Annotated in this window: 49 protein-coding genes and 1 riboswitch (2 of these 50 cut by a window edge); of the genes, 22 read left to right on the plus strand and 27 right to left on the minus strand. The window is 60.8% G+C overall.

The genetic code is table 11. The features are described from left to right. From ftsQ to mraZ, 13 genes are all read right to left on the minus strand, one after another. Window positions 1–9, minus strand: the beginning of a protein-coding gene (gene ftsQ / locus GKN89_RS12430) for a cell division protein FtsQ (RefSeq protein ID WP_019455074.1). It extends 843 nt beyond the left edge of the window; 9 of the gene's 852 nt are visible here — the first part of the coding sequence; the start codon lies at window positions 7–9; its stop codon lies beyond the left edge, outside the window. 1 nt (window position 10) lies between these two features. Next, the gene (locus GKN89_RS12435; RefSeq protein ID WP_019455073.1) at window positions 11–931 is read right to left on the minus strand and encodes a D-alanine--D-alanine ligase; all 921 of its coding nucleotides are present in this window, start codon (window positions 929–931) and stop codon (window positions 11–13) included. Continuing rightward, complete coding sequence (murC, locus tag GKN89_RS12440) at window positions 924–2,399, minus strand: UDP-N-acetylmuramate--L-alanine ligase (protein WP_063918157.1); 1,476 nt, start codon at window positions 2,397–2,399, stop codon at window positions 924–926. The genes GKN89_RS12435 and murC overlap by 8 nt, the downstream gene beginning before the upstream one ends. A gap of 84 nt (window positions 2,400–2,483) precedes the next feature. Next, entirely contained in the window at window positions 2,484–3,548 is a 1,065-nt protein-coding gene (gene murG / locus GKN89_RS12445) for an undecaprenyldiphospho-muramoylpentapeptide beta-N-acetylglucosaminyltransferase (protein ID WP_025159642.1), read from the minus strand. 3 nt (window positions 3,549–3,551) lie between these two features. Further along, on the minus strand, window positions 3,552–4,754 hold the full coding sequence (gene ftsW, locus GKN89_RS12450; RefSeq protein ID WP_063918156.1) for a cell division protein FtsW: 1,203 nt from the start codon (window positions 4,752–4,754) through the stop codon (window positions 3,552–3,554). Further along, window positions 4,751–6,070 (minus strand): UDP-N-acetylmuramoyl-L-alanine--D-glutamate ligase, encoded by a 1,320-nt coding sequence (gene murD / locus GKN89_RS12455; RefSeq protein WP_025159641.1) that lies wholly within the window; start codon window positions 6,068–6,070, stop codon window positions 4,751–4,753. The genes ftsW and murD overlap by 4 nt, the downstream gene beginning before the upstream one ends. A gap of 2 nt (window positions 6,071–6,072) precedes the next feature. Further along, window positions 6,073–7,155 (minus strand): phospho-N-acetylmuramoyl-pentapeptide-transferase, encoded by a 1,083-nt coding sequence (gene mraY / locus GKN89_RS12460; RefSeq protein WP_004932782.1) that lies wholly within the window; start codon window positions 7,153–7,155, stop codon window positions 6,073–6,075. Beyond that, window positions 7,149–8,510, minus strand: a complete 1,362-nt coding sequence (gene murF, locus GKN89_RS12465; protein WP_154747110.1) for a UDP-N-acetylmuramoyl-tripeptide--D-alanyl-D-alanine ligase — start codon at window positions 8,508–8,510, stop codon at window positions 7,149–7,151. Before murF ends, mraY begins: the two co-directional genes overlap by 7 nt. Beyond that, window positions 8,507–9,994, minus strand: a complete 1,488-nt coding sequence (gene murE, locus GKN89_RS12470; protein WP_063918153.1) for a UDP-N-acetylmuramoyl-L-alanyl-D-glutamate--2,6-diaminopimelate ligase — start codon at window positions 9,992–9,994, stop codon at window positions 8,507–8,509. The genes murF and murE overlap by 4 nt, the downstream gene beginning before the upstream one ends. Further along, the gene (locus GKN89_RS12475; protein WP_019455066.1) at window positions 9,981–11,744 is read right to left on the minus strand and encodes a peptidoglycan glycosyltransferase FtsI; all 1,764 of its coding nucleotides are present in this window, start codon (window positions 11,742–11,744) and stop codon (window positions 9,981–9,983) included. The genes murE and GKN89_RS12475 overlap by 14 nt, the downstream gene beginning before the upstream one ends. Window positions 11,745–11,786: 42 nt before the next feature. Further along, on the minus strand, window positions 11,787–12,107 hold the full coding sequence (ftsL, locus tag GKN89_RS12480; protein WP_015376645.1) for a cell division protein FtsL: 321 nt from the start codon (window positions 12,105–12,107) through the stop codon (window positions 11,787–11,789). Next, window positions 12,104–13,045: a 16S rRNA (cytosine(1402)-N(4))-methyltransferase RsmH gene (gene rsmH / locus GKN89_RS12485; RefSeq protein ID WP_004932794.1), complete on the minus strand. Its 942-nt coding sequence runs from the start codon at window positions 13,043–13,045 to the stop codon at window positions 12,104–12,106. Before rsmH ends, ftsL begins: the two co-directional genes overlap by 4 nt. Before the next feature lie 2 nt (window positions 13,046–13,047). Further along, complete coding sequence (gene mraZ / locus GKN89_RS12490; protein ID WP_025159638.1) at window positions 13,048–13,506, minus strand: division/cell wall cluster transcriptional repressor MraZ; 459 nt, start codon at window positions 13,504–13,506, stop codon at window positions 13,048–13,050. Window positions 13,507–14,372: 866 nt separating this feature from the next. Here mraZ and GKN89_RS12495 point away from each other — a divergent pair. Continuing rightward, a complete protein-coding gene (locus GKN89_RS12495; protein WP_019455064.1) occupies window positions 14,373–14,813 on the plus strand; it encodes an L-alanine exporter AlaE in 441 nt (146 codons plus the stop codon). Between the two features lie 40 nt (window positions 14,814–14,853). On the opposite strand, the gene cra is transcribed toward GKN89_RS12495, so the two are convergent. From cra to leuO, 5 genes are all read right to left on the minus strand, one after another. Beyond that, a complete protein-coding gene (gene cra, locus GKN89_RS12500) occupies window positions 14,854–15,858 on the minus strand; it encodes a catabolite repressor/activator (RefSeq protein ID WP_004932801.1) in 1,005 nt (334 codons plus the stop codon). A gap of 217 nt (window positions 15,859–16,075) precedes the next feature. Then, window positions 16,076–16,567 carry an acetolactate synthase small subunit gene (ilvN, locus tag GKN89_RS12505; RefSeq protein ID WP_025159637.1) on the minus strand — a complete coding sequence of 164 codons (492 nt, stop codon included), beginning with the start codon at window positions 16,565–16,567 and terminating at the stop codon, window positions 16,076–16,078. Between the two features lie 2 nt (window positions 16,568–16,569). Then, window positions 16,570–18,288: an acetolactate synthase 3 large subunit gene (gene ilvI / locus GKN89_RS12510; RefSeq protein ID WP_154747111.1), complete on the minus strand. Its 1,719-nt coding sequence runs from the start codon at window positions 18,286–18,288 to the stop codon at window positions 16,570–16,572. 316 nt (window positions 18,289–18,604) lie between these two features. Further along, the gene (locus tag GKN89_RS12515) at window positions 18,605–20,413 is read right to left on the minus strand and encodes a long-chain fatty acid--CoA ligase (RefSeq protein ID WP_019455061.1); all 1,809 of its coding nucleotides are present in this window, start codon (window positions 20,411–20,413) and stop codon (window positions 18,605–18,607) included. A gap of 465 nt (window positions 20,414–20,878) precedes the next feature. Then, the gene (gene leuO / locus GKN89_RS12520) at window positions 20,879–21,826 is read right to left on the minus strand and encodes a transcriptional regulator LeuO (protein WP_154747112.1); all 948 of its coding nucleotides are present in this window, start codon (window positions 21,824–21,826) and stop codon (window positions 20,879–20,881) included. 871 nt (window positions 21,827–22,697) lie between these two features. Between leuO and leuA the strand changes: the two genes are divergently transcribed. From leuA to leuD, 4 genes are read left to right on the plus strand one after another with little or no spacing between them, the layout of a single operon-like run. Further along, a complete protein-coding gene (gene leuA, locus GKN89_RS12530; protein ID WP_004932820.1) occupies window positions 22,698–24,272 on the plus strand; it encodes a 2-isopropylmalate synthase in 1,575 nt (524 codons plus the stop codon). A gap of 2 nt (window positions 24,273–24,274) precedes the next feature. Further along, the gene (gene leuB, locus GKN89_RS12535) at window positions 24,275–25,366 is read left to right on the plus strand and encodes a 3-isopropylmalate dehydrogenase (RefSeq protein ID WP_154747113.1); all 1,092 of its coding nucleotides are present in this window, start codon (window positions 24,275–24,277) and stop codon (window positions 25,364–25,366) included. A gap of 1 nt (window position 25,367) precedes the next feature. Next, entirely contained in the window at window positions 25,368–26,768 is a 1,401-nt protein-coding gene (gene leuC / locus GKN89_RS12540; RefSeq protein ID WP_044029698.1) for a 3-isopropylmalate dehydratase large subunit, read from the plus strand. Between the two features lie 9 nt (window positions 26,769–26,777). Beyond that, the gene (gene leuD / locus GKN89_RS12545; protein ID WP_025159634.1) at window positions 26,778–27,380 is read left to right on the plus strand and encodes a 3-isopropylmalate dehydratase small subunit; all 603 of its coding nucleotides are present in this window, start codon (window positions 26,778–26,780) and stop codon (window positions 27,378–27,380) included. 37 nt (window positions 27,381–27,417) lie between these two features. On the opposite strand, the gene GKN89_RS12550 is transcribed toward leuD, so the two are convergent. From GKN89_RS12550 to sgrT, 3 genes are all read right to left on the minus strand, one after another. After that, window positions 27,418–28,890 carry a DASS family sodium-coupled anion symporter gene (locus GKN89_RS12550; protein ID WP_154747114.1) on the minus strand — a complete coding sequence of 491 codons (1,473 nt, stop codon included), beginning with the start codon at window positions 28,888–28,890 and terminating at the stop codon, window positions 27,418–27,420. A 144-nt stretch (window positions 28,891–29,034) separates the two neighbouring features. Then, on the minus strand, window positions 29,035–30,231 hold the full coding sequence (locus GKN89_RS12555) for a sugar efflux transporter (RefSeq protein WP_019455055.1): 1,197 nt from the start codon (window positions 30,229–30,231) through the stop codon (window positions 29,035–29,037). A gap of 153 nt (window positions 30,232–30,384) precedes the next feature. Continuing rightward, complete coding sequence (gene sgrT, locus GKN89_RS12560) at window positions 30,385–30,561, minus strand: glucose uptake inhibitor SgrT (RefSeq protein ID WP_019455054.1); 177 nt, start codon at window positions 30,559–30,561, stop codon at window positions 30,385–30,387. A gap of 87 nt (window positions 30,562–30,648) precedes the next feature. Between sgrT and sgrR the strand changes: the two genes are divergently transcribed. The 7 genes from sgrR (at window position 30,649) to ilvN (GKN89_RS12595) (ending at window position 38,089) form a co-directional block, all read left to right on the plus strand. Then, on the plus strand, window positions 30,649–32,310 hold the full coding sequence (gene sgrR, locus GKN89_RS12565) for an HTH-type transcriptional regulator SgrR (RefSeq protein WP_063918150.1): 1,662 nt from the start codon (window positions 30,649–30,651) through the stop codon (window positions 32,308–32,310). 37 nt (window positions 32,311–32,347) lie between these two features. Then, window positions 32,348–32,466, plus strand: a riboswitch (TPP riboswitch). Between the two features lie 57 nt (window positions 32,467–32,523). Continuing rightward, entirely contained in the window at window positions 32,524–33,510 is a 987-nt protein-coding gene (gene thiB, locus GKN89_RS12570; protein ID WP_370520201.1) for a thiamine ABC transporter substrate binding subunit, read from the plus strand. Beyond that, the gene (gene thiP / locus GKN89_RS12575) at window positions 33,486–35,093 is read left to right on the plus strand and encodes a thiamine/thiamine pyrophosphate ABC transporter permease ThiP (RefSeq protein WP_154747115.1); all 1,608 of its coding nucleotides are present in this window, start codon (window positions 33,486–33,488) and stop codon (window positions 35,091–35,093) included. The genes thiB and thiP overlap by 25 nt, the downstream gene beginning before the upstream one ends. Next, the gene (gene thiQ / locus GKN89_RS12580) at window positions 35,080–35,784 is read left to right on the plus strand and encodes a thiamine ABC transporter ATP-binding protein ThiQ (protein ID WP_063918147.1); all 705 of its coding nucleotides are present in this window, start codon (window positions 35,080–35,082) and stop codon (window positions 35,782–35,784) included. The genes thiP and thiQ overlap by 14 nt, the downstream gene beginning before the upstream one ends. A gap of 88 nt (window positions 35,785–35,872) precedes the next feature. After that, complete coding sequence (gene ivbL / locus GKN89_RS12585) at window positions 35,873–35,986, plus strand: ilvB operon leader peptide IvbL (RefSeq protein WP_154747116.1); 114 nt, start codon at window positions 35,873–35,875, stop codon at window positions 35,984–35,986. A gap of 111 nt (window positions 35,987–36,097) precedes the next feature. After that, window positions 36,098–37,792, plus strand: coding sequence for an acetolactate synthase large subunit (gene ilvB, locus GKN89_RS12590; RefSeq protein WP_019455049.1), 1,695 nt, complete (start codon window positions 36,098–36,100; stop codon window positions 37,790–37,792). 3 nt (window positions 37,793–37,795) lie between these two features. Next, on the plus strand, window positions 37,796–38,089 hold the full coding sequence (gene ilvN, locus GKN89_RS12595) for an acetolactate synthase small subunit (protein WP_016929110.1): 294 nt from the start codon (window positions 37,796–37,798) through the stop codon (window positions 38,087–38,089). Between the two features lie 28 nt (window positions 38,090–38,117). On the opposite strand, the gene GKN89_RS12600 is transcribed toward ilvN (GKN89_RS12595), so the two are convergent. After that, window positions 38,118–38,888: a DedA family protein gene (locus GKN89_RS12600; protein ID WP_154747117.1), complete on the minus strand. Its 771-nt coding sequence runs from the start codon at window positions 38,886–38,888 to the stop codon at window positions 38,118–38,120. Between the two features lie 214 nt (window positions 38,889–39,102). Between GKN89_RS12600 and GKN89_RS12605 the strand changes: the two genes are divergently transcribed. The 3 genes from GKN89_RS12605 to rluA all read left to right on the plus strand — a co-directional run bounded on the left by GKN89_RS12605 (window position 39,103) and on the right by rluA (window position 45,331). Then, window positions 39,103–41,469, plus strand: coding sequence for a DNA polymerase II (locus GKN89_RS12605; RefSeq protein WP_154747118.1), 2,367 nt, complete (start codon window positions 39,103–39,105; stop codon window positions 41,467–41,469). A gap of 247 nt (window positions 41,470–41,716) precedes the next feature. Next, on the plus strand, window positions 41,717–44,623 hold the full coding sequence (gene rapA / locus GKN89_RS12610; protein ID WP_025159632.1) for an RNA polymerase-associated protein RapA: 2,907 nt from the start codon (window positions 41,717–41,719) through the stop codon (window positions 44,621–44,623). Window positions 44,624–44,680: 57 nt separating this feature from the next. Then, window positions 44,681–45,331 (plus strand): bifunctional tRNA pseudouridine(32) synthase/23S rRNA pseudouridine(746) synthase RluA, encoded by a 651-nt coding sequence (gene rluA, locus GKN89_RS12615; protein ID WP_004932866.1) that lies wholly within the window; start codon window positions 44,681–44,683, stop codon window positions 45,329–45,331. Window positions 45,332–45,376: 45 nt separating this feature from the next. Here rluA and djlA read toward each other — a convergent pair whose 3' ends face one another. After that, a complete protein-coding gene (gene djlA, locus GKN89_RS12620; protein WP_019455045.1) occupies window positions 45,377–46,198 on the minus strand; it encodes a co-chaperone DjlA in 822 nt (273 codons plus the stop codon). Between the two features lie 228 nt (window positions 46,199–46,426). Between djlA and lptD the strand changes: the two genes are divergently transcribed. The 6 genes from lptD (at window position 46,427) to apaH (ending at window position 53,200) form a co-directional block, all read left to right on the plus strand. Then, window positions 46,427–48,802 (plus strand): LPS assembly protein LptD, encoded by a 2,376-nt coding sequence (lptD, locus tag GKN89_RS12625; protein ID WP_154747119.1) that lies wholly within the window; start codon window positions 46,427–46,429, stop codon window positions 48,800–48,802. A 65-nt stretch (window positions 48,803–48,867) separates the two neighbouring features. Further along, on the plus strand, window positions 48,868–50,169 hold the full coding sequence (gene surA, locus GKN89_RS12630) for a peptidylprolyl isomerase SurA (protein ID WP_025159631.1): 1,302 nt from the start codon (window positions 48,868–48,870) through the stop codon (window positions 50,167–50,169). Then, window positions 50,156–51,148, plus strand: a complete 993-nt coding sequence (gene pdxA / locus GKN89_RS12635) for a 4-hydroxythreonine-4-phosphate dehydrogenase PdxA (protein ID WP_025159630.1) — start codon at window positions 50,156–50,158, stop codon at window positions 51,146–51,148. Before surA ends, pdxA begins: the two co-directional genes overlap by 14 nt. Then, on the plus strand, window positions 51,141–51,959 hold the full coding sequence (rsmA, locus tag GKN89_RS12640; protein WP_063918142.1) for a 16S rRNA (adenine(1518)-N(6)/adenine(1519)-N(6))-dimethyltransferase RsmA: 819 nt from the start codon (window positions 51,141–51,143) through the stop codon (window positions 51,957–51,959). Before pdxA ends, rsmA begins: the two co-directional genes overlap by 8 nt. Before the next feature lie 12 nt (window positions 51,960–51,971). After that, window positions 51,972–52,349: a Co2+/Mg2+ efflux protein ApaG gene (gene apaG / locus GKN89_RS12645; RefSeq protein WP_019455040.1), complete on the plus strand. Its 378-nt coding sequence runs from the start codon at window positions 51,972–51,974 to the stop codon at window positions 52,347–52,349. Between the two features lie 2 nt (window positions 52,350–52,351). Then, a complete protein-coding gene (gene apaH, locus GKN89_RS12650) occupies window positions 52,352–53,200 on the plus strand; it encodes a bis(5'-nucleosyl)-tetraphosphatase (symmetrical) ApaH (protein WP_019455039.1) in 849 nt (282 codons plus the stop codon). A 48-nt stretch (window positions 53,201–53,248) separates the two neighbouring features. Here apaH and GKN89_RS12655 read toward each other — a convergent pair whose 3' ends face one another. The 4 genes from GKN89_RS12655 to GKN89_RS12670 form a co-directional block, all read right to left on the minus strand. Next, the gene (locus GKN89_RS12655; protein ID WP_019455038.1) at window positions 53,249–55,138 is read right to left on the minus strand and encodes a PhoX family phosphatase; all 1,890 of its coding nucleotides are present in this window, start codon (window positions 55,136–55,138) and stop codon (window positions 53,249–53,251) included. Between the two features lie 181 nt (window positions 55,139–55,319). Further along, the gene (folA, locus tag GKN89_RS12660) at window positions 55,320–55,802 is read right to left on the minus strand and encodes a type 3 dihydrofolate reductase (RefSeq protein ID WP_074055967.1); all 483 of its coding nucleotides are present in this window, start codon (window positions 55,800–55,802) and stop codon (window positions 55,320–55,322) included. Between the two features lie 143 nt (window positions 55,803–55,945). Beyond that, the gene (locus GKN89_RS12665; RefSeq protein WP_019455036.1) at window positions 55,946–56,410 is read right to left on the minus strand and encodes a threonine/serine exporter; all 465 of its coding nucleotides are present in this window, start codon (window positions 56,408–56,410) and stop codon (window positions 55,946–55,948) included. Further along, window positions 56,407–57,207 (minus strand): threonine/serine exporter ThrE family protein, encoded by an 801-nt coding sequence (locus tag GKN89_RS12670; protein ID WP_019455035.1) that lies wholly within the window; start codon window positions 57,205–57,207, stop codon window positions 56,407–56,409. Before GKN89_RS12670 ends, GKN89_RS12665 begins: the two co-directional genes overlap by 4 nt. Before the next feature lie 127 nt (window positions 57,208–57,334). Between GKN89_RS12670 and GKN89_RS12675 the strand changes: the two genes are divergently transcribed. Next, window positions 57,335–57,671, plus strand: partial view of a LysE family translocator gene (locus GKN89_RS12675; protein ID WP_019455034.1) — the 5' portion only. 278 nt of this gene lie beyond the right edge of the window; only the first 337 of its 615 coding nucleotides appear in the window; it begins with the start codon at window positions 57,335–57,337; its stop codon lies off the right edge, out of view.

Consider the following 57,671-nt stretch of genomic DNA (forward strand, 5'->3'; position numbering starts at 1 on the left):
TTGCGACATATCAGTCGGCCAACTCCAAAATTCTCGCCACCAACTGCGAGAAGCTTAATCCAAACTGGCGCGCCGCCATCGGCACCAGGCTATGACTGGTCATGCCCGGAGAGGTGTTCACCTCAAGCAGATAGAAGCTGCCATCGCTGTCTTGCATCACGTCGACGCGGCCCCAGCCGCTGCAGTCCAGACCGCGGTAAGCGCGCAGCGCCAACGCTGCCATCTCGGCTTCCTGCTCGGCGCTCAAACCGCTCGGGCAGAAGTACTGCGTGTCGTCCGAAATATACTTGGCCTGGTAGTCGTAAAACACGCCGGCCGGCTGGATGCGGATCGACGGCAGCACCTGGTCGCCCAGCATCGCTACGGTGTATTCCGGGCCGCTCAGCCACTTCTCCACCAGCACGTCGTCGTCATGGCGGAAGGCCTCTTCCAACGCGGCTTCCAACGCGGCGCTCTCGGTGACCTTGCTCATGCCGACGCTGGAGCCTTCGCGGCTCGGCTTGACGATCAGCGGCAGGCCGAGATCCGCCACGCGCGTCAGCAGTGCCGCTTTATCGGCGCCAAGGTACTGCTGGCGATTCAACGCCACGTAAGGCGCCACCGGTAAGCCCATCGACTGCCACACCATCTTGGTGCGCCATTTGTCCATGGTCAGCGCCGAGGCCATTACGCCGCTGCCGGTATAAGGCAGCTCGAGGAACTCCAGCAGCCCTTGCAGGGTGCCATCCTCGCCGCCGCGGCCGTGCAGCGCGATAAACACTTTGGTGAATCCCTGCTCTTTCAACTGGGTCACCGGGAAATCGCGGGTATCGACGCCGTGCGCATCGATACCGGCTTCGCGCAACCCGGCCAGCACGGCGGCGCCGGATTGCAGGGAAACGTCACGCTCAGCGGAGGTGCCGCCCAGCAGAACTGCAACTTTATCAGCCATGGTGCTCCTCCTCTTTCTTCGGCGGCTGCAGCTTCAGCTCAGCCAGTTTACGCGCGATTTTGCCCACGTTGCCGGCGCCTTGCACCAGCACCAAATCTTCATCCTGCAGCAGCTGCGCCAGCGTTTCCGGCACGGTGTCGGCATCGGAAACCAGAATCGGATCCAGCTTGCCACGGCTGCGGATGGTGCGGCACAGCGAACGGCTGTCCGCGCCAGGGATCGGCGCTTCGCCGGCGGCGTACACGTCGAGCATCAGCAGCACATCCACCTGCGACAGCACGTTGGCGAAATCGTCATACAGGTCGCGGGTACGCGTATAGCGGTGCGGCTGGAAGATCATCACCAGACGCTTGTCCGGCCAACCGGCGCGCGCCGCTTTCAACGTGGCGTCCACTTCGGTCGGATGGTGGCCGTAATCGTCTACCAGCATCGCGCTGCCCGCTTTGCCGTTGACCGGCTCTAGCGGGAACTCGCCGAGGAAGTCGAAGCGGCGCCCGGTGCCCTGGAACCCCGCCAGCGCGCGCAGAATGTCTGCGTCGTCGATGCCTTCCTCGGTCGCTACCGCCACCGCCGCCGCCGCGTTCAACGCATTGTGGCGGCCCGGCGCGTTCAGCGTTACCGTCAGCAACGGCTTGTCCTGACGGCTCAGGGTAAAGTGCCCCTGCGGCCCAATCTGCCGGTAGTCTTCGATGCGCACATCGGCATCTTCACTGAAGCCGTAGGTGGTGATATGGCGACCCACGCGCGGCAACAGCTCACGCACTACCGGATCGTCGATGCACATCACCGCGCGGCCGTAGAACGGCAGGTTGTGCAAGAAATTGATAAACGTCTGTTTCAGGTTCTCGAAGTCGCCCTGGTACGTGTCCATATGGTCGGCTTCAATGTTGGTGACCACGGCCACCATCGGCTGCAGATGCAGGAACGACGCATCGCTCTCATCCGCTTCCGCGATCAGATAACGGCTGGACCCCAGTCGCGCGTGGGTGCCCGCCGCCTTCACCAGCCCGCCGTTGACGAAGGTCGGGTCCAGGCGAGCTTCGGCATAAATGCTCGAGACCATCGCCGTGGTGGTGGTTTTGCCATGCGTGCCGGCAATAGCGATGCCGTGACGAAAACGCATCAGCTCCGCCAGCATTTCAGCGCGGCGGATCACCGGGATACGCGCTTCACGAGCGGCGACGATCTCCGGGTTGTCGGCAGAGATGGCGGTAGAAACCACCACCACGCTCGCATCCAGCACGTTTTCCGGGCGGTGATTGAAGTAAATCGTCGCCCCGAGCGCGCTCAGCTGTTGGGTGACCGGATTCGGCGCCAGGTCGGAGCCGCTGATCTGATACCCTTCGTTTGCCAACACTTCGGCGATACCACCCATGCCGGCGCCACCGATGCCGACAAAGTGAATGTGCCGGACGCGACGCATCTCGGGCACGATAGTACGTAGTTTCGCCAGTTGTTGTGTATTCATCACTCTCTCTAATCCGGACCCGGTATCCCGGCCCTACATCACATTGCTTTTATTCAGGTTCGGCGCACCGAACCCCTGCACTCGTTACTTGGCGAGCCGCACCAGCTCCGCCGCCACGCGCTCGGTGGCGTCAGGAATGGCGACCGCGCGCGCTTTCTCGGCCATGGCCAGCAGCGTCTTGCGATCCCAGCTCGCCAGCAGTTCGGCCACCACATCGGCGTTGAACTGCGGCTGTTCGATAATCTTCGCCGCGCCGGCTTGTTCCAGCGGACGCGCGTTCCAGTACTGCTGACGATCTTTATGCATGAACGGCACGAAGATCGCCGGCAGCCCCGCCGCCGCGATTTCGCTGACGGTCAACGCGCCGGAACGGCAGACCACCACGTCGGCCCAGGCATAGGCGGCAGCCATGTCGTCGATGAACTCGGTCACCTTGTGCTGCGTCTGCCCTACCCTTTCGTAGTCACGCTGCACCGTTTCCAGCGCGCCCTTGCCCACCTGATGCCAGAGCGTAATTCTATCGCCCAAACGCGCCGCGACTTCAGGAACTGTCTGATTCAGCACGCGCGCGCCCTGACTTCCGCCAATGACCAGCACGCGGATCGGGCCTTCGCGCCCTTGCAACCGCTCCGCCGGCAACGGCAGCGCCAGCACGTCGGTACGCACCGGGTTGCCCACCACCTCGGCGTTCGGGAACGCGCCGGGGAAGGCCTGCATCACTTTGGCGGCGATGCGCGCCAACCAGCGGTTGGTCAGGCCGGCGATGCCGTTCTGCTCGTGCAACACCACCGGGATGCCGCACTGCCAGGCCGCCAGGCCGCCGGGGCCGGAAACGTAACCGCCCATCCCCAGCACCACATCCGGCTGATAGCTGCGCATGATGGCTTTCGCCTGGCGCACCGCCTGCCAGATGCGCAATGGCGCGGTCAGTTGGGCCTTCAGGCCTTTGCCGCGCAGGCCGGAGATACGGATAAAATCAATCTCGATCCCGTGCTTCGGCACCAGATCGGCTTCCATTCGGTCTGCGGTTCCGAGCCAGCGCACCTGCCAGCCCTGCGCCATCAGATGATGCGCGACCGCCAGCCCCGGGAACACGTGCCCGCCGGTACCGCCTGCCATCACCATTAAACGCTTAGGTTTCCCGCTCATCCCTTACCTCTTCACAAACGCCTGAGCCTTGGTCAGGCGCGTTTCATAATCAATTCGCAGCAACAGCACGATGGCCGTCGACATAATCAGCAGGCTCGAACCGCCGTAACTGATCAGCGGCAGCGTCAGACCTTTGGTCGGCAGCATACCCGCGGCGGCGCCGACGTTAACCAGCGCCTGGAAGCTAAACCATACGCCGATCGCACAGGCCAGGAAGCCGGAGAAGCGCTGGTCGATCTCCAACGCGCGGCGCCCGATGGACATCGCGCGAAAAGCGACGAAGAATACCATTAACAGGGCTAAAACCACACCGATATAGCCCAGTTCTTCCCCCAAAATGGAGAAGATGAAGTCGGTGTGTGCTTCCGGCAAATACTCCAGTTTCTGCACCGAGTTGCCGAGCCCCTGTCCCCAGAACTCGCCGCGGCCAAACGCCATCAGCGACTGGGTCAGCTGGTAGCCGCTGCCGAACGGGTCAGCCCACGGGTTCCAGAACGAGGTCACGCGGCGCATACGGTACGGTTCCGCGATGATCAGCAGCACCACGGCGAACACGCCGGAACCGATGATCGCCAGGAACTGCCACATTTTCGCGCCGGCCAGGAACAGCATCGCCAGCGTGGTGATGAACAGCACCACTACGGTGCCGAGGTCCGGTTGCGCCAGCAGCAGCACCGCCAACACCACCATCACGCCCATCGGCTTACAGAAGCCCCAGAAGTTGCTGCGCACCTCTTCCACCTTGCGCACCAGGTAGCTCGCCAGGTAGCAGAACAGCGACAGCTTGGACAGCTCCGCCGGCTGAATACGCAACGGGCCGAGCGCGATCCAGCGCGATGCCCCGTTCACCGAGCTCCCCACCACCAGTACGATCAGCAGCATCACTATCGACATCAGCAACATAATGTTGCTGTAGCGCTGCCAAACTTCCATCGGGACGCGCAGCGTCACCAGCGACAGGCCGAACGCCAGGCCGAGATACAGCGCATCACGTTTGGCGAACAGGAACGGATCGTCCGCCAGGCGTTGGCCGATCGGCATCGACGCCGAGGTCACCATCACGAAGCCGATGATCGCCAACCCGAAGGTCAGCCACAGCAGGGTGCGGTCGTACAGCACCATGTTGACCGCGTCGTTGTCGCGCGCGCCGGTCACCCAGTCTTTCAGCCGTTCAGTCAGCCCGAAGTTCGGCAAGCGTAGTTTCATCCGCCAAGCTCCTGCGCCAGGCGGGCGAACTCGTCGCCGCGCACTTCAAAATTACGGAACTGATCGAGGCTGGCGCAGGCCGGCGACAGCAACACCATATCGCCGGGCTGTACGTGGCCGGCGATGGCGCGCATCGCCTGCTCCATAGTCTCGGTCAGCGTCGCCACTTCCGGCCGCAGCTGCGCCAGCTGGGCGCCGTCGCGGCCAAAGCAGTACAGACGCACGTTGTCGCCCTGCAGATAACGCGCCAGCGGCGAGAAATCGGCGGACTTGCCGTCGCCGCCCAGCAGCAGATGCAGCGTACCGTCCACCTGCAGGCCGTTCAGCGCCGCTTCGGTGCTGCCGACGTTGGTGGCTTTGGAATCGTTGATCCAACGCACGCCGTTGTGCTCCCAGGCCAGCTGGAAGCGGTGCGCCAGGCCGGTGAAGGTGGTCAGCGCCTTCAGGCTGGACGCGCGCGGAATGTTGACCGCATCCGCCAGCGCCAGCGCCGCCAGAGCGTTGGTGTAATTGTGGCGGCCGGTCAGCTTCATCTCGCGCGTATTCAACACCTTCTCACCGCGCACCCGCAGCCAGGTTTCCCCCTGCTGACGGTTCAGGTGATAGTCGCCCACATCCGCGCCGAAGCTCACGCAGCGCTCGTCGGCGCCGCGCACCGGCATGGTCAGCGCGTCGTCCGCGTTCACCACGCACACTGCGGCGTTTTCATAAACGCGCAGCTTGGCGCCGCGGTACTGCTGCAGGCCGAACGGATAGCGATCCATATGGTCTTCGGTCACGTTCAGAATGGTCGCCGCCGCCGCCCGCAGGCTATACGTCGTTTCCAGCTGGAAGCTGGACAGCTCCAGCACATACAGCTGGCATTCCTGGCGCAACAGGCTCAGCGCCGGCAGGCCGATATTGCCGCCCACGCCTACCGCCCAACCGGCGGCCTTCGCCATCTCGCCCACCAGGGTGGTGACGGTGCTTTTGCCGTTCGAGCCGGTGATCGCCACGATCGGCGCCTGCGCCTCACGGCAGAACAGCTCGACGTCGCCGACGATCTCCACGCCGGCATCCGCCGCAGCGCTCAATGCCGGAGTCGCCAACGCGACGCCCGGGCTGGCGACGATCAGATCCGCCGCCAGCAGCCAGTCCTGATTCAGATCGCCCAGATGGCGCTCCACGCTTTCAGGCAGTTTGTCCAACCCTGGCGGCGCGATACGGGTATCCATCACGCGCGGCGTCACGCCGCGCGCCATGAAGAAATCGACACAGGACAGGCCGGTGAGGCCCAACCCGATGATGACGACTTTTCTACCCTGATAGTCTGCCATGATTAACGCACCTTCAGCGTTGCCAGGCCAATCAGCACCAGCATCAGCGAAATGATCCAGAAGCGCACGATCACGCGCGGTTCCGGCCAGCCTTTCAATTCATAGTGGTGGTGAATCGGCGCCATGCGGAAAATGCGTTGCCCGCGCAGCTTGAACGATCCCACCTGCAGGATCACCGACAGCGTCTCTACCACGAACACGCCGCCCATGATCACCAACAAGAACTCCTGGCGCAGCAGCACCGCAATGGTGCCCAGCGCGCCGCCCAGCGCCAGCGAACCGACGTCGCCCATAAACACCTGGGCCGGGTAAGTGTTGAACCACAGGAACCCGAGGCCGGCGCCGACGATGGCGGTACACACGATCACCAATTCACCGGCATGACGCAGATACGGGATATGCAGGTAGTTGGCGAAGTTCATGTTGCCGGTCGCCCAGGCCACCAGCGCAAAACCGGCCGCCACGAATACCGTCGGCATGATCGCCAGGCCATCCAGACCGTCGGTCAGGTTGACCGCGTTGCTGGTGCCGACGATGACGAAATAGGCCAGCAGGATGTACAGCAGGCCCAGCTGCGGCATCACGTCCTTAAAGAACGGCACAACCAGCTCGGTGGCTGGCGTGTCTTTTCCTACGGCGTACATGGCGAATGCGACGATCAGCGCAATCACCGACTGCCAGAAATACTTCCAACGGGCGATCAGCCCCTTGGTGTCCTTACGTACCACCTTGCGGTAGTCGTCGACGAAACCGACGATACCGTAACCCACCAGCACGAACAGTACGCACCAGACATAGGGGTTGGACGGGTAAGCCCACATCAGCACCGAAATGGTGATGGAGGTCAGGATCATGATGCCACCCATGGTCGGCGTGCCGCGCTTGCTGAAGTGCGACTCGGGGCCGTCGTTGCGCACCACCTGGCCGAAGGACATTTCTTGCAGACGCTTGATCACCCGCGGGCCCATCCACAGCGACAGGAACAGCGCGGTCAGCAGGCTGACAATGGCTCGGAACGTCAGGTAAGAAAAGACGTTGAAGCCTGAGTAATATTTGACCAAATGCTCGGCCAGCCAAACTAACATGGTGCTTTCTCCTGTAACGCGCGTACTACCTGCTCCATTGCGGCACTACGTGAACCTTTGATTAACACGGTGATGACCGCATGTTCCGACAGTAATTCCGCCACGCGCGCGATCACTGCTGTCTTGTCCTGATAATGTTCGCCGTTGCCGGAGGCTTCGCTCAGTACGCGGCTCAAACCGCCGACGCTGATGACTTTGTCGACTCCGGCCAGACGGGCGGCTTCGCCCACCTGACGGTGGCACTCTTCCGCTTCTGCGCCCAGCTCGGCCATATCGCCGACCACCATCACGCGGTAGCCCGGCATTTCCGCCAGCACCTGCGCCGCCGCGGTCATCGACCCGACGTTGGCGTTATAGCTGTCGTCCAGCAGCAGCTTGCCTTCGGCCAGCGCCACCGGGAACAAACGTCCCGGCACCGCCTGCAATTGTTTTAACCCCTGACGCACCGCTTCCAGAGTGGCGCCTACCGACATCGCCAGCGCCGTGGCCGCCAACGCGTTGGCCACGTTGTGGCGCCCCGGCAGCGGCAGTGCGATCTCGGCGCTGCCGAACGGGCTGTGCAGCGTGAACTGCGTGCCTGCGCCGTTCACCCGCACCTCGTCCGCGAAGAAGTCCACGCCTTCGGCGGCCTGCGGTGAGAAGCGCCAGACGGTTTTGCCGTCCAGCATGCTCTGCCAGTGCGGCCAGTCATTGTTATCGGCGTTGATGATCGCCACGCCGTCGGCCGGCAGGCCGGTAAAGATTTCACCTTTCGCCTGGGCGACGCCGGCCAGCGAGCCGAAGCCTTCCAGGTGCGCAGCCGCCAGGTTGTTCACCAAAGCGGTCTGCGGACGCGTCAATGCGGTGGTGTAAGCAATTTCGCCAATGTGGTTAGCGCCCAGCTCTATCACGGCAAAATCATGCTGCGGCTCCAGACGCAACAGCGTCAGCGGCACGCCGATATCGTTATTGAAGTTGCCGGCGGTATGCAGCACTTCGCCGCATTCACGCAGAATGGCGGCGGTCATTTCTTTCACCGACGTCTTGCCCGAGGAACCGGTCAGCGCAACCACGCGCGCCGGCACCTGCTGACGCACCCAGGCGCCAAGCTGGCCCAGCGCCACACGGGTGTCTTTCACCACCAGCTGCGGCGCGTCCACTGATAAGCGCTTACTGACCAGCAGCGCCCCGGCGCCTGCGGCTACGGCATCCGCCGCGAAGTCGTGCGCATCGAAACGCTCGCCTTTCAGCGCCACAAACAGGCAACCGGCGGTCACCTTGCGGGTGTCTGTCGTCACCTCGACAATTTGGCAATCGGCGCCAATCAGTTCAGCGCTCAATACCTCAGCCAGTGTCTGAAGAGAGACAGGGATCATGCCAGCACCCCCAGCAGTCGGGCGACCGTCGTACGGTCGGAGTAATCCAGGCGGCGGTTGCCCACCAGCTGATAATCTTCGTGGCCTTTGCCCGCCACCAACACCACATCCTGCTCCTGCGCCTGCATGATGGCGCTGGTCACCGCTTCGGCGCGGCCGTGGATCACCAACGCCTGCCCGGCGTCCAGTAATCCGGTCAGGATGTCGTTGATGATCGCGCGCGGCTCTTCGGTGCGCGGGTTGTCATCGGTGATCACCACGCGATCCGCGAACTGCTCGGCGATGCCGCCCATCAGCGGGCGCTTGCCCTTGTCGCGATCGCCGCCGCAACCGAAGACGCACCACAACTGCCCCTGGCAGTGCAGGCGCGCGGCTTCCAACGCTTTCTCCAGCGCATCCGGCGTGTGGGCGTAATCCACCACTACCGTCGGTTTGCCCGGCGCGTTGAACACTTCCATGCGGCCGCAGACCGGCTGCAGACGGTTGCCGGCTTCCACCAGCGCCGCCAGCGGATAGCCCAGCGACAGCAACGTCGCCAGCGCCAACAGCAGGTTGCTGACGTTGAAAGCGCCCATCAGGCGGCTTTCAATCTCGCCGTCGCCCCAGCTGGAGCTGAAACGAATAGTCGCGCCGTTGTCGTGATAGTCGACCGCCGTGGTTTTCAACCAGCGGCCGTGGCAGCCCGGCTGCAGGTTGTCCTGCATCGTCACCGCTACCGCATCCGGCAATTTGCCCAGCCAGCGCTGACCGACTTCATCGTCGGCGTTGATGATCGCCTGCCCCACGTTGTGGGCGGCGAACAGCGACCATTTGGCCGCTTCGTAATTGGCCATATCACCGTGGTAATCCAGGTGATCGCGGCTCAGGTTGGTGAAGACCGCCGCAGCGAACGGCAGCGCCGCCACCCGGTGTTGCACCAAACCGTGGGAAGAAACTTCCATGGCGGCGAAGGTCGCGCCCTGTTCCGCCAAATCGTTTAATACGTGTTGAACATCCACCGCAGAACCGGTGGTATTCTCGGTCGGACACACCTGGCCCAGCAGGCCGTTGCCGACGGTGCCCATCACCGCGCTGGTTTCGCCCAGCAGTTGGCTCCACTGCGCCAGCAGCTGCGTGGTGGTGGTTTTGCCGTTGGTGCCGGTCACGCCGACCAGGCGCAGGCGCTCGCCCGGCTGGTGGTAAAAACGCCCGGCCAGCGCGGAAAGTCGCTGGTTCAATTGGCTCAGGTAGATCACCGGCACGCCGTGCATCTCAACGATGGCGCCGTCTTCGGCCTGACCGTCAGCCTCGGCGATCACAGCGGCGACGCCCTGCGCGATGGCCTGCGGAATATAGCGGCGCCCATCCGTTTGATGGCCGACAACGGCGACAAACAGATCCCCGGCAGCCGCCACACGGCTGTCTAATGTCATTTCCCGCAGCGCGCGCCCGGGTGCCGTCGGCACCCACGGGGCGAGTAAGTCGCGCAAATTACGATCTGCCACCTGAACCCTCTTTCTTGTTAATCACTAATTCGCTTTTGTCACCGGTAGGCAACGCGTCAGGCTCGACGTTCATGGTGCGCAATACGCCGCCCATGATCGCGCCGAACACCGGCGCGGAGATTGCGCCACCATAGTACTTCCCACCCTGCGGGTCGTTGATGACGACCACCAGGGCAAAACGGGGGTTACTTGCCGGCGCAACGCCGGCGGTATAAGCGATGTATCGGTTGACGTATTTGCCGTCCGGGCCCACTTTTTTCGCGGTACCGGTCTTGATGGCGATACGGTATCCCTTGATGGCGGCTTTCACGCCGCCGCCGCCCGGCAAGGCCACGCTTTCCATCATGTGCACCACGGTGCGCACCAGAGGTTCAGGGAAAACGCGTTCGCCGGCGACCGGAGGGTCAACCTTGGTGATCGACAATGGGCGATACACGCCCAGGCTGCCGATCGTTGCATAGACTCGCGCCAACTGTAACGGAGTTACCATCAGCCCGTAGCCGAAAGAGAAGGTGGCCCTCTCTATGTCAGACCACCGTTGTTTTTTTGGGTATATGCCACTGCTTTCTCCGACCAGCCCCAAATTGGTCGCTTTTCCCAGCCCAAAGCGAGAGTAAGTATCTACTAACGCTGAGGACGGCATCGCTAACGCCAGCTTTGAAACACCGACGTTACTCGACTTCTGCAAGATCCCGGTCAATGACAGCTCCGAGTACCGCGCCACGTCTTTGATTTCGTGGCCCTGAATGCGGTACGGGATGGTGTTCAGCACGCTGTTTTCTCGCACCACGCCGTTTTGCAGCGCGGTCATCACCACCATCGGCTTCACGGTTGAACCGGGTTCAAAAATATCGGTGATAGCGCGGTTACGCATGGTCTCTTTCGGCGTACCGGCCATGTTGTTCGGGTTGTAAGACGGGCTGTTGGCCATCGCCAGCACTTCGCCGGTGTTCACATCGATCAGCACTGCGGTGCCCGATTCGGCCTTGTTGAACGCCACGGCGTTGTTCAGCTCGCGATACACCAGCGCCTGCAGGCGCTCATCGACGCTCAGCACCAGGTTGTGCGCCGCCTGGCTGTCGACGGAGGAGATATCTTCGATCACGCGGCCGAAGCGGTCCTTGCGCACCGTTCTCTCGCCCGGTTGCCCGGTCAGCCAGCGGTCGAAGCTCTTCTCGACGCCTTCAATGCCTTGTCCGTCGATGTTGGTCACGCCGATGATGTGCGACGTCACCTGCCCCGCCGGGTAGTAACGGCGCGATTCCTGCCGCAGGTAGATGCCCGGCAGCTTGAGTTTGTGGATGTAGTCGCCGATCGCCGGGTTAACCTGGCGAGCCAGATAAACGAAGCGCCCTTTCGGGTTGGCGTTGATACGGTTGGAGAGTTGGTCCAGCGGGATGTTCAGCGCATCGGAAAGCGCTTTCCAACGGCTGTCCAGCGTGATGCCGCCGCGCTCGTTCAGCTCTTTCGGATCGGCCCACACCGCATTGACCGGCACGCTGACCGCCAACGGGCGGCCGGCGCGATCGCTGATCATGCCGCGCGCGGTCGGCACTTCCTGCACGCGCAGCGAACGCATGTCGCCTTCTTTCACCAAGCGATCGGGATTGATGACCTGCAGGTAAGCGACGCGCAGCATCAGACCGACCATCGCCAGCAAAATACAGCCGCACAGCAACGCAAAACGCCAGCTGACAAAGCTGGCCTGATCTTCCTGGCGTCTCATCTTACCGGGGCGCGCTGCTTTCATGCGTTTCCTTTCTACTCCGTGTCATTATTCCGGTTAAACCATTCATTGTTTAACGATGATATTTTCCTGCGATGGATCAACATGTTGCATCTGCAGTTTTTCTGTCGCGATACGTTCAACCCGGCTGTGATCGCCGAGGGCGTTCTCTTCTAAAATCAGGTTGCGCCACTCGATGTCCAACGCATCGCGCTCCAATACCAGCTGCTCGCGCTCGGCGGTCAGCAGGCGGGTGCGGTGCGCGGTGGTCACCACGAAAATCGCGGAGACCAGTGACGCAATCAGTAAAATCAGAGGGATCTTGGCGTTGCGCAGCAGATCGCCGCCAATGACCCCAACCAGACCGTGACGTTCGTTGCCGATCACGCGGGCATCCTCTCAGCAATACGCAGCACCGAGCTGCGCGCACGCGGGTTGTCCGCCACTTCCGCTTCCGACGGCATCATTTTGCCCAGCGCTTTCAGCGTCCGGCCGCCCATGCCGCGCAGCTGTTCTTCGGTCAACGGAATGCCGGCCGGCACCTGAGCGCCGCGGCTATGGTGACGCATAAAGCGTTTGACGATGCGGTCTTCCAGCGAGTGGAAGCTGATGATCGACAAACGGCCCTGTGGGGCCAGTACTTCCAGCGCGCCGTCGAGCGCACGCTCGATCTCTTCCAGCTCGCTGTTGATATAGATGCGGATCGCCTGGAAGCTGCGCGTCGCCGGGTGCTTATGCTTTTCCCGGAACGGACTGGCATCGGCGATCAGATCCGCCAGCTCTTTGGTGCGCGTCATCGGCTCCACGCGGTTTCTTTCCACGATGGCGCGCGCGATGCGCTTGGCGAAGCGCTCTTCGCCAAAGGTTTTCAGCACCCAGGCGATGTCGTCCGCTTCAGCCTTCATCAGCCATTCTGCGGCAGACAGGCCGGTGGACGGATCCATGCGCATGTCCAACGGACCGTCGCGCATAAAGGAAAACCCGCGCTCTGCGTCGTCAAGCTGCGGCGAGGAAACGCCCAGATCGAGCAGAACGCCGTCGATCTTGCCCACCAGTTCGCGCTCCCGCACATAGTGCGACAACTCGGAGAATGGGCCGTGTACGATGGTAAAACGAGGATCTTCAATAGATTTGGCGGCTGCAATCGCCTGAGGGTCACGGTCAATCGCCAGCAAGCGCCCTTCCGGCCCCAGCTGGGACAGAATCAGACGAGAATGGCCACCGCGACCAAAAGTACCGTCGATATATATGCCGTTGCTGCGGATATTGAGGCCGTTGACGGCTTCGTCCAGCAGGACGGTGGTGTGTTTATAGTTTTCCAACATGCTTATAGCGACAAGTCCTGTAGCCGCTCAGACAACGGTTCCTGAGTCGACTGTTCAGCGTCAATATCATCCTTGACTTGTTGATACCAGGTCTGTTCATCCCACAGTTCAAACTTGTTGAACTGACCGACCAGCATCACTTCTTTCGTGAGCCCGGCGTGTTGCCGCAGCGTATTGGCGAGCAGCAAACGACCGGCACTATCCATCTGACACTCACTGGCATGCCCCAGCAGCAGGCGCTGAACGCGGCGCTCGGCGGGATTCATGCTCGACAGACGTGATAATTTTTGTTCAATAATTTCCCATTCGGGCAAAGGATAAAGCAGCAGGCAGGGCTGATGGAGGTCAATGGTACAGACCATTTGGCCTTGCGATTCCTCGTTGAGCAATTCCCGATATCGGGTAGGTACGGCGAGCCGCCCTTTGCTGTCGAGGTTGACCATCGTCGCTCCACGGAACATTCCTGAGCTACCCCTTAGTGACCGTTTTCACCACTTTACCCCACAAATTCCCACACAATGGAGTTTACGGAGGGTATGAAAACCTTGTCAAGCCAGAGCGGCAGCGCTTTGGCAATATTTCTCTGGTCATTTTGGGAGCTGACTCGCGAAAGAAACTCTGATTATTCGACGATTAAAAATTAACACCATGATAAACGGAGAGAATTTTCTAAGCGGAAAGAATCTGATTAAAAACCTGACGAACTGGCGATTAATTAACTCATTACTTCCTTCTGCAAGCCATGTCTCATTTTTCAGCTCGGCAATCTCAGGGCTGTAACCGCTGGCGAGCCGCGCCCGCCAAGGCTCGGCGTTTGGCGAACCGTTCGCGGAATAAGGCCATAACTCCTTGAGTTAATAACGCTCAATCGTTATTCACCGTCAAACCGCGCGCTATTTTACTTCAATTCGCGCACCAATGATGAGGCCGCGACAAAAATAAATGGCTCGGATATTACGAGCAGAAGCAATTTCTATTTAAATCAATTTGGTAAGATTATTCCCAAAATACCTGTTTACAATTATGGTTTCATTTTCTTACACCTTTATTTCCACAATTTTTTCCGGAAAAAATCCCCACCTGGCCAAAAAAAAACACAACACTATGTTTTTAATGAATTTATTCAAAAACACCGATTTTAATCTCTCCGCCCCATCCTGCCACCCGGTTCTGCGGGACAAAAACCGAACAAATGTTAAAAATAAAAATATAAAACTAGTTAAAAAACACAATGCAGATTAGTAAACTACTAAAAAAGCAAAAACCAAGAATTAACAACCAAAAAATAACAATTTAACAGTATTTTAACCAACAAAAGGAGCCACTCATGCTTTCGCCCGCCGCCCACTGGCGCAGCGCCGCCGCCGATACGTTCGCGTTGGTGGTGTACTGCTTTATCGCCGGCATGGCGATCGAGGTGTTGATCTCCGGCATGAGCTTCCAGCAATCCCTCTCTTCCCGCCTGCTGTCGATCCCGGTCAACATCCTGATCGCCTGGCCTTACGGCCGTTATCGCGATCTGTTTATTCGCACGGCGCGCCGCAGCCCGCGCGGCCAGTTCCTGCTGCGCAATCTCGCCGATTTGCTGGCCTATGTCAGCTTTCAGTCGCCGGTTTATGCCGCCATTCTGTGGAGCGTCGGTGCCGACGGCCAGCAAATGCTGGCGGCAGTAACCAGCAATGCGCTGGTCTCCATGGCGATGGGTGTGGTGTATGGCTACTTCCTGGAGTATTGCCGGCGGCTGTTTCGGGTGACGGGTTACGTCTAAGACAGGAGCCCGGTCATGCGGGCCCCTGCTCGACGGCAAACTATTTACGGCTCAGGCTGCCGCGGCGGAACAGATTGCGACGAATGCGCGTCAGCCCCGGTTTAGGTTTACGCGGTTCGTCCAGGCTGGCCAGCACCAGCTCCAGCACGCGCTCGGCCACGTCGCGATGGCGCTGCGCCACCGCAAGCACCGGGCACTCGAGGAAATCCAACAGTTCATGATCGCCGAAGGTGGCGATCGCCAGATCGGTCGGCAAACGGCCGCGTTGCTTCAACGTCACGTCCATCACGCCCTGCAGCAAAGAGAACGAGGTGGTGAACAACGCCTGCGGCATCGGATGAGTTTTCAGCCATTCGGCAAACAGCGCCCCGGCGGCTTCACGCTCGTAGCTGTTGGCGTACAGATAATCGACGTGGCGGGGGTCCTCTTGCCAGGCCTGGCGGAAGCCCTGCTCACGCAGGAAGCTGACCGATAGCTCCGGCAAGGCGCCCAGATACAGCACCGATTCCGCCGGGAAGGTGCGCAGCTCTTGCGCCAGCGCAAAGGCGTCTTCCTGATCGGCGCCCACGACGCTGATGAAATGCTCGCGATCCAACGCGCGGTCCAGCGCGATGATCGGCAACGGATCGTTGGCCCAGCGTTGGTAGAAAGGGTGCTCCGGCGGTAACGCGGTGGAAACGATGATGGCGTCCACCTGGCGCTGCAGCAGGTGTTCAATGCAGCGCATTTCGTTGTCCGGCTGATCTTCGGAACAGGCGATCAGCAATTGGTAACCGCGCTGGCGCGCCTGACGCTCCAGGTAGTTGGCGATACGGGTATAGCTGGTGTTTTCCAGATCCGGGATCACCAGACCGATAGAACGGGTACGCCCGGCGCGCAGCCCCGCCGCGACGGCATTCGGGTGATAGTTATGCTCCCTGACCACGGCCATCACTTTCTCGACGGTTTTATCGCTGACACGATACTGCTTCGCCTTGCCGTTGATGACGTAACTGGCCGTCGTGCGCGAAACGCCCGCGAGACGCGCGATTTCATCCAGTTTCACATTAACCCCTTAATGACGCTGAAAATAGAAGTGAAGGCTGTGCTCGGATTAACCATGACATCCCGTGCGGTTATTCAATCCAGCCTCTGCGATCTAACAGCAGAAAACACTGCCTAGCAACCGCTTTTGCCGAAAGGTGCCAGCAATCGGGCAAAAAATACCGAAAAACAAAGGGCGCAGCCACGCCGCGCCCCGATTATTCGCCAGCAGACCGCGCTCAGCGCATGATTTTGTCGCCGCGCGACACGCCGACCACGCCGGAGCGCGCCACTTCCACGATTTCCGCCACGTCACGCACCGCACTCAGGAAGGCGTCCAGTTTGTCGCTGGTGCCGGCCAATTGCACCGTGTACAGCGTTGCCGTCACATCGACGATCTGCCCGCGGAAGATGTCGGCACAGCGTTTCACCTCTTCACGGCCATAGCCGCTGGCCTGCAGCTTCACCAGCATGATCTCGCGCTCGACGTGAGCGCCCTGCACCAGCTCGCTGACGCGCAGCACGTCCACCAGCTTGTGCAATTGCTTCTCGATCTGCTCCAGCACTTTCTCGTCGCCGACGGTCTGGATCGTCATGCGCGACAGCGTCGGATCGTCGGTCGGCGCCACCGTCAGGCTTTCGATGTTATAACCGCGCTGGGAGAACAGCCCGACCACGCGCGACAAGGCGCCGGATTCGTTTTCCAGCAAGACAGATAAAATACGGCGCATGATCAGGTCCTCTCCGTTTTGCTAAGCCACATTTCGTCCATGCTTCCGCCGCGGATCTGCATCGGGTAAACATGTTCGGTTTCATCGACGGTCACGTCGACGAACACCAGCCGCTCTTTTTCCGCCAGCGCCTGCGCCAGCTTGCTTTCCAGCTCATCCGGCGTGCGAATGGCGATGCCGACATGGCCATAGGCCTCGGCCAGCTTGACGAAGTCCGGCAGCGAATCCATGTAAGACTGCGAGTGGCGGCCGGAATAAATCATGTCCTGCCACTGCTTCACCATGCCCAGATAACGGTTGTTGAGGTTCACCACCACCACCGGCAGGTTATATTGCAGCGCGGTGGACAGCTCCTGAATGTTCATCTGGATGCTGCCGTCGCCGGTAACGCACACCACGGTTTCCTCCGGCAGCGCCAGCTTGACGCCCAATGCCGCCGGCAGGCCGAAGCCCATGGTGCCGAGGCCGCCGGAGTTGATCCAACGGCGCGGTTTATCGAACGGATAATAAAGCGCGGCGAACATCTGGTGCTGCCCCACGTCCGAGGTCACATAGGCGTCGCCTTTGGTCAGACGATGCAGGGTTTCGATCACCGCCTGCGGCTTGATGGTGCCGCTGTTTTTGTCGTACCCCAAACAGTCGCGGGCACGCCACTGTTCGATAGACTGCCACCAGTCGCGCAGCGCATCGTGATCCTGCGCCTTGTCATCCTGCGCCAACAGCTCCAGCATCTGCACCAACACCTGTTTGGCGTCGCCAACGATCGGGATATCGGCATCCACCGTTTTGGAGATCGAGGTCGGATCGATATCGATATGCAGCACGGTGGCATCCGGGCAGTATTTGGCGAGATTATTGGTGGTGCGATCGTCGAAACGCACGCCGACGGCGAAGATCACATCGGCATGGTGCATGGTTTTATTGGCTTCATAGGTACCGTGCATGCCAAGCATGCCGATGCTCTGACGATGAGTGCCGGGGAAGGCCCCCAACCCCATCAGGCTGCTGGTCACCGGCAGATTCAATTGCTCCGCCAACGACAGCAGTTCGGCTTCGCAACCGGCGTTAATCGCGCCGCCGCCGACATACATCACCGGCTTTTTGGCCGCCAGAATGGTTTGCAACGCACGTTTGATCTGCCCGCGGTGGCCCTGCACCGTCGGGTTGTAGGAACGCATGATCACGTCCTGCGGGTAGGCATAAGGCATCCGCACCGCCGGGCCGACGATGTCTTTCGGCAGATCGATCACCACCGGGCCGGGCCGGCCGCTGGAAGCCAGGTAAAATGCCTTCTTCAACACCGCCGGGATGTCTTCGGTGCGTTTCACCAGGAAGCTGTGTTTCACCACCGGCCGTGAAATGCCCACCATATCGCACTCCTGGAAGGCGTCGTAGCCAATCAGCGAGCTGGGCACTTGCCCTGACAGCACCACCATCGGGATAGAATCCATATAGGCGGTGGCGATGCCGGTAATGGCGTTGGTGGCGCCCGGGCCGGACGTCACCAGCACCACGCCCACCTCGCCGGTGGCGCGCGCGTAGCCGTCGGCCATGTGCACCGCCCCTTGCTCGTGACGCACCAGAATATGATCGATTCCGCCGACCGTATGCAGGGCGTCGTAGATATCGAGCACCGCCCCGCCGGGGTAGCCGAATACATGTTTAACGCCCTGATCGATCAACGATCGGACGACCATCTCGGCTCCTGACAACATCTCCATGGGTTTGCCTCCAGGCTTGCTTATTCTTCTCTGGCGCTGGAACGTAGCGCCTGCTGCGGGGCAATGCCCCAAAATTTTTATGGGTTGTCGCTATCGAATTAACATAACGTCAGAATATGGGGCAGGCAAACGGCAAAATGGCTTAACCGCAGCGGGGTTATTGCCAAGCGGCTGGAGATCGTGGCTTTATAAAAACAATGCGCTAGCCCTGGGGTTGTCAGGCTAGGCATTGTTTCGAACAGAGGGGAAATTACAGAACTAAATCAGGCGAAGAATATGTCGTTTTTTTCGCCGGGCTGGCGGCCCGGCATCGGCCTCAGGCCTGTTCCCGGTACATCGAGTCGATTTCGCTCTGATAGCGCTGCAGGATCACTTTGCGACGCAGCTTAAGCGTTGGCGTCAGCTCTCCCAGCTCCATGGAAAAGGCCGCCGGCAGCAAAGTGAACTTCTTCACCTGCTCGAAACGCGCCAGCTCCTTTTGCATCTCGCGCAGGCGCTTCTCGAACATCTCAAGGATCTCACCGTTGCGCAGCAGCTCCAGGCGATCCTGGTATTTCAGGTTGACTGACTTCGCGTACTCTTCCAGCGACTCAAAGCACGGTACGATCAGCGCGGAAACGAACTTGCGCGCATCGGCGATGATCGCCACCTGCTCGATAAAGCGATCTTGCGCCAGCGTGCCTTCCAGCATCTGCGGCGCGATATATTTACCGCCGGAGGTTTTCATCAAATCCTTCAGGCGCTCGGTGATGAACAGATTGCCCTCTTCATCGATCGCCCCGGCGTCGCCGGTTTTCAGCCAGCCGTCTTGGGTAAAGGTCGCGGCGGTTTCCAACGGCTTGTTGAAATAGCCGCGCATCACGATCGGCCCGCGCACCTGGATTTCATTTTCCTCGCCGATGCGCACCTCAACCTCCGGCAGCGGCTTGCCGATAGAGCCGAAGCGAAAATGCCCCTCTTCCCAGCAAGACACGGTCGCACAGGTTTCGGTCATGCCGTAGCCGTACTTGATGTTGACGCCCATCGCCTGGAAAAACAGGATCACATTGTCATCCAGTTTGGCACCCGCTGCCGGCAAGAAGCGCACCCGGCCGCCGAGAATGCCGCGCAGCTTGCTCAACACCAGCTTGTCGGCCCAGCGGTGGGAGAGTTCGAACAGTTTGCCCAACGGTTTGCCGGCGCGCTCCTGCAGGAACTTGCGTTCGCCGCAGACGATCGCCCAGTGGAACAGCGCGCGGCGCAGCCAAGGGGCGCGCGCCACTTTCTCATGCACCGCGCTGAAAATCTTCTCGTAGAATCGCGGCACCGCGCACATCAGCGTCGGGCGCACCTGGCCCATCGCTTCCCGCACCCAGTCGGTGTTCGGCAGGAAGACGTTCTGCGCGCCGGAATGCATGACAAAGAAGCTCCAGGCTCGCTCGAATACGTGCGACAGCGGCAGGAAGCTGAGCGACACATCCTCTTCGCCGACCGTCAGTCGTTCATCATGCAGGTAGAGCTGCGCCGCCAGGTTGCGGTAGTCCAGCATGACCCCTTTCGGTTCGCCGGTGGTGCCCGAGGTATAGATCAGGGTAAAGAGATCCTGCAGGTCGCACTCTTCAATGCGCTGCTGACGTTGAGCGGTAAAAGCCGCCGGATCGGCAGCGCGCTCGAAGGCGCTCAGATGTTGTGCGATCTCGCAGCCACGCAGATCGGCGCCCTCGTCGAACACGATGATATGACTCAGCTGCGGGCAGACGCCGCGCAACGCGATGGCGGCATCCAGCTGCGCCTGCTCGCCGACGAACAGGATGCGGATGTCGGCGTCATTGATGACGAACGCCGCCTGCGCCGGCGTATTGGTGGAATAGAGCGGTACGCTGACGCCGCGCAGATGCAGGATCGCGAGATCGGCCAGCGACCAGGCCATGGTGTTGTTGGCGAAAATGCCGATGCGCTCTTGCACTTCGGCCCCCAGGGCCAGCAGCCCAGCGGCAATGCGATCAATACGGGCAGCGGCCTCTCCCCAGGTCAGTTGAAGCTCACCGTTGGGCGACCATTGGCGAAACGCTGTGCGATCCGCGCGGTGGGTAATTTGATGCTGTATACGATGGATCAAATGGTATTGCAGCAGATTATTGATCATAGTGCTCTAAGCCTGAAATGAATCAAACAGTTAAGCCAGAACGACGCCTTGCGGTTCTCATCTCAGCTTACACGTGTTTACTTTTTTCTGCGCAGTCTACCTACTCTCAGACAGAGGGAAAAGCGATTTCAGCGTAGAAGTGTGAGCTAAAACACGGGCTAACTTCGTCGCTTTCATCGCCAGGACAAAACGGCGGGGAAAAGAGGGGGTGATGCCGATAAAATGCGGTCCATTCGGACCGCCGCATCAGATTAGTTTAAAATTCCAGTCGGAAAGACAAAATCAGAATATAAATTTATATTAATTATTTTTGGCAAACGAACCAACTCACCCTGAAAATAAGTTATTTAATCGCCGTAAAACCAAGAAACATCTTAATAAAAACACAGATAGTTCTTAGTTTTCATCATGAGAAAAATCGCTCGGTTAAATATTATCTTTATATAATCCCGGTTTTTTATCGCGTTACTTTTGGCTTCCCGCCTCAATCAGAACAGATTTCATCCACTGGTGCCCTTTATCCCGTTCGGAAGATTCATGCCAGGAAAGATAGCAAGTGGCTTTATTGTCATTGCCGCATAAAGGAACCGCCTTTATTTTCAACGTTTCCGTCTGTTGCCGCACCAACCAGGCGGGCGCAATCGCCACCATGTCCGTTTGCGACACCATATTCAGTACGCTATAGAGATCGGTGCACTGTTGCGTCACGGCGCGCAGCATCGGCTCCTCGGAATAAAAAGGTTTACTGAACGATCCAAAACTTTCCAGGGAAACTGCGGCATGCTGTTCGGCCAGCATGAGTTCCGACGTCGTCTCTTCTCCCATTCTCGGGTGCGCCTGCGCGGCCACCAGCACTAATTCGTCGTCGAACATCGCCAGGCTGCGGAACTCCGCCGATTCGAAACGGCTGTAGCCAATGACAAATTCAACATCCTGATAGCGTAATTGGTGTTCAATATTATTGTTAATATATGACTTTACTTGCAGATTAAGCTGCGGCGCGATCTGTTTGACGTGATTGATTATCCCGGCCCCCAGACGCAAATCAAGCGGACTGCACAAAGACAGCGAGAACGCCCGCGTGCTGGTCAACGGCTCAAACTCTGCGCCCGGCAGCTCATTCTGTACCAGCTGCAGGGCTTGCCGCACCGGGCCAAACAGCTGCCTGGCCCGCATGGTGGGCTGGATCCCGCGCCCGCAGCGCACGAACAGCTCGTCGTTGAACATCACCTTCAGGCGCGCCACCGCGTTGCTCACCGCCGGCTGCGACATGCCTAACGAATTAGCGGCTCGCGTAATATTTTGCATTTGCATTACGGCGTCAAACACCGTCAGCAAATTAAGATCGACACTGCGCAAATGGATGTCCGCCGGCTCTTTGACCATGGCGATTTCTGAATCATATTCAGCCATATTTCACTCCACTAAATCCTGTGTAGATAATCTAATCCTTATGCTCGACAAACAATGAAACTCCGCATTGTCTTATCTTTGCACGAAAAATCCTGCCATTACCGCCATCAGCCGATAAAAAACCTCGTGTTACCGACACGATATAAGTCGTATATGGAATGCATGTCAGCAGCTTCTACCGCCAGAGGAAGAATGCTACCTGGGTGGTACTAATAATTAGGTATCAACAATGATTAATACAATTAAACAACGTAACCGTGCCGTGTGAGACAAACTATAAAAACACATCGCAAGCCATCAAACCATCTAAAAACATCGCTCACTTTGTGTTAAATCGCATTATTTTGTTATTTTAAGGCCAAAACAATCAATTAATCATATGAATTCAACGCAAACCATTTGTATTAAAAATGTTATTTTATTGCCCTCCGTGATTAACCCGCTTATTTTTTCATCATGAATTTTAACTCAACGAAATCCAGAAGCAATTAGTGCAGTATATATTCGATTCGTTTATGCTAAGCAACGCGCAAACTGCCCTTCGTTTTTTCTCTGGCGCACTGCTTTTTTGCCGAAGGATCCTCTGTCCGGCAGATTAACCGGCGCATTGTCCCCGCATTCAATCAGGTGTTGACATCGCCAGACCAATCACGTATCAAATTAGGCAGACACCCAATTTAAGAGAAGCTGAACCATTATGATCCGTACTCACCGTCTACTAGGCCTACTACTCAACGCATCTTGCTTGCGCGGTATGCCTGTGGACGACGTTCGGAGCTGACTCAGCCGATCACCCATAAGAAACCCGCGCTACTGCGCGGGTTTTTTTTTGCCCGCTTAGCGTGAAATCAACACGATAAGGAATGCACCGATGAGCCAACAAGTCATTATTTTCGATACCACGCTGCGTGATGGCGAGCAGGCGCTGCAGGCCAGCCTGAGCGTAAAAGAGAAGATTCAGATTGCGCTGGCGCTGGAAAGAATGGGCGTAGACGTGATGGAAGTCGGCTTCCCGGTCTCTTCACCGGGCGACTTCGAATCGGTGCAAACCATCGCTCGCCAAATCAAAAACAGTCGTGTCTGCGGCCTGGCCCGCTGCGTGGACAAAGACATCGACGTGGCCGCCGAAGCGCTGCGCGTCGCCGAAGCTTTCCGTATCCACGTATTCCTGGCGACCTCAACCCTGCACATCGAATCGAAGCTGAAACGCTCATTCGACGAAGTGCTGGAGATGGCGGTGCGCTCGGTAAAACGCGCCCGCAACTACACCGACGACGTGGAATTCTCCTGTGAAGACGCCGGCCGCACGCCGATCGACAATCTGTGTCGCGTGGTTGAAGCCGCCATCAACGCCGGCGCCACCACCATCAATATCCCGGACACCGTCGGTTACACCACCCCGAACCAGTTCGGCGGCATCATCACTACCCTGTATGACCGCGTGCCGAACATCGACAAAGCCATCATCTCCGTGCACTGCCACGACGATTTGGGCATGGCGGTCGGCAACTCCATCGCCGCAGTGCAGGCCGGTGCCCGCCAGGTGGAAGGCACCCTGAACGGCATTGGTGAACGCGCCGGCAACTGTTCGCTGGAAGAAGTGATCATGGCGATTAAAGTGCGCCAGGACATCATGAATGTGCACACCAACATCAATCACCAGGAAATTTTCCGCACCAGTCAGATCGTCAGCCAGCTGTGCAACATGCCGATCCCGGCCAACAAGGCGATCGTCGGCTCCAACGCCTTCGCCCACTCCTCCGGCATTCACCAGGACGGCGTGCTGAAGAACCGCGAAAACTACGAAATCATGACCCCGCAGTCGATCGGCCTGAAGGATGTGCAGTTGAACCTGACCTCCCGCTCCGGCCGCGCGGCGGTGAAGCACCGCATGGAAGAGATGGGCTACCAGGAGCAGGATTACAACCTGGATACCCTGTACGCCGCCTTCCTGAAGCTGGCCGACAAAAAGGGCCAGGTGTTCGACTACGATCTGGAGGCCTTGGCCTTCATCAACAAACAACAGGAAGAGCCTGAGCACTTCAGCCTGGGTTACTTCAGCGTGCAATCCGGCAGCAGCATCATGGCCACCGCCTCGGTGAAACTGATCTGCGGCGGCGAAGAGAAAGCCGAAGCCGCCACCGGCAACGGCCCGGTCGATGCGGTCTATCAGGCGATCAATCGCATCACCGACTACCCGATCGAGCTGGTGAAGTACCAGTTGACCGCCAAAGGCCATGGCCGCGACGCGCTGGGCCAGGTGGATATCGTGGTCTCTTACAATGGCCGCCGCTTCCACGGCGTGGGGTTGGCGACCGACATCGTCGAATCCTCCGCCAAGGCGATGGTGCACGTGTTGAACAATATTTGGCGCTCACAGCAGGTAGAAAAAGAAAAGCAGCGCCTGCAGCAAAACAAACATCAAAATAATCAGGAAACGGTGTGAACATGACGAAGACTTATCACATTGCCGTCTTGCCCGGAGACGGCATCGGCCCGGAAGTAATGGCTCAGGCGCGCAAAGTGTTGGACGCAGTGCGTCAACGCTTTGACATTCGCATCACCACCGCCGAGTACGACGTCGGCGGTATCGCCATCGATCGCCACGGCAGCCCGTTGCCGGCGGCGACCGTCGCCGGCTGCGAGCAGGCCGACGCCATCCTGTTCGGCTCGGTGGGCGGCCCGAAATGGGAACATCTGCCGCCGGCCGAGCAACCGGAACGCGGCGCGCTGTTGCCGCTGCGCAAACACTTCAAACTGTTCAGCAACCTGCGCCCGGCGCGCCTGTATCAAGGGCTGGAGGCGTTCTGCCCGCTGCGCGCCGACATCGCCGCCCGCGGCTTCGACATTCTGTGCGTGCGCGAATTGACCGGCGGCATCTACTTCGGCCAGCCGAAGGGCCGTGAAGGCCAGGGCATGCAGGAGCGCGCCTTCGACACCGAGGTGTACCACCGTTTCGAGATTGAGCGCATCGCGCGCATCGCCTTCGAGTCCGCCCGCAAGCGTCGCCACAAGGTGACGTCGATCGATAAGGCCAACGTGCTGCAAAGCTCCATCCTGTGGCGTGAAGTAGTCAATCAGGTCGCCAAGGATTACCCGGACGTGTCGCTGTCGCACATGTATATCGACAACGCCACCATGCAGCTGATCAAAGATCCGTCCCAGTTCGACGTGCTGCTGTGCTCCAACCTGTTCGGCGACATCCTGTCCGACGAATGCGCGATGATCACCGGCTCGATGGGCATGCTGCCATCCGCCAGCCTGAACGAACAAGGTTTCGGCCTGTACGAACCGGCGGGCGGTTCCGCGCCGGATATTGCAGGCAAAGGCATCGCCAACCCGATTGCGCAAATCCTGTCCGCCACCCTGCTGCTGCGTTACAGCCTGGACGCCGATGAAGCGGCCGACGCCGTAGAACGCGCCATCAACCAGGCGTTGGAACAGGGCTACCGCACCGCCGATCTGGCCGGTGACGGCAAAGCCGTCAGCACCGATGAAATGGGCGACATCATCGCTCGCTTTGTAGCTCAGGGGGCATAACATGGCCAAGACCTTATACCAGAAGCTGTACGACGCCCACGTGGTGCACGAAGCGCCGAACGAAACGCCGTTGCTGTATATCGACCGGCACCTGGTGCACGAAGTCACCTCGCCGCAGGCGTTCGACGGCCTGCGCGCCATGGGCCGCAAGGTACGCCAGCCCGGCAAAACCTTCGCCACCATGGATCACAACGTGTCGACCCAGACCAAAGACATCAACGCCAGCGGCGAAATGGCGCGTATCCAGATGCAGGAGCTGATCAAGAACTGCGCGGAATTCGGCGTTTCGCTGTATGACCTGAACCACCCGTTCCAGGGCATCGTGCACGTGATTGGGCCTGAACAAGGCATGACGCTGCCGGGCATGACCATCGTCTGCGGCGACTCGCACACCGCCACCCACGGCGCTTTCGGCTCTCTGGCGTTCGGCATCGGCACCTCGGAAGTAGAGCATGTGCTGGCGACCCAGACCCTGAAGCAGGGCCGCGCCAAAACCATGAAGATTGAAGTGACCGGCGACGCCGCCGAGGGCATTACCGCCAAAGACATCGTGCTGGCGGTGATCGGCAAAACCGGCAGCGCCGGCGGCACCGGCCACGTGGTGGAATTCTGTGGCAAGGCGATCGAAGCGTTGAGCATGGAAGGCCGCATGACCCTGTGCAACATGGCGATCGAAATGGGCGCCAAAGCCGGATTAGTGGCGCCGGACGACACCACCTTCGCCTACCTGAAGGGGCGCCAGTTTGCGCCAACCGGCGAAAACTGGGAGCAGGCGGTCGCTTACTGGCGCACGCTGAAGTCCGACGCCGACGCCCAATTCGATACCGTAGTGACGCTGCACGCCGAAGAGATCGCGCCGCAGGTCACCTGGGGCACCAACCCCGGCCAGGTGATCGCCGTCAATCAGGCGATCCCGGCGCCGGAATCGTTCAGCGATCCGGTCGAGCGCGCCTCCGCCGAGAAAGCGTTGGCCTACATGGATTTGAAACCGGGCATCAAATTGACCGAGGTGCCGATCGACAAAGTGTTCATCGGCTCCTGCACCAACTCACGCATCGAAGATCTGCGCGCGGCGGCGGCTATCGCCAAGGGGCGCAAGGTCGCCAGCGGCGTGCAGGCCATCGTAGTGCCTGGCTCCGGCCCGGTGAAGGCCCAGGCGGAAGCCGAAGGGTTGGACAAAATCTTTATCGAAGCCGGTTTCGAATGGCGTTTGCCGGGTTGCTCGATGTGCCTGGCGATGAACAACGACCGCCTGAATCCGGGCGAGCGCTGCGCATCCACCAGCAACCGTAACTTTGAAGGGCGTCAGGGCCGCGGTGGGCGCACCCACCTGGTCAGCCCGGCGATGGCCGCCGCGGCCGCCGTCGCCGGTCACTTCGCCGACATCCGTGATATTCACTAAGGGGCTAACGTGGCTAAATTTACTCAACATACCGGCTTAGTGGTGCCTTTGGATGCGGCCAACGTCGACACCGACGCCATTATTCCCAAGCAGTTTTTACAGAAGGTCACCCGCACCGGTTTCGGCCAGCACCTGTTCAACGACTGGCGCTTCCTCGACGACGCCGGCCAGCAACCGAACCCGGAGTTCGTGCTGAACAAACCGCGCTATAAAGGCGCCAGCATCCTGTTGGCGCGCGAAAACTTCGGCTGCGGCTCCTCGCGCGAACACGCCCCCTGGGCGCTGACCGACTACGGTTTCAAAGTGGTGATCGCGCCGAGCTTCGCCGATATCTTCTACGGCAACTCGTTCAACAACCAGCTGTTGCCGGTGACGCTGAGCGAGCAGCAGGTGGACGAGCTGTTCAAACTGGTGGACGCCAACGAGGGAACAGAGTTCGTGGTGGATCTGGAGAACCAGACGGTCAACGCCGGCGGCAAAAGCTATCCGTTCGAAATCGACAGCTTCCGCCGCCACTGCATGATCAACGGACTGGACAGCATCGGCCTGACGCTACAGCACGAAGCGGACATCTCCCGCTACGAAGCGCAACAGCCGGCGTTTCTGAACTGATCCCTTTCACCCGCCGCCCGGCGGGTGAATTTTTTCCTCACCAGTAGCCCAGCAGTTTCCACCATGCCCCGCCGATCAGCATCCAGATCAGCAGGTTAACCACGCTCATCACCCATCCTGCTTTCCACCACTCCCCCAGCGTCACATAGCCGGAGCCGAAGATGATCGGCGCGGTGCCGGTGCCGTAATGGGTCAGCGACATCATCAGCGAAGAAGAGAACGCCAGGATCAGGCCCAGCAACGCCGGCGGCGCCCCGAGCGCGATGCCGGCGGCGAAGAAGGCGGCGAACATCGCCGTCACGTGCGCGGTGGTGCTGGCGAAGAAATAGTGAGAATACAAATAGATAATGGTCAGCAAGATCGTGCCACCCACCCAACTCATGCCCATATGGTCGATGCCGTTGCCCACGGTTTGCGACAACCAGCCTATTAGCCCCAGCTTGCCGAGGAAACTGGCCATCATCACCAGCGCCGAGAACCACACCACGGTATCCCAGGCACCTTTATGTTTCAGCACGTCTTCCCAGCTCAGCACCCCGGTGGCCAGCAGCACCGCCAGGCCGATCAGCGCCGCCGTGGTGGGATTAACCGCCAACGCCGGGCCGAAGATCATCGCCGGGATGCCGGCCCATAGCACCAGCAGCAGCGCGAACACCCCGAGGGTGATTTTTTCTGGCAGCGTCACCGGCCCCAGCGTCTGCAGTTTTTCGCGCGCGAAGCGCGGCGCGTCCGGCGTACTTTTCACCTCGGGCGGATACAGCAGGTAAATAACCAGCGGCATCACGATCAGCGAACACAGCCCCGGCACCAGGGCGGCGACCGCCCACATCGACCAGGACAGCTCGAAGTTACCGTGGGTGCCCTTGGCGATCAGGCTGACGATCAGCGGGTTAGGCGCCGTGGCGGTGATAAACATCGCCGAGGTGACCGGGTTGATGTTGTAGTTCACCAGCGACAGATAGCGGCCAATCTTGCCGGAGGTATTAAGTTCGGGTTTAGAGCCGAAGCTGTCGGCGATCGACTTCATGATCGGGTGAATGATGCCGCCGCCGCGCGCGGTATTGCTCGGCGTCACCGGCGCCAGCGTGGTTTCCGCCAGCGTCAGCGCGTAGGCGATGCCCAGCGTTTTCTTGCCGAACAGCGAGATGAAATAGTAGCCGATGCGCGCGCCCAGTCCGGTTTTGTTCAGGCTGAGGGAGATCATGATCGAAAAGCCGATCAGCCAGATCAGCTGGTTGGAGAAGCCGCTGAGGGCGTCGTCCAGCGCCGCGCCCGGCTTGCCGGGGTTGGTGACGCCGGTCACCGCCACCAGAGCGATGGCGATCACCGAGACCGCACCGATCGGCATCGCCTTGCCTATGATGGCGATGATGGTACCGATAAACAGCGCCAGCAGCTGCCAGGCGTTGGGCGCAACGCCTTCGGGGACGGGAATGAGGAACCAGATGATCAGCGTGGCGGCGAGCGCGCACAGGGAAGGAAGCGGTTTGAGCGGTGTGAGTTTATCCATAACGTTCCCACTGTTCTAAACAACGAGGCGGCGTCTCAATAGCGAGACGGGCGTGGACGCAACGATCGCGCTCCATATGCCTTCAGCTTGGGCGTCCGGTTTAGCATTCTCAATGACTTGCATCAAGAATGCCGCCGTTTGACCTCACACTTCACGCACTTTGGCGCTCATCCAGAGCGCCGCCAGCGCCAGCAGCGCCGCCAGCCAGTACACCGAGTAGTGACCGAGGTTCTCCACCAGTGCGCCCTGCAGCACCCCGGCCAGGATCACCCCGGTGGAGATGCTGTTGGTGAACAGCGTGGTGGCGACGCCCGGTCGGCCCGGCATCAAATCTTGAAAATAGAGCATGCCGATACCGGCGACAATGCCGATAAACACCGCGTTGAGCAGCTGCAGAGCGAGCAGCGCCGGCTTGGTCGCCAACATCGTCAGCCCAAGGTAGAACAGCACGCCCGCCGTCACCGCCAACAGCATCATATTGCGTTTGCCGAAGCGCTTGACGTAGTAACCAGCCAGCAGCATCGCCGGGATTTCCAACCCGGCGGCGGTGCCCATCAACACGCCGGCCAGCCCTTCCGGCAGCCCGAGATCGGCGGTGATATACAGCGGCATGTCGATGATGTACAGGGTGTTGCAGGTCCACATCAGCATCGAAGCGATGAACAGCAGCCGCACGTCGCGATTGCGCCAGGCGCCGGCGGGCGCGATCGGCGCAGAGGCACCGCCATGCAGCTCATTGCGCTCCGCCGCGCGCGGCACCGATGGCAACGTGAACCACACCAGCAGCGCGCAAATCACGAAGGTGGCGGCGGCGATCAGAAACATCACGGTGAACCCATAATTCAGCGCCAACGCAAACGACAGCGGCGGGCCAATCACCCACGCCAGCGAAAGCTGGGCACGCATGACCGAACTGAACATCGCCACTTCACGCGCCTCGCTGTCGGCGTATTCACGCGCCAACGCGAAAATCTGCGGCATGCCGGTGTTGGCGATCGCCGACAGCAACACCCCGGCGGTGATCAGCGTCAGATAATCGCGATTGAAAGCGAACAACAGACAGTTGCCGACCGCCATCAGGCAGCACAGCAGGATCAATCGGCGTCGATCGCCGCGGGTGTCGGAGCGCTTGGCCAGCAGGAAGCTGACCAGGATGCCGGCCACCGCATTGGCGGTATAAAACAGCCCGACCCACAACGGCCGCACTTTCACCTCGGTGGTCAGAAACAGGCTGAGCGTCGGCGTCAGCAACGCGCCGGCGATGCCGGAAAGAAAAGCGATCAGCAGGAATGCGGCAAAGATGGGGTTGATGCGCAGTGTCAGCCGGCTCAGGCGTTGCATATCGTCTTCCCTGACCTCAAAACGAAAGTGAAACCTTAGGCCACGGCGAGAAAAATGCAAGCGCATCGCCCTGACCAGGCATAAAAAAACCAGTGGGTCGCCCCACTGGCTGGTGAAACAGCACCATTACTCAGAAACTTGTCACCGCAGCCCCTACAGGTGCTCGCGGTACTGCTTGTCGGTCATCTCTTTGATGTCCCATTGCGTCAGGTGCGCCAGCATCGCCAGCCGCGCCTGTTCGGGCACCACGCTCAGCCAGTCGGCATGCTGACGGCGCACCGCGCGGAAATAGCGCTGATAGAACTGTTTGGATAAGAAAGCTTTCATCATTACGCCCTCCCCTTTCATTGATGAAAATTATCGGCGTAATATAGGGAAAGAAAAATTGACGACTTGAGGCGGGAGTGTTCCTCTTTTATGTCCACGTCCAGATTGCAGCAGCAGTTCATCCGTCTGTGGCAGCGCTGCCACGGCGAAACCACCGACACCACGCTGCAGGCGCTGGCAGAGGCGCTCAGCTGCTCGCGGCGGCATGTGCGCTCCCTGCTGAGCGCCATGCAACGGGAGGGTTGGCTCACCTGGCAGGCGGAATCGGGGCGCGGCAAACGTTCGCGTCTCACCTTCCATTACACCGGCCTGGCGCTGCAGCAACAGCGGGCCGAGGAGCTCCTGGAGCAGGATCGCATCGATCAGTTGGTGCAACTGGTAGGCGACAAAGACGTGGTACGCCAGATGCTGCTGTCGCAGCTGGGGCGCAGCTTCCGCCAGGGGAAACACATCCTGCGGGTGCTCTACTACCGGCAGCTGTACAACCTGCTGCCCGGCTCGGCGCTGCGGCGTTCGGAGACCCATTTGGCGCGCCAGATCTTCAACGGCCTGACGCGCATAAATGAGGAAAACGGGGAACTGGAGTCCGACCTGTCCCACCATTGGCAAATGCTGACGCCGCTGCACTGGCGGTTTTACCTGCGCCCGGCGATCCATTTTCATCACGGCCGCGAGCTGGAGATGGCGGACGTCATCAGTTCGCTTTCGCGTCTGACCTCGCAACCGCTGTTCTCGCATATCGAAAGCGTCACCTCGCCGACGCCGTTCGTTGTCGACGTGCATCTGCGCAGCGCCGATCACTGGCTGCCCTGGCTATTAGGCAGCGTACACGCCATGATCCTGCCGCGCGAATGGCGCGAGCTGCCGGACTTCGCCCGCCATCCGATCGGCACCGGCCCATACCGCGTGGTGCGCAATCTCCCCAGCCAGATGAAGATCCACGCCTTCGACGACTATTTCGGCTACCGGGCGCTGATCGATGAGGTGAATATCTGGGTGCTGCCGGAATTCTCCGAAGAGCTGGTGCACTCAGGCGTACAGCTGCAGGGCGATGAAACCGCCAACAATGAACTGGAAAGCCGGCTGGAAGAGGGCTGTTATTTCCTGCTGTTCGATCGGCGCTCCCCATTGGCGGCCGATCCCGCCATTCGCAGCTGGCTGTGCGAATTGATCAATCCCATTTCGCTGCTGAGCCACGCCGGGCCGCTCTATCAGCGCTACTGGTCGCCGGCGTACGGCCTGCTGCCGCGCTGGCACCACAACCGCGCGCTGGCGCAGCAGCCCAAGCCGCCGGGTCTGACCGAACTGACGATGACCCACTTCAATGAGCATTCGGAGTTTCACGCCATCCGTCAGGCGATCGAGCCGCTGCTGGCGCAGCACGGCATCCGCCTGATCGTGCAAAGCGTGGACTACGCCACCTGGCACCAGGGGGACGCGCGCAGCGATCTGTGGCTCGGCAGCGCCAACTTCTATCTGCCGCTGGAGTTTTCGCTGTTCGCCACACTGTATGAACTGCCGCTGATGCAGCACTGCATGAACGAGGATCTGGCGCAGGACGCCGCGCTGTGGCGAGCCAACCGCCTGCCGCTGGCGGAGTTTTGCCAACGTCTGGTCAGCGATCATCAACTGCATCCGCTGTTCCACCACTGGCTGCAGCTGCACGGCCAGCGCAGCATGCGCGGCGTGCGGATGAACACCCTCGGCTGGTTCGACTTCAAGTCCGCCTGGTTTGCCCCACCGGAGGCATAAGCGCCTTTCGTCAAGGCCGGTTAATCTTTACAATAGCGCCGTCTCAACGGGGTGCGGAAATTCGCTGCGTATCACACGCCCGATTTTCCGCTGAGAGCACACCCGTCGAACCTGATCCGGTCAATACCGGCGGAGGGATTTGAGCCCAGCGAACCGGCGACGCCGCCTCGCCCCCTCAGATGCCCTTGCCCCCTTATTTCTCAGGAGTGCAACGTGGTCAAAAAATATCTGCCCTGCTTATTGCTGCTGTGCGCCGCGCCGGTGTTCGCCAAGCCAACGCTGACGGTTTACACCTACGATTCCTTCGCCGCCGACTGGGGCCCTGGCCCGGCGGTGAAGAAAGCCTTCGAGGCCGAGTGCGACTGTGAACTGAAGTTCGTCGCGCTGGAAGACGGCGTTTCGCTGCTGAACCGTCTGCGCATGGAGGGCAAGAACAGCGCCGCCGACGTGGTGCTGGGGTTGGACAACAACCTGCTGCAGGCGGCGCAGCAAACCGGCCTGTTCGCGCCGAGCGGCGTCGACACCGCCAGGCTGACGGTGCCGGGCGGCTGGCAGGACGTGACCTTCGTGCCTTACGATTACGGGTACTTCGCCTTCGTCTACAACAAAGAAAAACTGAAGAACCCGCCGAAAAGCCTGCAGGAGCTGGTCAGCAGCGATCGCAACTGGAAAGTGATCTACGAAGATCCGCGCACCAGCACGCCGGGGCTCGGCCTGCTGCTGTGGATGCAGAAAGTGTATGGCGACAAGGCGCCAGCCGCCTGGCAGCAGCTGGCGAAGAAGACCGTTACCGTCACCAAAGGCTGGAGTGAAGCCTACGGCCTGTTCCTGAAAGGCGAAGGCGATCTGGTGCTCAGCTACACCACCTCTCCCGCCTATCACCTGATCGCAGAGAAAAAAGACCTCTACGCCGCCGCCATGTTCAGCGAAGGCCACTACCTGCAGGTGGAAGTGGCCGGCAAGCTGAAGGCCGCCAAACAGCCCGAACTGGCGGAACGTTTCATGCAGTTCATGGTGACGCCGGCATTCCAGAACACCATCCCGACCGGCAACTGGATGTACCCGGTGATCAACACTCCGCTGCCCGTCGGCTTTGAACAGATGAACGTACCGCATACCGCGCTGCAGTACAGCGCCGAAGAGGTGGCCACACAACGCGGCGGCTGGATCCGGGCATGGCAAACCGCCGTCAGCCGCTGATCCCCCGCTGGCTCTGGCCGGGGCTGCTGGCCGCCAGCGTGATCCTGCTGGTCGCCGCGCTGGCGATGGGTTCGCTGTGGCGTCACGCGCCGGACAGCGACTGGCGCAGCCTGTCGCAGGACAGCTATCTGTGGCACGTGGTGCGCTTCACCTTTTGGCAGGCGCTGCTGTCGGCGCTGATCTCGGTGCTGCCCGCCATCCCGCTGGCGCGCGCGCTCTATCGCCGCCGTTTCCCCGGCCGGCAACTGCTGCTGCGGCTGTGCGCCATGACGCTGGTGCTGCCGGTGTTGGTGGCGGTATTCGGCCTGCTCAGCGTCTATGGGCGCCAGGGCTGGCTGGCGACGCTGTGCGGCTGGCTGGGCGTGGAGTATGGCTTCTCGCCTTACGGCCTGCAGGGCATTCTGCTGGCGCACCTGTTCTTTAACCTGCCGCTGGCGACCCGCCTGTTGCTGCAGGCGCTGGAGAATATTCCGGTGGAACAGCGCCAATTGGCCGCCCAACTGGGCATGAGCGGCTGGCAGCAGTTCCGCTTCGTCGAATGGCCGGCGCTGCGCCGCCAAATCCTGCCGAGCGGCGCGCTGATCTTCATGTTGTGCTTCGCCAGCTTCGCCACCGTGCTGTCGCTGGGCGGCGGGCCGCAGGCCACCACCATCGAACTGGCGATCTACCAGGCGCTGAGTTACGACTACGATCTGGGACGCGCCGCCATGCTGGCGCTGATCCAGCTGGGCTGTTGTCTCGGGCTGGTGTTGATCAGTCAGCGCCTGAGCCAGGCATTGCCGGTGGGGCATACCCACGCCCAGCGCTGGCGCAATCCGGAAGACAGCCTGTGGCGACGCATCGGCGATTCCCTGCTGATCGCCGCCGCGCTGTTGCTGTTGCTGCCGCCCTTGCTGGCGGTGATCGCCGATGGCGCCAACCAGGCTATCCTCAGCGTACTGCGCCAGCCAGTGCTGTGGCAGGCCCTGTTCACGTCGCTGCGCATCGCCCTCGGCGCCGGGCTGCTGTGTGTGGCGCTCACCCTGATGCTGCTGTGGAGCAGCCGCGAGTTGAAGCTGCGGCAGCAGCTGCGCGGCGGCCAGGCGCTGGAGCTGAGCGGCATGGTGATCCTGGCGATGCCGGGCATCGTGCTGGCCACCGGCTTCTTCCTGCTGCTGAGCGATACCATCGGGTTGCCGCAGTCGCCCTATGCGCTGGTGATCCTCACCAATGCGCTGATGGCGGTGCCCTATGCGCTCAAGGTGTTGGAGAATCCGATGCGCGACCTCGCCGAACGTTACAACCCGCTGTGCCTGTCGCTGGATATCCGCGGCTGGCAACGGCTGCGGCTGATTGAGCTGCGCGCCTTGCGCCGCCCGCTGGCGCAGGCGCTGGCCTTCGCCTGCGTGCTGTCGATCGGCGATTTCGGCGTGGTCGCCTTGTTTGGCAACGAGCATTTCCGTACCCTGCCTTTTTATCTGTATCAGCAGATTGGCGCCTACCGCAGCCATGACGGCGCGGTGACCGCGCTGCTGTTGCTGCTGTTATGCTTCCTGCTGTTTACCCTGATCGAACGCTTACCGGGCCGCCATGCTGACGCTTGAAAAACTGACCTATCTGTATGACCACCTGCCGATGCGCTTTGACCTGCGCATCCAGCCGGGCGAGCGCGTCGCGGTGCTCGGCCCCAGCGGCGCCGGCAAAAGCACCTTGCTGAGCCTGATCGCCGGTTTTCTGCCGGCGGCCAGCGGCCGGCTGCTGCTGAACGGTGAGGATCACACCGCCACACCGCCGGCCAAACGGCCGGTGTCGATGCTGTTTCAGGAAAACAATCTGTTCGCGCACCTGACGGTGGCGCAGAACATCGGATTGGGGTTGGATCCCGGCCTGCGCTTGAACGCGCAGCAGCGCCAACAGCGGGCGCAAATCGCCCGGCAAGTCGGCCTGGAAGAGCATCTGGAACGCCTGCCGTCGCAACTTTCGGGCGGCCAGCGTCAGCGCGCCGCGCTGGCGCGCTGTTTGATTCGCCAGCGGCCGATCCTGCTGCTCGACGAACCCTTCTCGGCGCTCGACCCGGCGCTGCGCAACGAGATGCTGCAACTGCTGCGGACGGTGTGCGAACAGCGCAACCTGACGCTGCTGATGGTATCGCACAACCTCGACGACGCCGCGCGCATCGCGCCGCGCACGCTGCTGGTGGTCGACGGCCGCATCTACTACGACGGCCCGACGCAGGCCCTGCTGGACGGCAGCGCGCCCGAAGCGCGCGTGCTGGGCATTTCGGGTAAAGCGTGATCTGACGCTCGTTTTTTATGCTGCGCCAATAAACCTGTTGTGCGAATTTTGCGCCTGTGTTTTTATAAAAACCTGACTTTTTTTACTGATGATAAGGTTCCCTGTGATCGCATCCTCGCTGACTTCGACCCTACTAGTTACCGCGCTACCAGCCGCGGTGGTCGTCGTGCGTGTGGTGGTGGTCGTCGGCAATGCGCCGTAGGGTCCGAATCAACGCATCGATTCCCAAACCCCGCCGGCGCAAACCGGGCGGGGTTTCTTGTTTTAGCACCCTGCCCAGCAAAGCTCACCGGCCTTGAGAAAGGACAGGAACATGGCAACTTCGGGCACGCCTCAACCGGGCACCAGCTTTACCGGCGCACAATTGATCGTTCATCTGCTGGAGCGTCAGGGCATCACTACCGTCGCCGGCATTCCCGGCGGCGCCGCGCTGCCGCTGTATGACGCGCTGAGCCAAAGCACCCGCATTCACCACGTGCTGGCGCGCCACGAACAGGGCGCGGGCTTTATGGCGCAGGGTATGGCGCGCGCCAACGGCAAGGCGGCGGTGTGCATCGCCTCCAGCGGGCCGGGCGCCACCAACCTGGTTACCGCCATCGCCGACGCCAAGCTCGATTCCATTCCGCTGGTGTGCATCACCGGGCAGGTGCCCTCCTCAATGATCGGCACCGACGCTTTCCAGGAAGTGGACACCTACGGCATTTCCATCCCGATCACCAAGCACAACCATCTGGTGCGTGATATCCGCGAGCTGCCACAGGTGATCGGCGACGCGTTCCGCATCGCCGAGTCAGGCCGCCCGGGCCCGGTCTGGATCGATGTGCCGAAAGACGTGCAAACCGCCACCATCACGCTGGAAGAGCTGCCGCCGATCGCCGTGCCGGACGCCGCCCCGAGCTTCGATCCGGCACTGGTTTCGCAGGCCGCCGCGATGATCAATCAGGCAAAACGCCCGATCCTTTACCTGGGCGGCGGCATCATCTGCGCCGACGCCCACCGGCAGGCGCTGGAACTGGCCGAGCGCGCCAGCCTGCCCACCACCATGACGCTGATGGCGCTGGGCGCGATGCCGGTGGAACACCCGCTGTCGCTGGGCATGCTGGGCATGCACGCGGCGCGCAGCACCAACTTCATTCTGCAGGAGGCCGATCTGCTGATCGTGCTGGGCGCGCGTTTCGACGACCGGGCAATCGGCAAAACCGAGCAGTTCTGCCCTAACGCCGCCATCATTCACGTGGATATCGATCGCGCCGAGCTGGGCAAGGTCAAACAGGCCAACGTGGCGATCCATGCCGACGTCGGCCAGGTGCTGCAACAGTTGCTGCCACAGATCGACACGCAGCCGCGCAGCGCGTGGCTGAACACCGTCAATGACCTGAAGCGCGAATTCCCGTTCAACATGCCGAACGCCGACGATCCGCTGAGCCATTACGGCCTGGTATTGGCCGCCGCGCGCTGCGTGGACGATAACGCCATCATCACCACCGACGTGGGCCAGCATCAGATGTGGGTGGCGCAGGCCTATCCGCTGAGCCGGCCGCGCCAGTGGCTGACTTCGGGCGGTCTGGGCACCATGGGCTTCGGCCTGCCGGCGGCGATCGGCGCGGCGTTGGCGGAGCCTGAGCGCAAAGTGCTGTGCTTCTCCGGTGACGGCAGCCTGATGATGAACATTCAGGAAATGGCCACCGCGGTCGAGCACGATCTGGACGTGAAAATCATTTTGATGAACAACCAGGCGCTGGGGCTGGTGCACCAGCAGCAAACCCTGTTCTACCAGCAGCGCATCTTCGCCGCCGCCTATCCGAAGCGCACCGACTTCCTGAAAATCGCCGCCGGATTCGGGTTGGATACCTGCGATCTGAATGCTGCGGAAGATCCGCAAGCGGCGCTGGCCGAGGCGATCCAACGACCGGGCCCCTGTCTGATCCACGCGCTGATCGATATTAATGAAAAAGTGTTCCCGATGGTGCCGCCGGGCGCCGCCAACATCGACATGATTGGAGAATAAGCCATGCTGCAACCACAAGATAAACCCCAGGTGATCCTGGAGCTGGCGGTGCGCAACCATCCCGGCGTGATGTCGCACGTTTGCGGGCTGTTCGCTCGCCGCGCGTTCAACGTCGAAGGCATTTTGTGTCTGCCGTTGAAGGACGGCCAGCAAAGCCGCATTTGGCTACTGGTCGCCGACGATCAGCGGCTGGAGCAGATGATAAGCCAGGTGGAAAAGCTGGAGGATGTGCTGCAGGTGAAGCGCCACAGCGAAGACGTGCGGGTATTTGAACAGCTGGAAGCGTTCTTCCAGTAAGGCGAACGGGGGCTTTCGCCCCCTTTTGTCATTGACCCGACAACACCTTCCACAGCAGGTGGCGATACACCGGCATCAGCGGCTGCTGGCTCAGCGCATAACCGGCCGCCAGTGCCACCAACCAACTCAATCCGCACACCACGCGCAGCCGCAGCGGCGTCAGCCAACGGCTCAGACGATCGGCGTTGCGCTTGCCCTCACGCCACCAGCGCCAGCTCAACCATGCCGCCAGCCAGACAAGCAGCGCCGCCGCAAGCAGCAGCCACTTGAACATCGCGCTGTCGGCACCGGCGGGAATATCGATCGCCACGCCCGCCAGAATGCCGGGAAAGAAATAAACCGGCGGCCAGGTCAGGCAACCGATGATGTTCGGCAGCGCGAACTTGTACGGCGGCAGATCGAGCATGCCGGCCACCATCGGCACCAGCGGGCGCGTCGGGCCGACGAAACGGCCGATCAGAATGGTCGCCATGCTGTGCTGGTGCAAGGCGTGCTCGGTTTTGTCTAGCAGCGCCTTGTTCTTCTTCAGGAAAGACCAACGGTGTAAAGGCCCCTTGAACGCGCGGCCGACGAAATAAGAGATCCAGTCGCCGAGCAGGCAGCCGACGATGCCCGCCGCCCAGGCGTAGTAAAAGTCCACCTTGCCGCTGCCGATCAACGCGCCGATGCTGGCCATCATCACCGTGCCGGGCAGCAGCAGCCCCACCAGTGCCAGCGACTCCAGAAAAGCGACCAGCAGGACGACCATCAGGGTGAAAGCCAGTGACTGGGTGATCAAATCTTGTAAATAGGCTTCCATTACACCTCTGTGGATTATTCGGGCCAAACGGGCGGAGGATTTTCCAGTGCCGCCGCAGACGAGTCAATCGATGAATTGTATGCGTATTTGGCAACACCGCGCGGCAATGGACAATCACTGTATAAAAACCCATACTATAATTTATCTATATTAGCGCCAAAACCGACATCTCGCTGAATGTCGCGCACGCCACCCGGCGGAAGACGAAGGGGTTATGACAGCACTGCAACAGGGTTTCCTGCTCACTCGCCACTGGCGCGACACGCCCACCGGCACCGAGGTCGAATTTTGGCTGGCGACCGACGCGGGCCCGCGTCAGCTGCGTCTGCCGCCGCAAACCTCGGTGGCGTTTATCCCCGCCGAACACCGGCAGCGCGTGGAACTGCTGCTGCGGGAAGAGCGGCAAGTCGAACTGAAACCGCTGGCACTGACGGATTTTCACCACCGCCCGATGCTGGGGCTTTACTGCCGCCAGCACCGTCAGCTCATCAAGCTGGAAAAACTGCTGCGGGAAGGCGGCGTTGCGGTCTACGAGGCCGACATTCGCCCACCGGAGCGCTACCTGATGGAGCGCTTCATCACCGCGCCGGTGTGGTTCAACGGCAACCCCAACGGCGGCGGCCTGTTGCTCAATGGCCAGATGAAGCCGGCGCCGGAGTACCGCCCAACGCTCAAGCTGGTATCGCTGGATATCGAGACCACCGCCCACGGCGAACTTTACTCCATCGCGCTGGAAGGCTGCGGCCAGCGGCAGGTGTACATGCTGGGGCCGGCCAACGGCGGCGATGAGCCGTTGGATTTCGATCTGGAATATTGCGCCAGCCGCCCCCAGCTGCTGGAACGGTTGAACGCCTGGCTGGAACGCCACGATCCCGACGCCATCATCGGCTGGAACCTGGTGCAGTTCGATCTGCGGGTGCTGCAAAAGCATGCCGAGCGCTACCAGATCCCGCTGCGGCTGGGGCGCGGCGGCAACCTGCTGGAGTGGCGCGAGCACGGCTTCAAACAGAACCACTTTTTCGCCGCCGCCGCCGGCCGGCTGATCATCGACGGCATCGAAGCGCTGAAATCCGCCACCTGGAACTTTCCCTCCTTCAGCCTGGAATACGTTTCGCAGGAACTGTTGGGTGAAGGCAAGGCGATCGACAACCCTTATCAGCGCATGGCGGAGATCGACCGGCGCTTCGCTGAAGACAAGCCGGCGCTGGCCCGCTACAACCTGAAGGACTGCGAGCTGGTGACGCGCATCTTCGCCAAGGCCGATCTGCTGAACTTCCTGCTGGAGCGCGCCACCGTCACCGGGCTGGCGGCCGATCGCAGCGGTGGCTCGGTGGCAGCCTTCAGCCACCTCTATATGCCGCGCATGCACCGCCTGGGCTTTGTCGCCCCCAACCTCGGCGAACAGCCGGAGGAGCACAGCCCCGGCGGCTTCGTGATGGACTCGCGGCCCGGCCTGTACGACTCGGTGCTGGTGCTGGACTATAAAAGCCTGTACCCGTCGATCATCCGCACCTTCCTGATCGATCCGGTCGGGCTGGTGGAGGGCATGCGCCATCCGGGCGACGCCGACTCGGTGCCCGGCTTTCGCAACGCCCGCTTCTCGCGCAGCAAACACTGCCTGCCGGCGATCGTCGAGCAGATCTGGCAGGGCCGCGAGGCCGCCAAACGCCAGCACAACAAGCCCCTGTCGCAGGCGTTGAAAATCATCATGAACGCGCTGTACGGCGTGCTGGGATCGAGCGGCTGCCGCTTCTTCGATCCGCGGCTGGCGTCGTCGATCACCCTGCGTGGCCACGAGATCATGCGGCAAACCCGCGAGCTGATCGAAGCCGAAGGCTACCAGGTAATTTACGGCGATACCGATTCCACCTTCGTGTGGCTGAAACAGCCGCATGACGAGCAACAGGCGGCGCAGATCGGCCGGGCGCTGGTGCAACGGGTCAACGCCTGGTGGCGGCAGCAGCTGCAGCAGCAGTTCGGGCTGGAGAACGCGCTGGAGCTGGAGTTCGAAACCCACTACTCCCGTTTCCTGATGCCGACCATTCGCGGCGCCGAACAGGGCAGCAAAAAACGCTATGCCGGCCTGATCGCACGCGCCGACGGCGAGGAAGAGATGGTGTACAAAGGGCTGGAAACGGTGCGCACCGACTGGACGCCGCTGGCGCAGCAGTTCCAGCAACAGCTCTATCAGCGCATCTTCAAACGGCAGCCCTATCAGGACTATGTGCGCGACTACATCGGCAAAACCCTGAACGGCGACTTCGACGATCAGCTGGTGTACCGCAAACGCCTGCGCAGAAAGCTCGACGACTATCAGCGCAACGTGCCGCCACATGCCCGCGCCGCGCGCATCGCCGACGACTACAACCGCCAACAGGGGCGGCCGCTGCAGTATCAGAACGGCGGCTGGATCAGCTACGTGATGACCGTGGCCGGGCCGGAACCGCTGGAAACCCGCCATTCGCCCATCGACTATCAGCATTACCTCGAACGCCAGCTGCAACCGGTGGCAGACGCTATACTCCCTTTCTTGCACGACGATTTCACCACGCTGGTCACCGGGCAAATGGGGCTGTTTTGAGATTGCGCCAGGTTAAGAAAAATCATCGGGTTTTGCAGGTGACGAACGCGCCGCCTTCCATTACCATAGCGCCCTTCCCAAAACTGAACCACGCTTAGCCCTGCCGTCTCGCGACGTCTGCATGGCGTGAACGGCTATTGCCCGCCAAATTTAAAACAAACCGGGATTAGCTGACGTTCAGTACAGGTGCCGCGGCCCTTCCCGCCCGGTAACAAGACTTACTTACAAAGAATCGAGCCGACAATATATGCCTTTTACTCTTGGTCAACGCTGGATCAGCGACACGGAAAGCGAATTAGGATTGGGAACCGTCGTGGCGCTGGATGCGCGCATGATTACCCTGCTTTTCCCCGCCACCGGTGAAAACCGCCTCTATGCCAGAAACGATTCGCCGATCACCCGCGTGATGTTCAACCCGGGCGATACCGTCAGCAGCCACGAGGGCTGGCAGCTGCAGGTGGAAGAGGTGAAAGAGGAAAACGGTCTGTTGACCTATATCGGCACCCGTCTGGACACCCAGGAAAGCGGCGTGGCGATGCGCGAAGTGCTGCTGGACAGCAAACTGACCTTCAGCAAACCGCAGGATCGTCTGTTCGCCGGCCAGATCGACCGCATGGACCGTTTCGCGCTGCGTTTTCGCGCGCGCAAATACCAGAGCGAGCAGTATCGCCTGCCGTTCGCCGGCCTGCGCGGCATGCGCGCCAGTCTGATCCCGCACCAGCTGCACATCGCCCATGAAGTCGGCCAGCGCCATGCGCCGCGCGTTCTGCTCGCGGACGAAGTCGGCCTCGGCAAAACCATCGAAGCCGGCATGATCATCCACCAGCAGCTGCTGGCGGGCCGCGCCGAGCGCGTGCTGATCGTGGTGCCGGAAACGCTGCAGCACCAGTGGCTGGTGGAGATGATGCGCCGCTTCAACCTCTACTTCTCGCTGTTTGACGACAGCCGCTACGCCGAAGCCAAGCTCGACAGCAGCAACCCGTTCGAGACCGAACAGCTGGTGATCTGCTCGCTGGACTTCGTGCGCCGCAACAAGCAGCGTCTGGAAGAGCTGGCGGACGCCCAGTGGGACCTGCTGGTGGTCGATGAAGCGCACCACCTGGCCTGGAGCGAAGAAGCGCCGAGCCGCGAATATCAGGTGATCGAACAGCTGGCCGAGCATATCCCCGGCGTGTTGCTGCTGACCGCCACCCCGGAACAGCTCGGCCAACAGAGCCACTTTGCGCGCCTGCGCCTGCTCGATCCAAACCGTTTCCACGACTACGGCGAGTTCGTCGCCGAGCAGCAGAAATACCGTCCGGTGGCCGACGCCGTCACCCTGTTGCTGAGCGGTGAGCGCCTGGCTGACGACAAGCTGAACCTGCTGGGCGAGCTGATCGACGAGCAGGACATCGAGCCGCTGCTCAAAGCCGCCAACAGCGAAGGCGACAACGCCGAGCAGGCGCGCCAGGAGCTGGTTTCGATGCTGATGGATCGCCACGGCACCAGCCGCGTGCTGTTCCGCAACACCCGTAACGGCGTGAAGGGCTTCCCGCACCGCAACCTGCACCAGATCAAGCTGCCGTTGCCGACCCAGTATCAGACCGCGATCAAAGTCTCCGGCATCATGGGCGCCAAAAAGTCCGTCGAAGCCCGTGCGCGCGACATGCTGTACCCGGAGCAAATCTACCAGGAATTCGAAGGCGAAAACGCCACCTGGTGGAACTTCGACCCGCGCGTCGAATGGCTGCTGGATTACCTGCTGGCCAACCGCAACGAAAAAGTGCTGGTGATCTGCGCCAAGGCCGACACTGCGCTGCAGCTGGAGCAGGTGCTGCGCGAACGTGAAGCGATCCGCGCCGCGGTGTTCCACGAAGGGCTGTCGATCATCGAGCGCGACCGCGCCGCCGCCTACTTCGCCTCCGAAGAGGAAGGCGCGCAGGTGCTGCTGTGTTCCGAGATCGGTTCCGAAGGCCGCAACTTCCAGTTCGCCAGCCAGCTGGTGATGTTCGATCTGCCGTTCAACCCAGACCTGCTGGAGCAGCGTATCGGCCGTCTGGACCGTATAGGCCAGATGCACGACATCCAGATCATGGTGCCTTACCTGGAGCACACCGCGCAGGCGGTGCTGGGCCGCTGGTTCCACGAAGGGCTGGACGCCTTCGAGCACACCTGCCCGACCGGCCGCACCATCTACGACAGCTGCTATGAGCAGTTGATCGGTTTTCTGGCCGCGCCGACCGAGCAGGAAGGGCTGGACGAATTCATCCACGCCTGCCGCCAACAGCACGATCAATTGAAAGCGCAGTTGGAACAGGGGCGCGACCGCCTGCTGGAGATGCACTCCAACGGCGGCGATAAAGCCCAGGCGCTGGCCGCCGCCATCGCCGAGCAGGATAACGACGTCAACCTGGTGGGCTTTGCGCTCAACCTGTTCGACATCGTCGGCATCAATCAGGAAGACCGCAGCGACAACCTGATCGTGCTGACGCCGTCCGACCATATGCTGGTGCCGGACTTCCCGGGCCTGCCGCAGGACGGCTGTACCGTCACCTTCGACCGCGATCAGGCGCTGTCGCGCGAAGACGCGCAGTTCGTCAGTTGGGAACACCCGATCATCCGCAACGGCCTGGATCTGATCCTGTCCGGCGATACCGGCAGCTGTGCGGTGTCCCTGTTGAAAAACAAAGCGTTGCCGGTCGGCACCCTGCTGGTTGAGCTGGTGTACGTGGTGGAAGCCCAGGCGCCGAAGCACCTGCAGCTGACCCGCTTCCTGCCGCCGACGCCGATCCGCATGCTGATGGATCGCAAGGGCACCAACCTGGCGGCGCAGGTCGAGTTCGAAAGCTTCAACCGCCAGTTGAACGCGGTCAACCGCCACACCTCCAGCAAGCTGGTCAACGCCGTGCAGCAAGACGTGCACGCCATGCTGCAGCAGGCGGAAAGCCTGGTCGAAGCACAGGCGCGCACGCTTATCGAGCAAGCCAAACAAGAGGCGGACGACAAGCTGAGCGCCGAGCTGGCGCGTCTGGAAGCGCTGAAAGCGGTCAACCCGAACATTCGCGACGACGAAGTCGAAACGCTGGAGTTCAACCGCCGTCAGGTGCTGGCCAACCTCAATGAAGCCGGCTGGCGCCTGGATGCCATTCGTCTGGTGGTGGTCACCCACCAGTAACCGGCGCGACGCGGGGAGGCAGCCGCCTCCCCGTTCGGCCCTTTTCGCGGAGCCAAGATGGAACCCTACAATCCCCCGCAGGACCCGCTGCACATCCTGTATCAGGATGAACACATCATGGTGGTCAACAAGCCCAGCGGCTTGCTGTCGGTGCCCGGCCGCGCGCCGGAAAACAAAGACAGCCTGATGACCCGCATTCAGGCCGATCATCCGGCCGCCGAATCGGTGCACCGGCTCGACATGGCCACCAGCGGGGTGATCGTGGTGGCGCTCAACAAGGCCGCCGAGCGTGAGCTGAAGCGGCAGTTCCGCGAACGCGAACCGAAGAAATCCTATATCGCCCGCGTTTGGGGGCATATGGAACATGACGAGGGGTTGGTGGATTTGCCGCTGATCTGCGACTGGCCTAATCGGCCGCTGCAAAAGGTGTGTTTTGACACCGGCAAAGCGGCGCAAACCGAGTATCTGGTGCTGTCGCGCGATGCCGATGGCAGCACGCGCGTGAAGCTGACGCCGATCACCGGCCGCTCACATCAGCTACGGGTGCACATGCTGGCGCTGGGACACCCGATCCTCGGCGACGGTTTCTACGCCCCGCCGGAAGCTAAGGCGATGGCGCCGCGATTGCAGCTGCATGCGCAAGAGTTGCGCATCACCCATCCCGCCTTCCAGACGCCGATGCACTTTCGCGCCGAGCCGGATTTCTGAATCATATGTTAAACGGGCCCGGCATGCCGGGCCCGCTTTCATCGCCTATTTAAAACCTTTCTCGCGTTTGATCAGGTCGTACGCCGCCTGAATCTCCTGCGCTTTTTGCTTGGCCATTTCCATCATCTGCGGCGGCAAGCCTTTCGCCACCAGCTTATCTGGATGGTGTTCGCTCATCAGCTTACGGTAGGCGCGCTTGATGGTGGCGGCATCGTCGCTGCTGTTCACGCCGAGCACCTTGCACGCATCGTCGAGCGTCGGGCCGCGCTGAGCCTGCTGATAGCCGCCCTGCGAATACCCGCCCTGTTGACCGCCGCCGAATTGGCGCCCCCCCTCCATCATGCTGAGGAACTGATCGAACTGCGCGCGCGAAATGCCCAGCTCTTCGGCGATGACGTACAGTACCTGACGTTCATTCGGATGCAGCGAGCCGTCGGCGAACGCCGCCTGAATCTGAATTTCCAGAAACATCCGAATCAAATCAAAGCGGCCGAAGCAGATGCTGCGGAACTGCTGCAGCGTCTCACGCAGCGGGAACTGGCTCTGTTTGCCCTCGCGGAACGCCTGCTGCGCCGCGGTGCGCGCTTCGCCGTGCAGCTGCAGGCGATCCATGAACAGGCTGGCAATCTGGATATCCGCCTCGGTGACGCGTCCTTTGGATTTGGTCAGGTGGCCCATCACCTGAAAAGTGGTGCGGAAAAACAGCGTTTGCCGCGTTTGCTGGTCGGTGAAAAAACCCCGGCTGCGCTTGTTGCTGCGCGCCGTATCGATCATATGACCGATAATCAGCCCCAGAACTACACCCCAGAATCCCGCGCCAGACCAGATGGCGACGATGACGCCGAGCAGTTTTCCCCAATACTGCATATACTCCTCAATTATCATGCCGAAAGCCGCCCGCTCTCCTCCGTTTCAGGAAAGGGCGCAGGCGATTTTTCCCAGAATTTGGATTATCATACCTGTCATTTATCTTTGCGCCTAACGACGACGCAAGTAAACGGCTGGATTTAGCACTAGCGCAACGCAGATGAGTAATATAGTCTCTGACCGTTTGCCGGACACGACGCCTCTGATGACGGAACACCAAAACCGCGTATGAAAAAAAGTTTCCCAACCCTGCTGGCCACGATGATTTGGACGGCACTCTACAGTCAGCATGCGCTGGCTGATCTGGCCGAGCAATGCATGCTTGGCGTTCCCGTTTACGACAAGCCTTTGGTCAGCGGCGATCCAAACAGCCAGCCTGTGACCATCAATGCCGACGACTCGCGCGCCGACTACCCGAAAAGCGCCCTGTTCAGCGGCAACGTGCGTGTCGAGCAGGGCAACAGCACCCTGACCGCCAAAGAAGTTGAGCTGAACCAGACGCAAAACCCGGGTCAGACGGAGCCCGTGCGCACCGTCACGGCCACCGGTGACGTGCACTACAGCGACAATCAGATCAAACTGAAAGGCCCGAAGGCCTGGTCGAACCTGAACACCAAAGATACCGACGTCTATGAAGGCGACTACCAGATGGTAGGCCGTCAGGGGCGCGGCGACGCCGACAAGATGAAAATGCGCGGCGCCAACCGTTACACCATTCTGGAAAACGGCACCTTTACCTCCTGTCTGCCGGGCGACGACAGCTGGAGCGTAGTCGGCTCCGAAGTGATCCACGACCGCGAAGAGCAGGTGGCGGAAGTGTGGAACGCCCGCTTCCGCATCGGCGGCGTGCCGGTGTTCTACAGCCCGTACCTGCAGCTGCCGGTCGGCGACAAGCGCCGTTCAGGCTTCCTGATCCCGAACGCCAAATACGGCAGCAACAACGGCTTCGAGTTCATGTTGCCGTACTACTGGAACATCGCGCCGAACTACGACGCCACCATCACGCCGCATTATATGTCCAAGCGCGGCCTGCAGTGGCAGACCGAGTTCCGTTATCTGGTGCAGCCGGGCCTCGGCCTGATGGAGTTCGACTGGTTGCCGGACGACAAGGAATACGGCAAAACCAATGACGACAACAAACGCTGGCTGTTCTACTGGAACCACAACGGCGTGATGGATCAGGTGTGGCGCTTCAACGTCGATTACACCAAGGTCAGCGATTCCAAGTACTTCACCGATCTGGACTCCAAATACGGCTCCACCACCGACGGCTACGCCACGCAGAAATTCAGCCTCGGCTACGCCAACGAGAACTGGAACGCCACGCTGAGCTCCAAGCAGTTCCAGATTTACGACGGTACCGATCGTTCACTGTCGGACTCGTATAAAGTCCAGCCGCAGCTGGATCTGAACTACTACAAGAACGACCTCGGCCCGTTCGATTTCCATATTTACGGCCAGGCGGCCAAGTTCACCAGCGTCAACCCGTACAGCCCGGACGCCACCCGTCTGCACATGGAGCCGACGCTCAACCTGCCGCTCACCAACGGCTGGGCCAGCCTGAACACCGAAGCCAAGCTGATGGCGACCCACTACCAGCAGGATATTCCTGACGGTTTCGCCGCTAACTATGAAAATCGTAAGAGTACGGTGGACAATCCGGTTACTGCGCCGAACCTCGACAACTCGGTCAACCGCGTACTGCCGCAGTTCAAGGTCGACGGCAAGCTGGTGTTCGAGCGGCCGATGATCTGGGCCGAAGGCGCCACCCAGACGCTGGAGCCGCGCGTGCAGTACCTGTACGTCCCGTACCGCGACCAGAGCAACATCTACACCTACGACACCACGCTGCTGCAGACCGACTACTCCGGCCTGTTCCGCGACCGCACCTACAGCGGCCTGGATCGCATCGCTTCGCAGAACCGCGTCTCTACCGGTGTGACCACCCGAATTTATGATGACGCGCTGGTGGAACGTTTTAACGCTTCCGTGGGTCAAATCTACTACTTCAGCCGTTCACGCACCGGCGATCAGGTGACGGGATACGACAACAACGACGATACCGGCAGCGTGGCCTGGGCCGGCGATACCTATTGGAAAATCGACGATCGTTGGGGCCTGCGCGGCGGCCTGCAGTACGACACCCGCCTGAACAGCGTCTCGCTGGGCAACGGCGTGGTGGAATACCGCCAGGACGCCGAGCGCGTGGTGCAGCTGAACTACCGTTACGCCACGCCGGAATATATCCAGACGGCGTTGAACACCAAAACGGTTCCGGCCTTCCAGGACGGCATCTCGCAGGTGGGCATCACCGGCAGCTGGCCGATCGCCGATCGTTGGGCGGTGGTCGGGGCGTACTACTACGACACCCGCGCCAAACAATCCGCCGATCAGCTGGTAGGGCTGAAGTACAACACCTGCTGCTGGGCGGTGACGCTGGGCTATGAGCGCAAGATCACCGACTGGAACACCAGCAACAATACCAGCGTTTACGACAACAGAGTTTCGTTCAACGTCGAACTGCGCGGCCTGAGCAGCGATCATAGTCTCGGCTCCGCGGAAATGCTGCGCTCCGGCATTCTGCCGTATCAGCGCGCATTCTGACGCTTTGCAACACTTTGAAAACGAGAACTTTCACCCGCATTTGCGGATTACATAATGGGAAATGTATGAAGAACTGGAGAACGCTTATTCTCGGATTGGTGGTTTGCGCCAATGCCGCGTTCGCAGCACCCCAAGAAGTGGATAAAGTCGCCGCCGTCGTGGATAACGGCGTGGTACTCGAAAGCGACGTCAACGGACTGTTGCAGTCGGTGAAACTCAACGCCCAGCAGGCCGGCCAACAGCTGCCGGACGACAAGACGCTGCGCCATCAGATCATCGAACGTCTGATCATGGATAACATCCAGCTGCAGATGGCCAAGAAAATGGGCATCACCGTGTCCGACGCCGATCTGGACAAGGCGATCGCCAACATCGCCGCGCAGAACCGCATGAGCGTCGATCAGCTGCGCAGCCGCCTGTCGTATGAAGGGCTGAACTACAACACCTATCGCGCGCAGATCCGCAAAGAGATGCTGATCTCCGAAGTGCGTAACAACGAAGTGCGTCGCCGCGTCACCATCCTGCCGCAGGAAGTGGACTCGCTGGCCAAACAGGTGGGCGCGCAGAACGGCAGCGACACCGAAATGAACATCAGCCACATCCTGATCCCGCTGCCTGAGAACCCGTCGCAGCAGCAGGTCGACAAAGCCGAAGAGCTGGCCAAACGTCTGGTGGGCGAGATCAACAGCGGCGCCGACTTCGGCAAGCTGGCGATCACCTACTCCGCCGACTCTCAGGCGCTGAAAGGCGGCAACATGGGCTGGGGCAAGCTGCAAGAGATCCCGACCCTGTTCGCGGAACGTCTGGTGAGCGCCAAGAAAGGCGACATCGTCGGGCCAATCCGTTCCGGCGTCGGTTTCCATATCCTGAAAGTGAACGACATCCGCGGCGCCAGCCAGTCGGTCTCGGTCACCGAAGTGCACGCCCGTCACATCCTGCTGAAGCCTTCCGTGGTGTTGACTGACGATCAGGCGCGCGCCAAGCTGCAATCCGTGGCGGAAGCCATCAAGAGCGGCCGCGCCAAATTCGCCGACGAAGCCAAACAGCTGTCGCAAGATCCGGGTTCCGCCATGCAGGGCGGCGATCTGGGCTGGGCTTCTCCGGACATCTACGATCCGGCCTTCCGCGATGCGCTGCTGAAGCTGAGCAAGGGTGAAATCAGCGCGCCGGTACACTCTTCCTTCGGTTGGCACCTGATTCAGCTGCTGGATACCCGTCAGGTGGATAAAACCGACGCCGCGCAGAAAGATCGCGCTTACCGCATGCTGTTCAACCGCAAGTTCGCCGAAGAAGCGCAGACCTGGATGCAGGAACAGCGCGCCCAGGCCTACGTGAAGATCCTCGATGGCAGCGATGCACAGCAATAAACGCGTCGTCATTACCCCCGGCGAACCCGCCGGGGTGGGGCCGGATTTGGTAGCCGCCCTGGCGCAACAGGATTGGCCTGTTGAGCTGGTGGTGTGCGCCGATCCGGCCTTGTTGCTTGAACGCGCCGAACGCCTGGGCCTGCCGCTGACGCTGCGCGACTACCAACCGCAGCAACCGGCCGAAGCGCAACGCGCCGGCACGCTGACCGTGCTGCCGGTGCCGCTCGCTCACCCGGTTACCGCCGGTGAGTTGAACGTCGGCAACAGCGCCTACGTGGTGGAAACCCTGGCGCGCGCCTGCGACGGCTGCCTGAACGGCGAGTTTTCCGCACTGATCACCGGCCCGGTGAACAAGGGCGTGATCAACGACGCCGGCGTGCCGTTTATCGGCCATACCGAATTCTTTGCCGATCGCAGCCGCTGCGATCGCGTGGTGATGATGCTCGCGACCGAAGAGCTGCGCGTGGCGCTGGCGACCACCCACCTGCCGCTGCTGGCGGTGCCGGGCGCCATCACGCAGCAGAGCCTGTTCGAAGTCATCCGCATTCTCGACCACGATCTGAAAACCAAATTTGGCATCGCCCAGCCGCACATTTACGTCTGCGGTCTGAATCCCCACGCCGGGGAAGGCGGCCATATGGGGCGCGAAGAGATAGACACCATCATCCCGGCGCTCGATGCGCTGCGCGCTGACGGCATCCATCTTGTCGGCCCGCTGCCGGCGGACACCCTGTTCCAGCCCAAATATCTGCAAGATGCCGATGCGGTGCTGGCGATGTATCACGATCAGGGGCTGCCGGTGCTAAAATACCAAGGGTTCGGCCGCGCGGTGAATATCACCCTCGGTTTGCCTTTCATACGCACCTCGGTCGACCACGGCACCGCTCTGGAACTGGCCGGCACCGGCACCGCCGATGTCGGCAGTTTCCAAACGGCCCTGAATCTCGCCATTAAAATGATAATTAATTGTAATGAATAACAGAGTCCACCAAGGGCACTTTGCCCGCAAACGCTTTGGACAAAACTTTTTAACCGATCAGTTTGTCATCGATAGCATTGTCTCCGCCATTCACCCGCAGCCGGGCGAAGCGGTGGTTGAGATCGGCCCCGGTCTCGGCGCCTTGACCGAGCCGGTCGGCGCGCGCATGGACCGCATGACGGTGATCGAACTGGACCGCGATCTGGCCACCCGGCTGGAGAATCATCCGCAGCTGAAAGACAAGCTGACCATCCGCCAGCAGGACGCCATGACGGTGAATTTCGCCGAACTGGCCGAGGAAGCTGGCCAACCGCTGCGCGTATTTGGTAACCTGCCGTACAATATTTCGACGCCGCTGATGTTCCACCTTTTCAGCTATACTCAGGCAATCCGCGACATGCACTTTATGTTGCAGAAAGAGGTGGTCAACCGTCTGGTGGCCGGCCCTGACAGCAAGGCCTACGGGCGTTTGACCGTGATGGCGCAGTACTACTGCAACGTCATTCCGGTGCTGGAAGTGCCGCCGACCGCGTTCGCGCCGCCGCCGAAGGTCGATTCCGCCGTGGTGCGCCTGGTGCCGCACCGCGTGCTGCCAAACCCGGTGGGCGACGTGCGTATGCTGAGCCGCATCACCACGCAGGCGTTCAACCAGCGGCGGAAAACCATCCGCAATAGCCTGGGCGACCTGTTCACGCCGGAGCAGCTGACGGAACTGGGTGTCGATCCTTCGCTCAGAGCAGAGAATATTTCTGTGGCGCAGTACTGCAAGCTGGCGAACTGGCTGTCAGCCAATCCGGCGCCGCAGCAATAAGGAGTTGTTGTCATGATTGATTCGCCCCGCGTGTGTATTCAGGTTCAGAGCATCTATGTGGAATCACAGTCGATCCCTGAAGAAGAGCGTTACGTCTTCGCCTATACCATCACTATCCGCAATTTGGGGCGGAGCGACGTGCAACTGCTGGGCCGTTACTGGCTGATCACCAACAGCAACGGCCGCCAAACCGAAGTCCAGGGCGAAGGCGTGATCGGCGAACAGCCCGTCATTCCGCCCGGCGGAGAGTTTCAGTATACCAGCGGCGCCATTCTGGAAACGCCGCTGGGCACCATGGAAGGCCATTACGAAATGGTTGATCATCAGGGTCAGCCGTTCCGCACCGCTATTCCCGTGTTCCGCTTAGCCATTCCAACGCTGATCCATTAATTATGTCGACATACCTTATCGGCGACGTTCACGGCTGTTTTGATGAACTGAAGTCGCTGCTGGCTCAGGCTGCTTTCGATCCCGAGCGCGATCAACTGTGGCTGACCGGCGATCTGGTGGCGCGCGGCCCCGCCTCGCTGGACGTGCTGCGCTACGTGCGCTCGCTCGGCCCGGCGGTGCGCATGGTGCTGGGCAACCACGATCTGCACCTGCTGGCGGTTTACGCCGGCATCAGCCGCAACAAACCCAAAGATCGCATCACACCGCTGCTGGAAGCGCCTGACGCCGACGAGCTGATCAACTGGCTGCGCCGCCAACCGGTGCTGCAGGTGGATGATGAGCAAAAGCTGGTGATGGCGCACGCCGGCATCACCCCGCAGTGGGATATCGACACCGCGAAAATGTGTGCGCGCGAAGTGGAGGCGGTATTGAGCAGCGACAGCTACCCGCTGTTCCTCGACGCCATGTACGGTGATATGCCGAACAACTGGGCGCCGGAGTTGAGCGGCCTTGCGCGCCTGCGTTTCAGCACCAATGCGTTCACGCGCATGCGCTACTGCTTCCCCAACGGCCAGCTCGACATGATCTGCAAAGATGCGCCGGGCAGCGCACCTGCGCCGCTGAAACCGTGGTTCGAACTGCCGCGCCTGATCGACCCCGAATACACCATCATCTTCGGCCATTGGGCCTCGCTCGAAGGCAAGGGCACGCCGGAAGGCGTGATCGGGCTGGATACCGGCTGCTGCTGGGGCGGCGATCTGACGATGCTGCGCTGGGAAGACCGTCGTTATTTCACCCAGCCAGCTAATCGCAGCGAAGCGCCTGACGCCGGCAGATTAGCCGCATCCTGAAAATACAAAGGCGGCCCCGTGGCCGCCTTTGTTTTCTATATTATCGCATTACGCCCCAATCACCCCGCCATCTTCACGCGTGATCATCAATACCGATGAACGCGGGCGCGGACTGTTGTTCGGGAAGTGCGAATCGCCCTCTTCTCCCGGATGCTGCACGTTGACGAACATCGTCCTGTAGTCCGGAGTGAAGGTGATGCCGGTCAGTTCGCAGGACTTCGGCCCCACCATAAAGCGGCGAATTTCGCCGCTGACCGGATCGCCCACCAGCATCTGGTTGTTGCCCTGCCCGACGTAGTCGCCCTTGTTGCTGTACTTGCCGTCGGTGAGGATCCACAGGCGGCCGGCGCGATCGAATCCCAGCCCGTCCGGGCTGTTGAAGGTGTTATCCGCCGTGATGTTCGGCGTGCCGCGGTTAACGCCTTCCGGGTGGGCGATCGGGTTACCGCACAGCGCATAGATATCCCACGCGAAAGCGTCGGCGGTGGCGTCGCCGCCCTCGTCCCAGCGAATAATCTGGCCATAGACATTGTTCGGCCGCGGATTAGCGGCGTTCAACGGCATCCCTTCCTCGCCGCGCTTGCTGTTGTTGGTCAGCGTGCAGTACGCGCGGCCATCATGCGGGTTCACCGCGATCCACTCCGGGCGATCCATTTTAGTGGCGCCGACCTGCTGCGCCGCCTTACGGGCGAAGATCAGCACTTCAGCCTCATCGCGGAAACCGTTCTCCGGCGTCAGGCCGTTCTTGCCGAACTCGAGCGCAATCCAGCGCCCTTTGCCCTTCAGCGGGGTGCCGGCTTCGTCGCCGTCGAACTGCGCCACATACAGCGTCCCTTCGTCCAGCAGCGTGCGATTGTTGGCCGGATTGGCGATGTCGACCACGCCTTTGGAGACGTACTTATAGATATGCTCACCGCGCTCGTCGTCCCCCATATACACCACCAGACGGCCATCTTTGGCGACGGTCACCGCCGCGTTCTCATGTTTGAAGCGGCCCAGCGCAGTGTGCTTAATCGGCGTCGAGGTTGGATCCAGCGGATCGATCTCCACGATCCAGCCGTGGCGGTTGAATTCGTTGGGGTTCTTCGCCACGTCGAAGCGTTCGTCGTAGTCCGGCCAGTTGCGCTCCGGCTCGTTGGCCTTCAGCGTGTAGCGCTTCTGTTCCGGGGTGGTTGGGTAATCGGCCTGGTGAGTCCCGAAGTAGGTATCGAAATTTTCTTCACAGGTCAGGTAAGTGCCCCACGGCGTCTTGCCGTTGGCGCAGTTGCCGAAGGTGCCCAACACCTTGCGGCCGCTCGGATCGGCGGCGGTCTGCAGCAGCGGATGCCCGGCAGCCGGGCCGCTGAACTGCATGTCGCTGTTGGCGGTAATGCGGCGGTTATAGCGCGACGGGCGCTCGACTTCCCAGCGCTGGCCATCGCCGACGCGTTTGACCGCCACGATAGAGACGCCGTGCGCCGCCTGCGACTTGCGCACTTCTTCCAGGCTAGTGGCCTTGGTGCCGCCGTGGGCGAACAGGTACTGCTCGTTGACGTATTCGTTGTTGATGGCCATCACGCCGTGATTGTCATCGATCGGGAAAAAGCTCATGCCGTCGTTGTTGTCGCCAAACTGCTTTTCCTGATCGGCGGCGCTGTTGTTGCCCTGCGGATCGAAGGCCGGCGCGCCGTCCACCAGCGGCTCGCCCCAGGAGATCAGCACCTCGGCCCGGTAGCCCGGCGTGATGGTCACCTCATCGGCGGTCGACGCGGCGATGCCCTGAAAGCCCAGCAGCCTGTTCGGCGGCAGATCCTCGGCCAACGCCTCGGCGGAGACCGACCAGATGCCGCCGCCGAGAAAACCGGCCAGACCGACGGCGCCGGCGCTGCCGAGCAGCAGTTTGCGGCGAGTGGGATCGATCAGGCGATCGGCGTCTAATTGCTCAATTTGCTTGGTCATAGCGTGGTTACCTTTTTAGTTATGGCGCCGCGATCAAGATTCACCAGAGTTGCCGAGGCGCTCGGAGTTGGGCTTCATACTAATCAGGTAATGTGACGGAAAGGTTACGCATGACGGACGCAAAAAGACCGGGGGCGCAATTGCTTGCGCCCCCGGGGATAGCCTGGCTAACGCGCTGAAATCAGCGGCGCTGCAGGATCTCGAAGCAGTAGCTGTGCGAGTTCAGATCGTCGGCGTCGTGGAACTCGCTGAAGGTGGTTTCCCACTCGTCCGGCTCGTAATCGGGGAAGTGGGTATCGCCGCCGACTTCGGCGTCGATGTGCGTCAGGTACAGGCGATCGGCGCGCGGCAGCAGCTGGGTATAGATGCGCCCGCCGCCGATCACCATCACTTCTTCCACGTCGCCGGCGGCGGCCAGCGCCTCATCCAGCGAAGTCGCCCAGGTCACCCCGGCTTCGCTGCCCGGGCGGCTGCTCAAAACGATATTGTGGCGGCCCGGCAGCGGGCGGCCGATGGACTCGAAGGTCTTGCGGCCCATAATAACCGGCTTATTCAACGTGTTGCGTTTAAACCACGCAAGGTCCGCCGGCAGGTGCCACGGCATGGCGTTTTCCATGCCAATAACGCGATCCGCCGCCAAGGCAGCGATCAGGCTGATAATCATTGTTTAACCCTGTGTAGGCAGCAAAATTGGTGACACTATACGTAAAGGCCTGAGTGCCGTCGATAGGCTAATCAAGCAAGATGAATATATAAGATAGCTCTTATCAGCATATCTAATAACCAACGTTCTTCCGCCGGGAAATTTCACACGCCGGGGCGTTTGCGGTACAGCCACAGACCCGGTAACGACAGGCCGATCGACAAGGCGCCGACGATGAAACTGGCCTTAAGGAAGTTGGTGATCATGGTCTCCATCAAGGCCTCGCTGTAGCCCAGATGCGAGATCTCTACCACAGTTATCATCGCGGTATAGGCGGAAATGCCGGGGAACATCGGGATCACCGCCGCCACGGTGAATACCTTCGGGTGCGCCAGCAGCCAGCGCGACCAATAGATGCCGATGATGCCGATCAGGATCGCCGCCAGCAACGAGGCCCACTCGATGTTCATGCCGCCGTGCATCATCAGCATGCGCGAACCGCGCCCGATAGCCCCGAGCAACGCGCAATAGCGCAGCGCACGCAGCGGCACGTTGAACACCATGGCGAAGCCCAGCGCCGGCACCGCCGCCAACAGCATCTCCTGCAACAAGGCCCACAGCAGATTCATGACCACCCCCGCAGATCCCACAGCGACATCGCCATCACCACGCCGATACAGGTCGCCAACGTCAACAGGCTGGCCATCGCCCAGCGTGCCAGCCCGGTATTCACATGCCCTTTGAACATGTCGGCCACCGCGTTGATCAACGGAAAGCCCGGCACCAGCAGCAGCACGCTGGCGGCCATCGCCACGCTCGAGGTATCTTTAAACGCCGGCAGGCGCAGCAGCAATCCGGAGATCGACGTAGCGACAAACGCCGTCAGGCAGAAATTGATCAACGGATTCATATGCCGGGCGGTGAGGATTTGGCGCACCAACATCGCCGTGCCGCTGGCGATAAAGGTCACCAGGAAGGCGTCGCCACCGCCGCCGTTGAGCATGCTGAAGCACCCGCAGGACAACCCCACCATCAGCACCACCAGCCAGCGCGGATAGCGCAGCGGCCGGATCCTTTCAAAGCGGCGCGCCACGTCGTGCGCATCCGCCAGGTGGTGCTCGGCGAGGATCACGATATGCTGCACTTCGGTCACCACCTGCATATTGATGCCGCGATCGACGTTCTTGCGGGTGGTGGTCAGGCAGGCGCCGTGGCTGAGGGTGGTCAGCACCACCGCATTGGCGGAGATCGAGCTTTCCACGCTGTCCATCCCCAGCGCCAACCCCAGGCGGGTCGACAGCTGTTCCACCACCGTGCTCTCGGCGCCGTGCTGCAACAGCAGCAACGCGCATTGAATGCACAGGCGGGTGATTTCACGCTGTTGCCGATGCGGTTCCGGCATGTCTGTGGCGGTAGTCTGCTGCATGGTGCTCCGTCGCGGGTGGTAGATGAATTATTATCATAGAGCCTAACAATACCTCATTGGGTTGATGCGCATCAGAGGAAGCGGCGTTATTATCGCCAGAATTCTGCCTTTTGCGCGAGACGCTCCCATGCTTGAAACTTCGCTGTTCGTCGCCGGCATCGCCACCCTTGGCATGCTCTCCCCCGGCCCGGATTTTTTCCTGGTGATTAAAAACGCCGCCCGCTACCCGCGCCTGGCCGCCATGATGACCGCCTTCGGCGTGATCTGCGGCGTCGCCACCCACATGTCCTACTGCGTCGCCGGGCTGGCGGTGGTGATCACCACTACGCCGTGGCTGTTCAACCTGCTGAAATACGCTGGGGCGGTGTATCTGGTGTGGATCGGCATCCAGGCGCTGCTGTCGCGCGGCGGCGGCAAAATGAACGTCAGCAATCTGCCGCAGCAGCAGGTCAGCCTGAAGAGCG

Origin of the sequence: Serratia sp. YC16, from assembly GCF_009707615.1 — a bacterium.
GTDB classification, from domain to species: domain Bacteria; phylum Pseudomonadota; class Gammaproteobacteria; order Enterobacterales; family Enterobacteriaceae; genus Serratia; species Serratia surfactantfaciens.

Bases quoted from the DNA above. Each gene is read 5' to 3' on its own strand.
- GKN89_RS12435 (WP_019455073.1), bottom strand. From the start codon at position 931: ATGGCTGATAAAGTTGCAGTTCTGCTGGGCGGCACCTCCGCTGAGCGT.
- murC (WP_063918157.1), bottom strand. From the start codon at position 2,399: ATGAATACACAACAACTGGCGAAACTACGTACTATCGTGCCCGAGATG.
- murG (WP_025159642.1), bottom strand. From the start codon at position 3,548: ATGAGCGGGAAACCTAAGCGTTTAATGGTGATGGCAGGCGGTACCGGC.
- ftsW (WP_063918156.1), bottom strand. From the start codon at position 4,754: ATGAAACTACGCTTGCCGAACTTCGGGCTGACTGAACGGCTGAAAGAC.
- murD (WP_025159641.1), bottom strand. From the start codon at position 6,070: ATGGCAGACTATCAGGGTAGAAAAGTCGTCATCATCGGGTTGGGCCTC.
- mraY (WP_004932782.1), bottom strand. From the start codon at position 7,155: ATGTTAGTTTGGCTGGCCGAGCATTTGGTCAAATATTACTCAGGCTTC.
- murF (WP_154747110.1), bottom strand. From the start codon at position 8,510: ATGATCCCTGTCTCTCTTCAGACACTGGCTGAGGTATTGAGCGCTGAA.
- GKN89_RS12475 (WP_019455066.1), bottom strand. From the start codon at position 11,744: ATGAAAGCAGCGCGCCCCGGTAAGATGAGACGCCAGGAAGATCAGGCC.
- rsmH (WP_004932794.1), bottom strand. From the start codon at position 13,045: ATGTTGGAAAACTATAAACACACCACCGTCCTGCTGGACGAAGCCGTC.
- mraZ (WP_025159638.1), bottom strand. From the start codon at position 13,506: ATGTTCCGTGGAGCGACGATGGTCAACCTCGACAGCAAAGGGCGGCTC.
- GKN89_RS12495 (WP_019455064.1), top strand. From the start codon at position 14,373: ATGCTTTCGCCCGCCGCCCACTGGCGCAGCGCCGCCGCCGATACGTTC.
- ilvN (WP_025159637.1), bottom strand. From the start codon at position 16,567: ATGCGCCGTATTTTATCTGTCTTGCTGGAAAACGAATCCGGCGCCTTG.
- ilvI (WP_154747111.1), bottom strand. From the start codon at position 18,288: ATGGAGATGTTGTCAGGAGCCGAGATGGTCGTCCGATCGTTGATCGAT.
- GKN89_RS12515 (WP_019455061.1), bottom strand. From the start codon at position 20,413: ATGATCAATAATCTGCTGCAATACCATTTGATCCATCGTATACAGCAT.
- leuO (WP_154747112.1), bottom strand. From the start codon at position 21,826: ATGGCTGAATATGATTCAGAAATCGCCATGGTCAAAGAGCCGGCGGAC.
- leuA (WP_004932820.1), top strand. From the start codon at position 22,698: ATGAGCCAACAAGTCATTATTTTCGATACCACGCTGCGTGATGGCGAG.
- leuB (WP_154747113.1), top strand. From the start codon at position 24,275: ATGACGAAGACTTATCACATTGCCGTCTTGCCCGGAGACGGCATCGGC.
- leuC (WP_044029698.1), top strand. From the start codon at position 25,368: ATGGCCAAGACCTTATACCAGAAGCTGTACGACGCCCACGTGGTGCAC.
- GKN89_RS12550 (WP_154747114.1), bottom strand. From the start codon at position 28,890: ATGGATAAACTCACACCGCTCAAACCGCTTCCTTCCCTGTGCGCGCTC.
- GKN89_RS12555 (WP_019455055.1), bottom strand. From the start codon at position 30,231: ATGCAACGCCTGAGCCGGCTGACACTGCGCATCAACCCCATCTTTGCC.
- sgrT (WP_019455054.1), bottom strand. From the start codon at position 30,561: ATGATGAAAGCTTTCTTATCCAAACAGTTCTATCAGCGCTATTTCCGC.
- sgrR (WP_063918150.1), top strand. From the start codon at position 30,649: ATGTCCACGTCCAGATTGCAGCAGCAGTTCATCCGTCTGTGGCAGCGC.
- thiP (WP_154747115.1), top strand. From the start codon at position 33,486: ATGGCAAACCGCCGTCAGCCGCTGATCCCCCGCTGGCTCTGGCCGGGG.
- thiQ (WP_063918147.1), top strand. From the start codon at position 35,080: ATGCTGACGCTTGAAAAACTGACCTATCTGTATGACCACCTGCCGATG.
- ivbL (WP_154747116.1), top strand. From the start codon at position 35,873: ATGATAAGGTTCCCTGTGATCGCATCCTCGCTGACTTCGACCCTACTA.
- ilvB (WP_019455049.1), top strand. From the start codon at position 36,098: ATGGCAACTTCGGGCACGCCTCAACCGGGCACCAGCTTTACCGGCGCA.
- ilvN (WP_016929110.1), top strand. From the start codon at position 37,796: ATGCTGCAACCACAAGATAAACCCCAGGTGATCCTGGAGCTGGCGGTG.
- GKN89_RS12600 (WP_154747117.1), bottom strand. From the start codon at position 38,888: ATGGAAGCCTATTTACAAGATTTGATCACCCAGTCACTGGCTTTCACC.
- GKN89_RS12605 (WP_154747118.1), top strand. From the start codon at position 39,103: ATGACAGCACTGCAACAGGGTTTCCTGCTCACTCGCCACTGGCGCGAC.
- rapA (WP_025159632.1), top strand. From the start codon at position 41,717: ATGCCTTTTACTCTTGGTCAACGCTGGATCAGCGACACGGAAAGCGAA.
- rluA (WP_004932866.1), top strand. From the start codon at position 44,681: ATGGAACCCTACAATCCCCCGCAGGACCCGCTGCACATCCTGTATCAG.
- djlA (WP_019455045.1), bottom strand. From the start codon at position 46,198: ATGCAGTATTGGGGAAAACTGCTCGGCGTCATCGTCGCCATCTGGTCT.
- lptD (WP_154747119.1), top strand. From the start codon at position 46,427: ATGAAAAAAAGTTTCCCAACCCTGCTGGCCACGATGATTTGGACGGCA.
- surA (WP_025159631.1), top strand. From the start codon at position 48,868: ATGAAGAACTGGAGAACGCTTATTCTCGGATTGGTGGTTTGCGCCAAT.
- pdxA (WP_025159630.1), top strand. From the start codon at position 50,156: ATGCACAGCAATAAACGCGTCGTCATTACCCCCGGCGAACCCGCCGGG.
- rsmA (WP_063918142.1), top strand. From the start codon at position 51,141: ATGAATAACAGAGTCCACCAAGGGCACTTTGCCCGCAAACGCTTTGGA.
- apaG (WP_019455040.1), top strand. From the start codon at position 51,972: ATGATTGATTCGCCCCGCGTGTGTATTCAGGTTCAGAGCATCTATGTG.
- apaH (WP_019455039.1), top strand. From the start codon at position 52,352: ATGTCGACATACCTTATCGGCGACGTTCACGGCTGTTTTGATGAACTG.
- GKN89_RS12655 (WP_019455038.1), bottom strand. From the start codon at position 55,138: ATGACCAAGCAAATTGAGCAATTAGACGCCGATCGCCTGATCGATCCC.
- folA (WP_074055967.1), bottom strand. From the start codon at position 55,802: ATGATTATCAGCCTGATCGCTGCCTTGGCGGCGGATCGCGTTATTGGC.
- GKN89_RS12665 (WP_019455036.1), bottom strand. From the start codon at position 56,410: ATGAATCTGCTGTGGGCCTTGTTGCAGGAGATGCTGTTGGCGGCGGTG.
- GKN89_RS12670 (WP_019455035.1), bottom strand. From the start codon at position 57,207: ATGCAGCAGACTACCGCCACAGACATGCCGGAACCGCATCGGCAACAG.